Origin of the sequence: Streptomyces sp. NPDC048361 (genome assembly GCF_040651795.1) — a bacterium.
GTDB lineage: Bacteria > Actinomycetota > Actinomycetes > Streptomycetales > Streptomycetaceae > Streptomyces.
This window is the reverse complement of the sequence record NZ_JBEZKW010000048.1, coordinates 1-57042: the sequence shown is the minus strand read 5'-3', so window position 1 is coordinate 57042 and position 57042 is coordinate 1. Positions and strand designations below refer to the sequence as shown.

Here is a 57042-nt window from a genome sequence, read left to right as displayed (position 1 = left end):
GCGACGTCCAGGCCCAGCTGCGCTCCGCGCAGGGCCGCGGCGTAGCCGCCACTGCCACCGCCGAGGATCACTAGGTCGAAAACGGTGCTGGCGTCGTTCGCCACGTCACGTCCTCCATGCATGTGCGCCGGGCGCGGTCGTCGATGACCGGCGGCGGCTGGTATTCGGCCGCTTGTCTTCGGCCCTGTGGTGGGGGCCCTGTCCTGCCGAGAACCCATCTTCGCACTTGTTGACGGACGGCGGGACGCGGGGCCGGGGTCTGAGACCGCTGATCGTCGCGGGCGACGGTCCCAGGAGTGCCTGTGCCACCGTGCACCGGCACACGGATCGCGTCGTCGGTTTCATCGACAGCGAAATCCGGCCGAAGCGCGGTGGTACGGAGCGTGAACACGGGCGGCCCCGGCGCGTATGCCCGGAGCCGCCCTGTGTGCCGGCTGTGCGCGGTGGGTCAGCCGAGGTCGCCCGCGGCGGCGCGCTCCACGAGGCGGACCAGGGTGCGCACCGACGAGCCGGTGCCGCCCTTGGGGGTGTAGCCGTGCGGGGCGCCCTCGTTGAACGCGGGGCCCGCGATGTCGAGGTGGGCCCAGGTGATGCCCTCGCCCACGAACTCCTTCAGGAAGACGCCGGCCACCAGGCCGCCGCCCATCCGCCCGCCCATGTTGGCGATGTCGGCGGTGGGGGAGTCGATGGACTTGCGCAGGTTCGCCGGGAGCGGCATCGGCCACGACATCTCGCCGGCCTCCTCCGCGATCTCGTGGATCGCGGTGCGGAAGGCGTCGTCGTTGGCCATGATCCCGAAGGTGTGGTCGCCGAGGGCCATCATCATCGCGCCGGTCAGCGTGGCCACGTCGACGATCGCGTCCGGGTTCTCCTCGGAGGCCTTCCACAGCGCGTCGGCCAGGACGAGCCGGCCCTCGGCGTCGGTGTTGAGGACCTCGACGGTCTTGCCGCTGTACATGCGCAGCACGTCACCGGGGCGGGTCGCGGAGCCCGACGGCATGTTCTCGGCCAGCGCGAGCCAGCCGGTGACGTTGGCCTCGATGCCGAGGCGGGCCGCGGTGACGACGGCGGCGAACACGGCGGCGGCGCCGGCCATGTCGCACTTCATCGTCTCGTTGTGGCCGGCCGGCTTGAGCGAGATGCCGCCCGAGTCGTAGGTGATGCCCTTGCCGACGAAGGCCAGGTGCTTGGCGTTCTTGGCGTGCGTGTACGAGATCTTCACCAGGCGCGGCGGGTTCTGCGAGCCGTTGCCGACGCCGAGGATGCCGCCGTAGCCGCCCTTCTCCAGCGCCTTCTCGTCGAGCACCTGCACCTTGAGGCCGTGCTCCTTGCCGGCGGCGGAGACGACCGCGGCGAAGGCCTCGGGGGTCAGGTCGTTCGGCGGGGTGTTGACCAGGTCGCGGGCGCGGTTGATCTCCTCGGCCAGCGCGAGCGAGCGCTCGACGGCGGCCTTGTGGGCCTTGTCGCGCGGCTTGCCGCCGAGGAGGGTGACCTCGGCGAGCGGACCCTTGGCGTCGGCGCCGGCCTTGCTGACGGACTGGTAGGCGGTGAAGGCGTACGCGCCGAGCAGGGCGCCCTCGCCGATCGCCTCGATGTCCTCGGCGGCCTCGACGGGCAGCGCGAACGCGGCCTTCTTGATGCCGTGCAGGGCGCGGGCGGCGTTGCCCGCCGCGATGCGCAGCACCTCGGACGCGTACGCCTCGTCCTCGGCGGGGGCGGTGCCGAGGCCGACCGCGAGGACGAACGGCGCCTTGAGGCCGGAGGGGGACACGGCCTTGGTCACCTCACCCTCGGCACCAGTGGCGCCGAGGGTCTCCAGGACGGCGGCGAGCTTCCCGCCGAACGCCTTGTCGACGGCCTCGGCGCCGGGAGCGACGACGAGCCCGGCCTTGGGGCCCGCGGCCTTGGCGACGCCGACGACGAGGGCGTCGGCGCGCAGCGTCGCCGCACCGGCGGTGCTGAGAGTCAGAGCAGTCACGGTGGTGAGATCTCTCTTCCTTGAGAATCCTGTGGAGTGTTCGACCGTCGTGTGGGCCGGCCGAAGCCCGGGTCCATCGTATTTGGGGCGGGACGACCACCAGCCACGAGCCTACGCGCGGTGCCGGCGTTCGATAGCGGTGGCTGTAATTCACTCATCCGTGGTGTCTCTTTCACGTTTGGCCCACACACTCCGTGAGAGCTCCGTCACACTCACCTCGATCGGGCACTGGGGGCATCGTGCCCCTTTGCATCATCACCACAGGTCTTTCATGCGCACTTCGCGTACGAGGGCTCTATGAGGGGGGACAAATGAAGGCGAAGGCCTTGAATATGGGCAGAACCGGGCTGGCGCTCACGGCGCTCATGGCTGCCGGACTTCTTTCCACGGCCATCCCGGCCGCCAACGCGGCCGGCACGATCGCGCCACGCGTCGATCTGAAGGTGCTGGTCCTCGACGACGGAGGAAGCGCGGTCGCCGCGCTCGTCGCCGAGCTGAAGAACACCGGAGTGCCGTACCAGACCGTCGTGCTGGGGGCGGCGGGGCGGCCGACGATCAACGCGGCCTTCCTGAGCGACACCGTGAGCGGACGCCCGCGGGCCAAGTTCCAGGGCGTCGTCGCGCCCAACGAGATCCCGTTCGGCTCGGCCACCTCACCCGAGCAGACCGCTCTGGCCGCGTACGAGAAGAGCTTCGGGATCCGCCAGATCGACGCGTACACCTGGGCCCATCCCGAGGTGGGGCTCGACTACACCGATCAGCCCGGCGGCTTCTCCGGGCCCCTGGACGGCGTCACCACGCAGGTCAGCGCGGCCGGCAAGGCGGGGCCCTTCGGCTACCTCGACGGCCCGCTGACCTTCGAGGACAACGACCCGGCGGTGCCGGAGAGTTACGGCTACGCGGCTCACCCCGAGGCCGGCTTCACCAGCTACCTCGACGCGCCGTCCGGCGGCTCCATGCTCGGTCAGTACGCCCACGACGGGCGCAACGAGCTGGTCGTCACCTTCGCCTACAACCAGTACCAGGAGCAGTTCCAGGCGCTCTCCAAGGGCATGGTCGAGTGGCTCACCCAGGGCATCCACCTGGGCCAGAGCCGCAACTACTTCTCGGTCCACGTGGACGACGTGTTCGCGCCCGACTCCCGTTGGGACAGCGTCAACAACTGCACCCCGGGCGACCTCGACTGCCCCGCGGGCGGCGCCAACAACCCGGACATCCGCATGACGGCCGCCGACGCCCAGTACGCGGCGCAGTGGGAGGCCACCAGCGGCTTCACGCTCGACATGGTGTTCAACGGCGGCGCGGGCGAGGAGTGGAAGTCCGAGAACGGCGGCACCGACGCGCTCGCCACCCAACTCCTCGCCGACAAGGCCAAGTTCCGTTGGGTGAACCACACCTACACCCACGAGTTCCTCGGCTGTGTGCAGGACACCACTGTCGTGCCGTGGGTGTGCAAGAAGAACACCGACGGCTCCACCCAGTGGATGAGCCGGGCCGACATCTCCTCCCAGATCTCGCAGAACTACACCTGGGCGGTGCAGAAGGGCCTCCCGGTCGACAAGAGCGAGCTCGTCACCGGTGAGCACTCCGGCATGAAGGTCCTGCCGCAGCAGCCCGACGACAACCCGAACCTGGCGGGCGCCTTCGCCGACAACGGCATCAAGTGGACCGGCAGCGACGCATCGCGCGAGCCGGACCAGCGCGCGGTGGGGGCCGCGCTGACCGTGCCCCGGCACCCGATGAACGTGTACTACAACGCCGGCAAGGCCGCCGAGATGACCGACGAGTACAACTGGCTCTACACCTCGAAGGCCAACGGCGGAAGCGGCATCTGCGAGGACAACCCGGCCTCCACCTGCATGACGGGGCCGCTCGACACCGCCACCGGCTACCAGTCGTACATCGTGCCCCGCGAGGCCAAGACCGCGCTGTCCCACGTCCTGTGGAACGACCCGCGGCCGACGTACGTCCACCAGTCCAACCTGGCAGAGGAGCGCATCCTCTACCCGGTCCTCGACAAGATCCTCGGCGACTACAAGGCGCTGTACGCCGACAACGCGCCCGTCGTGAACCTGCGCGAAAAGGACGCGGGAACCGAATTCTCCCGCCGGGCGTCCTGGGACAAGGCACTGGCGGCCGGCACGGTGACCGCCTACCGGATCGGGGACGCCGTCACCGTGCAGGCGCCCAAGGGCGTGGCCGCACCCGTCACGGCGCCGGAGGGGACGCGCAAGCAACTGTTCATCGGCACCGCCGCGTTCGGCACCGCCTACGCGGGACTGCGCTCCGACTGGTCCTCGCCCGAGCTGCTCCAGACGTCGATCACGCTGAAGCTGCCGGCCGTACCGACCGTCTGATCGCTCGTCAGCACATCAGCACGACAGCTCGTCCGGGGGGACAACCATGCCGAGCAGTGGCCGTCATGTCACCATGCTCACGGAAGGCACGTATCCACATATTCACGGGGGCGTGAGTACCTGGTGCGACCAGCTCGTACGCGGTATGCCGGAGGTCGACTTCACCGTCGTCGCCCTCACCGGCAGTGGCCGTGAGCCGGTCGCCTGGGAACTCCCGGCCAACGTCCGCAGCCACACGGCCTTCCCCCTGTGGGGGCCGCGGCCCGGCGGACGGCGGCCGCTCCTCGGCAAGGAAAGGCGCCGGTTCACCGACACCTACGAGCGCTTCCTGCTCGCCCTGCTCGACCCGGAGTCCGGCTGCGACTTCGCCTCGGCCCTGTACGGCCTGGCGGAGTTCGCACGGGCCGGGCGGCTCTCGGCGGCGCTCCGCTCCGAAGCGGCCCTGAAATCGCTGATGTGGATCTGGACGATGCCGCACCTGGCACTGTCCAAGGCGAAACCGACCGTGTACGACGCCCTGACCGCGACCGACCTCCTGGAACACGCACTGCGCCCGCTGTCCGCCCGGGTTCCGGCGGACAGCGTGGCGCACGCGGTCAGCAGCGGCCTCGCCACGCTGCCCGCGCTCGCCGCGCAGTACTTCGACGGCGTGCCGTTCCTGCTGACCGAGCACGGCATCTATCTGCGCGAGCGCTACCTCGGTTACCGCACCGGCGAGCAGAGCTGGCCGGTCAAGGCGGTGCTCCTGAGCTTCTACCGGGAGCTCAACACCCTGGGGTACCGGCAGGCCGACCTCATCACCCCGTGCAACCAGTACAACCGCCGCTGGGAGGAGCGCGGAGGCGCACCGTCCGAGCGGATCCGCACCGTCTACAACGGCGTCGACCCCGACCTCTTCCCGCACGCGGGCCCCGAGCCGGAGGTGCCCACCCTGGCCTGGTGCGGCCGCATCGACCCCATCAAGGACCTGGAGACCCTGATCCGCTCGTACGCCCTGGTGCGGGCCGAACTCCCCGACACCCGGCTGCGGTTGTACGGAGCCGTGCCGGCCGGCGGCGGGGACTACCTCACCCGCCTGGAGAAACTCGCCGCCGAACTGGGCGTCGGCGACGGCATCTCCTACGAGGGCCGCGTCAGCGACATGGCGAGCGCCTACGCGTCGGGGACCGTGGTGATGCTCTCCAGCATCAGCGAGGGCTTCCCCTTCTCGGTGATCGAGGCGATGAGCTGCGGGCGCGCCACCGTCTCCACGGACGTCGGCGGCGTGGGGGAGGCGGCCGGTGAGGCGGGGATCGTCGTGCCGCCGCGCGAGCCCGCCGTCATGGCCGAGGCGGCGATCGGACTCCTCCGCGACCACGAGCGGCGGACCGCACTCGGCGCCGCCGGGCGCCAACGCGTGATCGACGAGTTCACCCTGCACCGCTCGGTGGACGGCTTCCGCCGGATCTACCAGGAGCTGGCCGGGGTCACGGCACCCGAGGCCGCCCCGGCCGCGTTCACACCCGAGGACGACTGGACCCTGCGGATCGCCGCACCGTGGTACCGCGAACTGTCCGACGGAGTACGGACCGCCACCCTCGGCGGGGCGCCGCGGTGAGCGGCTCCCTGTGGCTCGGCGGGGATGAAGAGCAGGACACCCTGCCCTTCATCCCGCGCCAGCGCCCGCCCGGCGCCGCCACCGACGATCCGCTCTTCCAACTGGCCTTGCGTTTCAAGGAGTTGATAGCCGCCGCCGTCCACCCGGACGAGATAGCCGCGATCATCGAGTCCGACGGCATGACCGACGACCGGATACGCACCGTCTACGGGCACCCCGACTCCTTCTCGCTCGCCGAGGCGCTCTACGCCCGTGTGCCGCGCCGCTACCCCGCGGCCCCGGCGCCACCGCCCGAACCCTTCCACGCCCACCTCGGCTCCTGCCTCCTGCGCGGCCTGGTCTTCGCGCTCCCCGGGCTCGCCTACGTCCTGGGGGCGCCGCTGCTGGCCGGCCCGCCAGCCGCGCTCGGCCTGCCCGCCGGAACCATGGCGCTGCTCGCCGGCACGGTGACCGGCTGGGTGTGGAACCAGTCGCTCTCGCACCGCGCCCACTCCTGGCTCAGCCTCGCCGACCGCCCGGCCGCCGTCCGCGCCCTGCGCCTGGGCGCCCCGCTCGGGGCCGCTTTGAGCACGCTGGCCGCGCTCGCCGTGTCCGGCCCGGGCGAACTGCCCGCCGCCGCGTTCGCCGCGGGCCAGTGCTGCTATCTGGCGGCGGCCACCGCTCTGCTCGTCCTCGGCCGTGAACGGGCCCTGTTCTGGACCCTGTTGCCGCTGACCCTCGGCGTCGTACCGGGCCTGCCGACCGCGGCCGGGCCGGCCCTGCTGCTCGTGTCGCTGACCGCGGCCGTCGCGCTCGCCGTGCGCACGCTGTGCACCGAGACGGCCGGGCCCCGGCCCGGCGGCGCGATCCAGCCCCGGCTCACCACCTCCGTCCCGTACGGCCTGTTCGGGCTTGGCGCGGGGGTGCTCGTCCTGTACGCCGCGCTCGGCGACGTCTTCCGGCACGGCTCCACGGGCACGGTCGCCGGGCCGTCCGCGGTCGCCCTCACGCTCAGCACGGGCCCCGCCGAATGGCTGCTCCACCGCTTCCGCGCCGAGAGCCTCGCCGGACTGCGGAGCTCGTCGAGCGCGCGGGGCTTCCGCGGCGCGGTCAGCGTCACCGTGACGCTCTGCCTCGGCGCCTACCTGCTCGTCCTGGCCGCGCTCGCCGAGGCGGGCAGCCGGCTCTGGCCGGACGCCCCGGCGCTGACCGGCCTGCGCCTTGCGACGCTGCTCCTGATCGGCGCGGTGCTGTGGACGGGCCTGCTGCTCCAGTCGTTCGGCGCGGCGGTGGGCGCGGCCGTGGTGTGCTGCACGGCGGCCGTCGCGCAGACAGTGGCGCTGGTCCTCGGTGCGCCCCCGACGACCGGGCTGCTGGTGTCGGGGAGCGCGGCCGCGTTGCTGGCCGTGCTCGCCTGTGTCCTCCTGGGAAGGGCGACCGCCCACCGCCCATGACCCAGCCCCTGTCCCTGTCCACCCTCCTGACCATCCCCCGGGCATCCCGAGCGCGCTGCGAGGACGTGAATGAGCAAGCTTCTGGTGCCCTACTACGAGCACCCGGCCGAGCGCCCCGACGCCTGGGACGCGCTGATCGGCGCCGCGCCCTCGCTGTACGGGGTCGTCCTCAACCCGGCCGACGGGCCCGGGCGTTCACCCGACGCGGCCTTCGCGGCGGTCGCCGGTCGGCTGCGCTCGGCCGGCGTACGGGTCCTCGGCTATGTGGACACCGCCTACGGCCGGCGCCCGCCGCAGGACGTCGTGCGCGAGGCGGCCCGCCACCACGACTGGTACGGGGTGCACGGCCTCTTCCTCGACCAGGCGGCGACCAGCGCCCTGCACCTGCCGTACTACGCGGACCTGCGCACCGCGTTCGCCGCGACCTACGACACCTACGTCACCCTGGTCCTGAACCACGGCGCCGTTCCGCACCCCGGCTACGCCCGGATCGCCGACCTCCTGGTCACCTTCGAGGGTCCCTGGTCGGCGTACGACCCGGCCGGGTCCGCCGGGCCCGACACCTGCCATCTGGTGTACGAGGCGCCGCCGGACGCGGTCGCCGACGCGCCGGTCCACTGTGTCGTGCCGGGTCAACTCCCGCACCCCTGGGGCACGCTGCCGCACCACCTGGAGCCCGCCCGGTGAGACGCGCGCTCCTGCTCCTCCTGCCGCTGCTCCTGCTCGCGGCGTGCACCGCCGCCCCGGACGGATCCGACGGCGGACCCGACGACGGGGACGGCGGCGACACCGCGCCCACGGCGCCTCCCGGCCCCTCCCGCCCGCACTGGCAGCCGAAGCCGGGTCTGACCTGGCAGTGGCAGCTCAAGGGCAGACTCGATCCGACCGTCGACGCCCAGGTGTACGACGTCGACGCCGTCGACCAGGACGCGGCGGCCGTCGCCGATCTGCACCGCAGGGGACGCAAGGTCATCTGCTACGTCTCGACGGGCGCCTGGGAGGACTGGCGCCCCGACGCGAAGCAGTTCCCGAAGGACGTACTCGGCAAGGGCAACGGCTGGAGCGGTGAACGCTGGCTCGACATCCGCCGCACCGGCGTCCTGGAACCGCTCCTCGCCCGGCGGCTCGACCTGTGCAAGCAGAAGGGGTTCGACGGGGTGGAGCCGGACAACATGGACGGCTATGTGAACGACACCGGCTTCCCCCTCAGGGCCGCCGACCAGATCGCGTACAACGAACTCGTCGCCCGCCTCGCCCACGACCGGGGCCTCGCCGTGGGCCTGAAGAACGACCTCGACCAGATCCCGCGGCTGCTGCCCCACTTCGACTTCGCCGTCGACGAACAGTGCGCCCAGTACGGCGAATGCGACAAGCTCACACCGTTCGTGAAGGCGGGCAAGGCCGTCTTCCACGCCGAGTACGAGCTGACCCCCGACCGCTTCTGCGCCCAGTCCAGGAAGCTCGGGCTCAGCTCGATGCAGAAGAAGTACGACCTGATGGCCTGGCGCCGGGCCTGCTGAGAGTCATCCGATGGCCGGCGAGAGCAGCGGAGGGCCGGCCTGATCATCCGAGAGCCGGAGTGATCAGCCGAGGGCCGACCTGATCAGCCGAGGGCCAGCGCGACCAGCGTCACCGTCGCCGCGCCCTCGGCGACCGCGCCGAACACGTCACCCGTCACCCCGCCGAAGCGGCGCACACAGCGGTGCAGCAGCGCCTGCGCCGCGACGAGGCCGGCGGCCACCGCCAGCGCGCCGTGCAGCGCGGCCCACGGTCCGACCGGCCACCCGGCGGCCGCGCCGGCGGCCGTCACCAGGGTGGCCACGGCGAGCGCGCGCCCGGCCGGCACCGTACCCGCCACCACCGCGCCGAGACCGTCGGGGCGGGCCGCGGGGACCCCGCGCCGGGAGGCCAGGGTCAGCGCGGTGCGGGCGGCGAGTGCCGCGACGACGACGGCGCTGGTGCCCCGGGCCCAGCCGTCCTGCTCGAACAGATGGGCCAGTGCGGCGACCTGGGCCAGCAGACAGAACAGCAGCGTCACAACGCCGAAGGGGCCGATGTCGCTCCGCTTCATGATGCGCAGCGCGTCGTCGGCGGGCTTCGCGCTGCCCAGACCGTCGGCGACATCGGCGAGCCCGTCCAGATGCAGGCCCCGGGTCAGCAATGCGGGCGCCGCCGTGGCCGCCACCGCGGCGAGCGTCGCCCCCGCCCCGAGCAGCCAGAACCCGGCGCCCGCGGCCGCCGCGCACAGGCCGACGGCGAGCCCGGCCAGCGGGGCGAGTGTCATACCGGCGCGCGCGGCGGTGCGGTCCCACCGGGTGATCCGGGCGGGGAAGACGGTGAGGGTGCCGAAGGCGAAACGTACGCCGTGCAGGGCCTTCCTTGCGTTCACCCGGCGCAGGCTATCTTGAGCGCCCCGCGCCCCGACCGCGTTAAATAGCGCATACCAGCGCAAACAGGAGCGGGTGGGATGGGTCACTGGTTCTACCGGAACATCACCGAGCCGGGCAAGCTCCCCACGCTGCTCGCGCTGACGGCGTTCGTCCTGACGTTCCTGATCACGCGCTCCATCACCCGGCTGATCCGGGCGGGGCGCGGCCCGTTCAAGAACATCAGCCCCGGCGGGCTGCACATCCACCATGTGGTGCCCGGCGTCATCCTCACCATCGTCGGCGGCTTCGGCGCGGTCGGCAGCGGCCGGCACGGGATCGCGGCGGCCGTCTTCGCCGTGGTCTTCGGCATGGGCGCGGGCCTCGTCCTCGACGAGTTCGCGCTGATCCTGCACCTGGACGACGTCTACTGGAGCGCGAACGGGCGCAAGAGCGTCGAGATCGTGGTCCTGACGGCCGCTCTGATGGCGCTGGTGCTCGCCGGGTTCTCACCGCTGGGCGTCAACGACGTGAGCCCGGGGGAGCGGCAGGACCGCGCGTCGTTCATCGCCACCATCGTGATCAACTTCTGTTTCGTCCTGATCGCCCTGTTCAAGGGCAAGGTGCGGCTCGCGGTGCTCGGCGCCTTCGTGCCGTTCGTGGCGCTGTTCGGCGCGGTCCGGCTCGGCCGCCCCGGCTCACCGTGGGCGCAGCGCTTCTACCGCAAACGGCCCCGGGCCAGGGCGCGGGCCACGCTGCGGGCCTACCACCACGACCGGCGCTGGTCGGCGCCGCGCCGGCGGCTTCAGGACTGGATCGGCGGCGCGCCCGACAGGCTCCCGGTACGCCGCTCCTGATCGCGGCGGGCACGCCGGCGCCGGCGCCGCACCCAGGTGATCCAGCAGATCACCGCGACCACGAGGAGCGCCGCGATGTGCTCCTTGCCGGCGAGGTTGTTCTTGAGCACCACCTCGACGACCATCGAGCCCGCCACCACCCCGGCCGTCCAGTACGCCCGGTAGCGCCAGCACACGTACACGGCGAGGGCGACGACGGCCGCCGACGGCCCGGTGTCGACCATCTCGGCCGCCGAGGCGGGAAGCCCGAAGACACTGTCCGGGCCGATGTGGATGCCGACCCGCGCGTACAGGGTGCCGGCCAGCGTCGCCGCGTAGGCGATGAGCAGCAGCCGACCGCGCCTGATGCAGATCTCCGCGACGCCGAAGACGACGAGCACCTGGGCGAGGGCGCCCCACACCGGCAGGTCCAGGGCGGGCACGAAGAGCGAGAAGGGGGTGCGCAGGAGCGAGATCCACAGCGGGTACTCGGCCTTCACGGAGCCGATGACCTGGATCGGCCGGAAGCCCCACGGCTGGTTCTGGATGATCTGGAAGACCGAGGTGAGGGCGACCGCCGAGAGGGTCAGCGGGATGGACCGCCAGCGCTGGGTGTACAGCGCGTACCTCAGGGTCTTGAACAGGGGCCCCCACTCGCGCTCCGCGAACCGGCACACCCCCCGTCTCGCCCCACCGCTCATCTCTGCGACTCCAGGTGTCTGCGGTGCAGCCACTTGGGCAGGCCGGGGGCTTCGAGGAAGCCCTCGGCGCGCGCGGACGCGATGGCGATGCGCGGCAGGTCCGCGCTCTTCTCGAACAAGGTGAAACGTGGCTCCCAGATCGGCCGGTACTTGGCGTTGGACCGGTACAGCGACTCGATCTGCCACCAGCGGGAGAAGAAGCTGAGCAGCGAGCGCCACAGCCTCAGCACGGGTCCCGCCCCGAGCTTCGAGCCGCGCTCGAAGACGGAACGGAACATCGCGAAGTTCAGTGACACCTGCGTGATCTCGATCTCCTCGGCGCGCTGGAGGAGTTCGATCACCATGAACTCGATCAGACCGTTCTCGGAGTCGCGGTCACGGCGCATCAGGTCGAGCGAGAGCCCGCGCGGGCCCCAGGGCACGAAGCTGAGCAGTGCCCTCAACTCGCCCTCGCCGTCGAAGCATTCGAGCATCATGCACTGGCCGTCGGCGGGGTCGCCCAGTCGGCCGAGCGCCATGGAGAAGCCGCGTTCGGTGGCGCCGTCGCGCCAGTCGTCGGCCTTGCGCAGAAGTTCGTTCATCTCTTGGGCAGGGATGTCCGCGTGGCGGCGGATCCGCACCTCGTACCCGGCCCGCTTCACCCGGTTGTACGCCTGGCGCACCGTGCGCATCGCGCGGCCCTCCAGGGTGAACTCGGCGGTCTCCACGATCGCCTCGTCGCCCATCTCCAGGGCGTCGAGGCCGTGCCGGGCGTAGATCTGCCCCGCTTCCTCGCTCGCCCCGGTCACGGCCGGGATCCAGCCGTGCTCGCGGGCCTCGGCGAGCCACGGCTCGATCGCGCCGGGCCATGCCTCGGGGTCGCCGATCGGATCGCCGGAGGCGAGCGAGACGCTGTTGATGACGCGGTAGGTGACGGCGGCCTTGCCGGTCGGCGACCAGATCACGGCCTTCTCGCGGCGCAGCGCGAAGTAGCCCAGCGAGTCGCGCTCGCCCTGCTTGTCGAGGAGTGCGCGCAGCTGCTCCTCGTCCTCGACGGTGAGCGGGTCGACGGCCCTGCGGTTGCGGAACGCCGCGTAGATGACCGCGATCAGGAGCAGCGTGGCCATCACGTTGATGATGACGTTGACCCAGCCCGGCGTGGTGACGCCCTGGGTGTGCCGGTCGTCGGGGACGAGGAAGACCAGGCGCATCAGGCCATAGCGCCAGCGCTGCAGGAACGACGACTGGTCGGTGCCGTCATAGGTGTTGGTCGCGCTGACCAGGACCGCCGCGATCAGCGAGGTGACCAGGAGACCGCCGACGGCGGTGACGATGGCGGCCAGCGGGTTGGAGCGGTCGCCCTTGGCGTAGAACTCGCGGCGGCCGATGACGAGGGCCGCCACGAACGCCGTGGTGAGCGCGAGCGAGATCCAGTTCTGGGCGTAGCGGTGGAAGCCCGGCAGCGCCATGACGTAGGCGAAGAGCAGCCAGAAGAGCCCGCCGAGCACCATGTTGAGAATCCACGCGGCCCGCTTGCGGCGGCGCATGGTGACGGCGAGGAAGAGCGTGACGACGCCGGAGGTGAAGCCGGCTTCGAGCAGGTACGGCGTGAAGTAGTCGTCCGTGTTGTGGCGCCGAAGCCCCTGGCCGAGAGTGACCCACGCGGCACTGAGGAAATTGATGAACGTCACGATGCGCAGGTACCAGACGGCGAATGCCGCGCCGCGCCGCGACCGGGGGGTGCTCCGGTCCGTTCCTTCGGTGGTACTCAAGCGGACTTCTCCCATGAAACGCGATGATATGGGGGCAAAGCGTTCCACTGTGGGCGCCGACGGAGCCGAGGGGGAGCCCCCCGGCTCTGCCGAGGCTCACACGTCGCCGCTCTCCTCCCCGTCCCCCGCGCGCCGGTCGGTGCGCTCGGGCAGCTCCGCGGCGAGTGCGGCCGCGGCCTGTACGAGGGGAAGAGCGAGCAATGCCCCGGTTCCTTCACCCACTGTGACGCCATGATCGAGCAGAGGGTTGAGCGCCATCCGGTCCAGCGCCTTCGACTGGCCCGGCTCGCCGCTCGACTGACCCGCCAGCCACCAGTCCGGAGCCCGGAAGGCCGCCCGCTGCGCCACCAGCGCACAGGCCGACGAGACGACCCCGTCGAGGATGACCGGCAGCCTGCGCACCGCACACTGCAGCAGGAAACCGGTGGTCGCGGCAAGGTCGGCGCCGCCCACCGCGGCCAGAAGTTCCAGCTGGTCGCCGAGGACGGGCCGGGCCCGGCGCAACGCGTCCCGGATCGCGGCACACTTGCGCATCCAGGCCAGGTCGTCGATGCCGGCGCCGCCGCGCCCGGTGACCACCGAGGCGTCCGTGCCGCACAGCGCGGCGATGAGGACCGCGGCGGGCGTGGTGCCGCCCACGCTGAGGTCGCCGAGGACCACCAGATCGGTACCGGAGTCGGCCTCCTCGTCGGCGACCTTCATGCCGAGCCGTACGGCCGCCTCCGCCTCCTCGACGGTCATCGCGTCCTCGACGTCGATCCGGCCACTGCCGCGCCGCACCCGGTGGCGTACGACGTCCTCGGGCAGCAGGCCCGGGTCGCAGTCGAGGCCGGCGTCGACGACACGGACCGGCACGCCCTGGCGGCGGGCGAGCACCGCGACCGGGCTCGCGCCGTCCAGGGCGGACCGTACGAGGGTGTGCGCCGAGGCGGCGGGGCGGGCCGAGACACCGAGCCCGGCCACGCCGTGGTCGCCCGCGAACAGGACCACGCGGGGGTGCTCGACGGCCCGCACCGGGCTCGCGCCCTGCGCCGCCGACAGCCAGGTGGCCAGCTCGTCGAGCCGGCCGAGCGCGCCGGGTGGCACGCTCTGCCGCTCCCGGCGTTCCTCGGCGTCACGCCGCACACCGTTGTCGGGGCGTTCGATCAGATCGGAGAAGTCGTCCAGGTTCAGCCTGCTCATCTGCCGAACAGTACCGGCAGCGGGGGTACATCAGCCGCGCAGCGTGAGCGCCTGGCCCGCCACGACGAGCAGCACCTGCTCGCACTCGGCCGCGAACGCGGCGTTCAGGCGGCCCAGTTCGTCGCGGAAGCGCCGCCCCGACGACGTCGCCGGCACCACGCCCGAGCCCACCTCGTTGCTGACCGCGACCACCGTCCGCGCGGTGCCGCGGACCGCCGCGACCAGTTCGGCCGTACGTCCCTTCAGGGCGCGCTCGCCGCCGGACGCCCACTTCTCGTCGTCCCACGCGCCGACCCGGTCCATCGCGTCGGTCAGCCACAGCGCCAGACAGTCGATCAGGAGCGGCGGTCCCGGCCCGTCCAGGAGCGGCGCGAGTTCGCAGGTCTCCTCGGTGCGCCAGGTCGAGGGGCGCCGCTCGCGGTGCAGCCCCACCCGCGCGGCCCACTCGGTGTCGCCCTCGCGGGAGCCGCCCGTCGCCACGTACACGACACCGGGGAAGGCCGCCAGGCGCCGCTCGGCCTCCACCGACTTGCCGGAGCGCGCGCCGCCGAGCACCAGGGTGCGGCGTGGCAGGTCGGGCACCGCGTGGTAGTCGCCGACGACCAGCGTCGTACCGTCCGGCACCGCACGTGCGCCGAGCGCCGCGAGCCGGCGCTCCAACTCCCGCCCGGGCGGCACGCCGTGGTCGATGTGGACCGCGATCACATCGGTGGCGGGGCCGATGCCGCCCGCCGCCCGCAGCCGCGCGAGCGCGTCGGGCCGCCCGCACACGTCGGCCACGACCATGTCGTACGGGCGCAGCTGAGCCGCCCCCGCGGGTGCGCCGCCCGGCGGCAGATAGAGCAGCCGTTCGCCGTCGGGCGAGGTCACCTCGTACCCGGTGCCAGGGGAGTCGAGCGGCACGGCGAGCACCCGGTGGCCGCTGATCAGGGTCAGCCTGCGGCCGTCCGGCACCCGCCCGGCCGCGGGCAACCCGGCGGGCAGCTCGACCGCCGGCCCGTCGTGCGGATGGGTGAGCAGCACTTGGCGCACACCGGCGAGCGTGTGCCCGGCCCGTGCGGCGGCGAGCGCCGCGCCCGGGGTCAGGTCGAGCAGCAGCGCGCCGTCGACGAGCAGGGCGGTCGCGGCGCGCGCGTCGCCGCCGCGGGCGACGGCGCATGGGGCGCAGGGACAGTCGGGGCGCGGCAGGCCGGCGGGGGCCCCGGTGCCGAGGAGAGTCAGTTCCACAGCCACGATCCTGCCGCGTAACCGGCCCTCTTGCGCGCCCGGTTACGCTGCGGGCAGCAACGCGGACCCAGGAGGCGGACATGGCGTGGACGTGGCGTTTCGAGAAGTCGGACGGTACGGAGGTCGAGCCGGCGGTGGCGCCGGAGGAGTTCACGACCCAGGGCGATGCGGAGTCCTGGATCGGTGAGGTGTGGAAGGACCTGCTCGAAGGCGGGGCCGATCAGGTCTTCCTCTTCGAGGACGGCACGAAGATCTACGGCCCGATGAGCCTGCACGCCGAGCAGGTCTGAGGGTCCGGTCCTGCCGGAGCCGCCGGGGGCGCTCGTGGCGCCCCCGGCCCTGCTCAGATCTCCCCGAGGGTGACCTCGGCGGTCTTCTTCGCGCCGTCGCGGGTGTACGTCACCTGGACCTTCTGGCCGGGCTTGTCCGCGGCCAGTGCCTCGGTGAGGGCGGTGATCGACGTGATCTCGGTGGTGCCGAGCTTCGTAATGATGTCGCCCACCTTGAGACCCGCCTTGGCCGCGGCTCCGTTCGCGGGGGCCGCCACGACCGCGACGCCGGCCGGCTGGTAGCCGGAGTCGACCACGGTCCGTCCGGTGATGCCGAGCGCCGCCCGGCCCGAATCGGTGACCTTGCCGCTCTTGATGATCTGGTCGGCGACCGTCTTCACCATCGACACCGGGATCGCGAAGCCGATGCCGGGGGCCGCGCTGCCGCCCATGTCCGGGTCGGTCGCGGCGAGCGTCGGAATGCCGATGATCTCGTCGTCGAGGTTGACCAGGGCGCCGCCGCTGTTGCCCGGGTTGATCGCGGCCGAGGTCTGCACCATGTTGGCGATGGTGGCGCCGGTCCCGCCGCCGTCCCGGCCCTCGGAGACGGTGCGGCCGGTCGCGGACACGATGCCCTGGGTGACGCTGGAGGAGAGCCCGAGCGGCGACCCCATCGCCAGCACGATCTGGCCCATCTCGACCTTCGCGGAGTCCCCGAACCTGGCCGGCTTCAAGCCGCTCGGCACCGAGTCCAGCTTGATCACGGCGAGATCCTGCTCGGGATAGGCGGCGACCAGCTTGGCGGTGATCGCCGAACTGCTCCCGGACGCCGTCACCTTGAACGTCCGCTCGTTGCCCACGACATGGGCGTTGGTGACGATGTGGCCCTGGCCGTCGTAGACGATGCCCGAGCCGAGGCTGTTGGACGCGTCGATCTGCACCACCGAGGGCAGCACGTCCTTGATGACCCGCTGGTAATCACTCTGGAGGCTGTCGGTCCCGCCGGAGCCGTTGTGCTGGGGAGCCGGCGCACTCGCGGACCGGCTCGGCGACGCCTTCGGAGCGGCGGCGGATTCCGCTCCCGAACCCGAACAGCCGCCGATGAGAGCGGCGGTGGCGAGGACGGCGGTCAGCGGCCAGGCCGCACGGCGCACCCGGCCGGGGCGAAGAGATGCATCCATGGCAGGAGTATCCCTTTGGTCCGATATGACGGCCTGTCGGTGGGCCCGATCAGGTGCCGGGGCCCCGGGCCGGGGCCCACTCCGCCGGATACCCGCGCCCGCACCCCGTGACGCCGAACCTCCGGCCCCGCATGGGGCCGTGGCCGGCTCAGTCCCTTACGCCGAAAAGATGCAGCAGCGCCGCCACGTGGCGGTACGGGTCGGTGCGACCGGCGCGGTCCTCGGCGGCGAGGAGGCGCTCCAGCTCGTCCGCGGCCGGCAGCTCCGCGTCGTTCGGCACGGTGTCGGTGAAGACCCGCACGCCGTACCAGGTGTGCAGCGGCGCCGCGATCCCGTCGAGGGTGCGGGTCAGCGCGGCGAGCCGGTCGGCACGGACGGGGAGGCCGATCCGGTTGGTGTACGCGTCGGTGTCGAACGCGGCGAGGGCGCCCGCCCAGTCGCCGGCGAGCCCGGGCCGCACGGCCAGCGCGTCCGCGTTGCGCACCAGAAGCGAGAGCAGACCGCCGGGGGCGAGCATCCGGGCGAGCCCGGCGAGCATCGCGTCGGGGTCCTCGACGTACATCAGGACGCCGTGGCAGAGCACCACGTCGAACGAGCCGGGCAGGAAGTGCACCCCGGTCTCACGGCCGTCGCCCTCGATCAGCCGCATCCGCTCGCGGATGCCCTCGGGCTCGGTGGCCAGCGCCTCGCGGGCCACCTGGAGCATCGCCGGATCGGATTCAAGACCGGTCACCGAGTGCCCGGCGCGGGCCAGGCGCAGGGCCTGGGTGCCCTGGCCCATGCCGACGTCCAGGACGCGCAGACGCCGGCCCACCGGAAAACGCCCGGCTATCTGCTCGTCGAGGTGACGGGCGACGAGCTCCTGGCGGACGATGTTGCGCAGCCCGCCGAGACCCTTCAGCCAGGCGCCGGAGGCGCCGGTGAACCCGGACGGCTTCCCGCTCAGGGCCTCTCTCCGCGCTTGACCTGCGGCTTGGGCAGGCGCAGCCGGCGCATCTGGAGCGTGCGCATCAGACCGTAGGCGACGGCGCCCTTCTTCGGCTCGTCCGGGAAGCGGGCGGCGAGCGCCCTCTTCAGCCGGAAGGCGAGGCCGACCGAGTCGAGCACGATGAGCACGATCACCACGAGCCACAGCAGCAGCGAAAGGTTCTGCAGGCTGCCGATCCGGATCATCGACAGCACCAGGATGATCACCGCGAGCGGCAGGAACATCTCGGCGACCGAGAACCGGGAGTCGACGAAGTCGCGGGTGAACTTGCGCACCGGGCCCTTGTCTCGGGCCGGCAGATAGCGCTGGTCGCCATTGGCGAGCGCCTCACGCTGCTTGGCCATGTCGACCCGGCGAGCCTCGCGCTGACGCTTGGCGGCCTCCTTGCGGTCGGTCGGCACGGTCGAGGCACGGCGGCGCTGAGTCTGGGCCTCACTCCGCTTGGGAGTGGGGCGCCCCTTGGGGGCCTCGGGGTCGCGGGGCGCTGGGGAGAGGTCCGCCGTCACCTTGTCGGTGGGGGCCTTCTCTGCGTTGGAACGGCTACGGAACACAATCCCCAAGGGTACGGGGTACCCGGCATGGACCCCAGGCCGGTGGGGAACGATCCCACAACGCCTTGCGTCCCTGAAGGCGGGGCGATGCACCGAACCCCGGGGTCCTCCGGGGTTCACCTACTCCCTGCGCCGGATCGGCGCGGAACGTAGTCGTCCTTGGGGATGAGCGCATCGGCGCCCGAACAGTGCGGTAATGGATGCAGGGCCCGTACCGTAGGTTCTGTTGCAGCAGCTGGAGCTGGAGTCCGTCAGAAGGGGGCGCGCGAAGCCCATGAGCGGTGTCATGAAGCGTATGGGGATGATCTTCCGCGCGAAGGCGAACAAGGCCCTTGACCGGGCCGAGGACCCTCGCGAAACCCTCGATTACTCGTACCAGAAGCAGCTGGAGCTGCTCCAGAAGGTGCGCCGGGGCGTCGCCGACGTGGCGACCTCCCGCAAGCGTCTGGAGCTGCAGCTCAACCAGCTCCAGAGCCAGTCCTCCAAGCTGGAGGACCAGGGCCGCAAGGCCCTCTCGCTCGGCCGTGAGGACCTGGCCCGCGAGGCCCTGTCCCGCCGCGCCTCGCTGCAGCAGCAGGTCAGCGACCTGGAGACGCAGCACCAGACGCTGCAGGGCGAGGAGGAGAAGCTCACCCTTGCGGCCCAGCGCCTCCAGGCCAAGGTCGACGCCTTCCGCACCAAGAAGGAAACGATCAAGGCGACCTACACGGCGGCCCAGGCGCAGACCCGGATCGCCGAGTCCTTCTCGGGCATCTCCGAGGAGATGAGCGATGTCGGCATGGCCATCCAGCGGGCCGAGGACAAGACGGCGCAGCTCCAGGCGCGGGCCGGCGCGATCGACGAGCTGCTGGCCTCCGGCGCCCTCGACGACCAGTCGGGCCTGGCCAAGGACGACATCCAGACCGAGCTCGACCGCCTCTCCGGTGGTACGGATGTGGAGCTGGAACTGCAGCGGATGAAGGCCGAGCTGATGGGCGGCGGATCCGCGGGGAAGCAGGCCATCGAGGGCGGCACCGCCGCTCCCGAGGACAAGTCCCCGCAGCAGAGCCCGCGCTTCGACAAGCAGTGACGAACGGCAGGAGACGTTCATGATCGTCCGGATCATGGGGGAGGGGCAGGTGAAGCTGGCGGACGGCCACTTCACCGAGCTCAACAAGCTCGACGACGACCTCCTCGAACAGATGGAGGCCGGCGACGAAGAGGGCTTCCGCCACACCCTGGGCGCGCTCCTCGACGCGGTACGCCGCCTGGGCGAGCCGTTGCCCGACGACGCTCTCGAACCGTCCGAGCTGATCCTGCCGAGCCCGGACGCGAGCCTGGACGAGGTCAGGGAGATGCTCAGCGACGACGGCCTGATCCCGGGCTGATCCCACTCCCGCGCCGCCCGCCACCGACCCCGCCGGGGGCGCGGGGAACTGCGCGAGCAACCACGCACGACCCGCGCCCGAAGACCGGCCCCCGCCCCGGCATGGGCGGCAACTGTCCGCCCCGCCCGGCCCCGGTCCCGCCAGGGGCGCGGGGAACTGCGCGAGCAACCACGCACGACCCGCGCCCGAAGACCGCCGGCCCGCCCCCGTCCGGCATGGGTACGGCCGCACGGACCACCCCCCGTCCGGCATGGGTACGGCCGCACGGACCACCGCCCCCGCCCCGCAGAGTGCTTTCCAAGTTCCCGCGAGGCTTACCGTAGGTGACCGTGACCCTCATCGACCGGGCCCGCCCCTGGCTCAGGGCGCACCCGCTGGTCCCGGATGCCGCCCTCGCCCTCGGCGTACTGATCTGCATGGTCCTCGGGTCGTTCGCCGACCCGCACGGGCCGAACGGGCCGACCTTCGGCACCCGTACGCCCGGTCTGCGGTCGCTCGTCCTGATGACGCTCGCCGCCGCCGTGCTCGTCCTGCGCCGGCGCCGCCCCATGGCCACGCTGGCCTGCACCAGCGCCCTCGCCATGGTCGAGCTGAGCCTGGGGGACCCGCCCGCGCCCGTCGCGATGAGCGCGGTCGTCGCGCTCTACACGGTCGCCGCCCGCACCGACCGCCCCACCACCTACCGCGTCGGCGTGCTGACCATCGTCGTGCTCACCGGCACGGCCATGCTGCTCGGCACCCCGCCCTGGTACTCCCAGGAACACCTCGGCATCTTCGCCTGGACCGGCATGGCCGCGGCCGCGGGCGACGCCGTGCGCAGCCGGCGTGCCTTCATCGACGCGATCCGCGAGCGCGCGGAGCGGGCCGAGCACGGCCGCGAGGAGGAGGCCAGGCGCCGGGTCGCCGAGGAACGGCTGCGGATCGCCCGCGAACTCCACGACGTGGTCGCCCACCACATCGCCCTGGTCAACGTCCAGGCCGGTGTGGCGGCCCACGTCATGGACAAGCGCCCCGACCAGGCCAAGGAGGCCCTCGCCCATGTGCGGGAGGCCAGCCGCTCCGCGCTGAACGAACTCCGGTCCACCGTCGGCCTGTTGCGCCAGTCCGGCGACCCCGCCGCGCCTACCGAACCCGCCCCCGGCCTCGCCCTCCTGGATGATCTGCTCGCCGGGTTCCGGCGCGCCGGGCTGTCCGTGGAGCTCGCCCGCACCGACGACGCCCCGCTGCCGGCCGCCGTCGACCTGGCCGCCTACCGGGTGATCCAGGAGGCGCTCACCAATGTGCACAAGCACGCGGGCCCCGGCGCGAAGGCCGAGGTGAGCGTTGTACGGGCCGGGCCGAACACCGAGATCACCGTGATCGACAACGGCAGAGGCGACGGCAACGGCAACGGCGACGGCGATGGCAGCGGCAGCGGCACGGCGGGCGACGGCGGCGGCCACGGACTGCTCGGCATGCGCGAGCGCGTCACCGCCCTCGGCGGCAGCTGCACCGCCGGACCCCGCTACGGCGGCGGCTTCCGCGTACAGGCGATACTGCCCGTCAAGGCCGCGGAGACCGGGGCCACGGGGGAGGGCACGTCATGACCATCAGGGTGGTACTCGCCGACGACCAGGCGCTGCTGCGCTCCGCCTTCCGCGTCCTCGTCGACTCCGAGCCCGACATGGAGGTCGTGGGCGAGGCCGCCGACGGCGCCGAGGTCGTCACCGTGGTCCACGAAACCCTGCCGGACGTGGTCCTGATGGACATCCGGATGCCCGGCACCGACGGCCTCGCCGCGACCCGGGCCATCACCGCCGACCCGGCGCTCTCCACCGTGCACGTGGTGATGCTGACGACGTTCGAGGTCGACGAGTACGTGGTGCAGTCGCTGCGCGCCGGCGCCTCGGGCTTCCTCGGCAAGGGCGCCGAGCCCGAGGAACTGCTCGGCGCGATCCGTATCGCCGCGGCGGGCGAGGCGCTGCTGTCCCCGGCCGCGACCAAGGGCCTGATCACCACCTTCCTCGCGCAGGGCGGCCGTTGGGAGGCGGGCGAGGACGATCTGCGCCGGCACGGTGAGCGGCTCGCCGCCCTCACGGTCCGCGAACGCGAGGTCCTCGTCCAGGTCGCGGGCGGCCACTCCAACGACGAGATCGCCGAGCGGCTCTGCGTCAGCCCGCTCACCGTGAAGACCCATGTGAACCGGGCGATGGCCAAATTGAGCGCCCGCGACCGTGCCCAATTGGTGGTCATCGCGTACGAATCGGGCCTTGTCCGCCCACGGGTGGACTGAAGGGTGGAGCGCGGCGTACTGCGGCTGCGGTATGCGCGGGATAAGGAAAGCGACCTGGGAGCGAGGAATCCGACCCGCCCCATGGCAGAGGGTTATAGGCGGGGGCCGGGTCTTTCCCGGATGACGCGCCGCGTGCTCACGGGCCGGCCCCGCTTGCTCCGCCCGCCGTACCGCCGCTCGCACGCCACACGCTCGCACGCCACAGAAGAGAGACCCCACCCATGTCCTGGCTGTCCAGATTCAGCCTCGCACAACGGGCCCTGATAGGCCTGATGTCGATCGTCGCGATCGTCTTCGGGGCGATCGCCATTCCGCAGCTCAAGCAGCAGATGCTGCCCACCATCGAACTGCCGATGGTGTCGGTCCTCGCGCCCTACCAGGGTGCCTCGCCCGACGTGGTCGAGAAGCAGGTGGTCGAGCCGCTCGAGAAGAACATCAAGGCCGTCAGCGGAGTCAAGGGCATCACGTCCACGGCGTCCGAGGGCAACGCCGTGATCATGGCGACCTTCGAGTACGGCACGGGTACGAAGCAGCTCGTCGCCGACATTCAGCAGGCCGTCAACCGGTCCCGCAACCAGATCCCCACCGAGGTCGACCCGCAGGTCGTGGCCGGCTCCACCGACGACATGCCCACCGTGGTGCTCGCGGTCGCCTCCGACAAGGACCAGCAGGCGCTCGCCGACCAGCTGGACCGCACGGTCGTCCCGGTCCTCGAGGACATCCAGGGCGTCGGCCGCGTCAGCGTCGACGGCGTCCAGGACCTCCAGGTCGACGTCACGCCCGACGCGAAGAAGCTCGCCCAGGCCGGCCTCACCACCATGACCCTGAGCGACGCCCTGAAGGCGGGCGGCGCGACCATACCCGGCGGCTCGTTCTCCGAGGACGGCAAGAGCCGCACCGTCCAGGTCGGCGCTCCCTACACCTCCCTGAAGCAGATCGAGGACCTGCGGATCAAGCCGCAGCAGGGCTCCGCGGTCCGCCTCGGTGACATCGCCACCGTCAAGCAGGAGCCCGCGCAGCGGGTCTCCATCACCCGCACCAACGGCAGGCCCAGCCTCGCCGTGACGGCCACCATGGACCACGACGGCAGCGCCGTCGCCATCTCGAAGGCCGTCAAGGACAAGCTGCCCGACCTGAAGAAGGACCTCGGTTCCGGCGCGGAGCTCACCGTCGCCATGGACCAGGGTCCGCAGGTCTCCAAGGCCATCTCCGGCCTGACCACCGAGGGCGCGCTCGGCCTGCTCTTCGCCGTGATCGTGATCCTGGTCTTCCTCGCCTCGATCCGCTCCACGCTGGTGACCGCGGTCTCCATCCCGCTCTCCGTGGTGCTCGCCCTGATCGTGCTGTGGACGCAGGACCTCTCCCTCAACATGCTCACCCTGGGCGCGCTGACGATCGCGATCGGCCGGGTCGTCGACGACTCGATCGTGGTCCTGGAGAACATCAAGCGCCACCTCGGCTACGGCGAGGAGCGCCAGGAGGCGATCCTCGCGGCGGTCAAGGAAGTCGCCGGCGCGGTCACCGCGTCGACGCTCACCACCGTCGCGGTCTTCCTGCCGATCGCCTTCGTCAACGGCATGGTGGGCGAGTTGTTCGGCTCGTTCAGCCTCACCGTCACCGCCGCCCTGCTCGCCTCGCTCCTCGTCTCCCTGACCGTTGTCCCGGTCCTGTCGTACTGGTTCCTGCGCGCGCCCAAGGCGATCGCCGGCGTCGACCCGGACGAGGCGCGCCGCAGGGCCGAGGAGAAGGAGAACAAGTCCCGGCTCCAGCGGCTGTACGTCCCGGTGCTGCGCTTCGCCACCCGGCGCCGCCTCACCAGTGTGCTGATCGCGGTCGTCGTCCTGATCGGCACCTTCGGCATGGCCGGTCTCCTGAAGACCAACTTCTTCGACCAGGGCGAGCAGGACAGCCTCTCGATCAAGCAGGAACTGGCGCCCGGCACCAGCCTGGACGCCGCGGACGCCGCGTCCAAGAAGGTCGAGGCGATCCTCGCCGCCGACCCGGCGGTCAAGAGCTACCAGGTCACCGTCGGCTCCTCCGGCTTCATGGCGGCCTTCGGCGGTAGCACCGGCGCCAACCAGGCCTCGTACACGGTGACGCTGAAGAGCGCGGACGACTACGACACGGCGCACGACCGTCTGGAGAAGGCGCTCAAGGGCCAGCCGGGCAACCCGGCCATCACGGCCGGCGGCGGCTTCGGCAGCCAGGACCTGAGCGTGGTCGTCAAGGCGTCCGACGGCGACGTCCTGAAGAAGGCCGCCGAGCAGGTGCGCGGGGCCGTCGCGAGCCTCAAGGACGTCAGTGACGTCCAGAGCGACCTGGCGCAGAGCGTGCCGAGGGTCTCGGTGCAGCCCAACGACAAGGCGGCCGACGCGGGCTTCAACCAGACCACCCTCGGAATGGCCGTCGCCCAGCAGGTGCGCGGCACCCAGGTCACCAAGGCGATCATGGGCGACGCCGAGCGGGACGTCTACATCACCTCGCCCGACCCGGCCACCACCGTGGACCAGCTCAAGAACCTGTCGCTCGGCGCGGTCAAGCTCGGGGACATCGCCGATGTGAAGCTGGTGCCGGGCCCGGTCTCGATGACCCGGATCGACGGAGCCCGCTCGGCGACCATCACCGCCAAGCCCGTCGGCGACAACACCGGCAAGGTCAGCACCGACCTCCAGGCCAAGATCAAGGACCTGAAGCTGCCGTCCGGCGCGACCGCCTCCATCGGCGGCGTCTCCTCGGACCAGTCGGACGCGTTCAAGAACCTGGCCCTGGCGATGCTGGCGGCGATCGCGCTGGTCTTCATGCTCCTGGTGGCCACGTTCAAGTCGCTCATCCAGCCGCTGATCCTGCTCGTCGCCATCCCGTTCGCGGCCACCGGCGCGATCGGCCTGCTGATCGCCACCGGCACCCCGATGGGCGTCCCGGCGATGATCGGCATGCTGATGCTGATCGGCATCGTGGTCACCAACGCGATCGTCCTGATCGACCTGATCAACCAGTACCGCAAGCAGGGGCTCGGCGTGGTCGAGGCGGTCGTCGAGGGTGGCCGCCACCGTCTGCGCCCGATCCTGATGACGGCCCTGGCGACGATCTTCGCGCTGCTCCCGATGGCGCTCGGCGTCACGGGCGAGGGCGGCTTCATCGCCCAGCCGCTCGCGGTCGTGGTGATCGGCGGTCTGATCACGTCGACCCTGCTGACGCTGCTCCTGGTCCCGGCCCTCTACGCGATGGTCGAGCTCCGCAAGGAGCGCAGGGCCACCAAGAAGGCGGCCAAGCGCGACAGGAAGGCGGGCGTCGCCACGGCGTCGGACGACTCCGACGACCGCGAGCCGGCCAACGCCTGATCGGTTCCGTACACCTGATCGGTTCCGTGGACCTGATCGGCTCCGTACAACGGCGAAGGCCGCTCCCCGGTGCGGGGGGCGGCCTTCGCCGTGTGACGCGGGGGAGTGGCCAGGGACGACGTCGCCAGGGCCTACGGAAGCGCCAGCATCCGCTCAAGCGCCAGCTTCGCGAAGCTCTCGGTCTCCCGGTCGACCTGGATCTGGTTGATCAGCTTGCCCTCGGCGAGCGATTCCAGCGTCCACACCAGGTGCGGCAGGTCGATGCGGTTCATGGTCGAGCAGAAGCAGACCGTCTTGTCGAGGAAGACAATCTCCTTGTCCTCCGCGGCGAAACGGTTCGCCAGGCGCCGCACCAGGTTCAGCTCGGTGCCGATCGCCCACTTCGAGCCGCGCGGGGCGGCTTCCAGGGCCTTGATGATGTACTCCGTCGAGCCGACGTAGTCCGCCGCGGCCACCACCTCGTGCTTGCACTCGGGGTGCACCAGGACGTTCACGCCGGGGATCCGCTCGCGCACGTCGTTCACCGAGTCCAGCGAGAAGCGGCCGTGCACGGAGCAGTGGCCGCGCCACAGGATCATCTTGGCGTTCCGCAGCTGCTCCACGGTGAGCCCGCCGTTCGGCTTGTGCGGGTTGTAGAGCACACAGTCGTCGAGGGACATGCCGAGGTCGCGTACGGCCGTGTTGCGGCCCAGGTGCTGGTCCGGCAGGAACAGCACCTTCTCACCCTGCTCGAAGGCCCAGTTCAGCGCCCGCTCGGCGTTGGAGGAGGTGCAGATGGTGCCGCCGTGCTTGCCGGTGAACGCCTTGATGTCGGCCGAGGAGTTCATGTACGAGACGGGCACGACCTGCTCGGCGATGCCGGCCTCGGTCAGGACGTCCCAGCACTCGGCGACCTGCTCGGCGGTGGCCATGTCGGCCATGGAGCAACCCGCGGCCAGGTCGGGCAGGACCACCTTCTGGTCGTCGCCGGTCAGGATGTCGGCGGACTCGGCCATGAAGTGCACACCGCAGAACACGATGTACTCGGCTCCGGGCTTGGCGGCCGCGTCCTTGGCCAGCTTGAAGGAGTCGCCCGTCACATCGGCGAACTCGATGACCTCGTCGCGCTGGTAGTGGTGCCCGAGGATGAAGACCTTGTCCCCGAGCTTGGCCTTGGCCGCGCGGGCGCGCTCGACCAGGTCCGGGTCGGAGGGCGAAGGAAGGTCGCCGGGGCACTCCACGCCGCGCTCGCTCCTGGGGTCGGCCTCGCGGCCGAGCAGCAGCAGGGCGAGCGGCGTCGGCTGGACGTCGAGATCGACGCGGCCGGGGAGGTCCTGACGGGGCTGGGCGGTGGTCACGTCACGCACCCTTTCTTTTCCTTAAGCGTGCGGCGGAGCCGCTCCAGTGGCCCCAGGGTGCTTGCACTCGGGGGTTTTCGTCTAAATGACGCTATCTATCATAACCGCTTCACGTCACTTTGACGATGGCCATAGCGTCGATGTGACGCACCCGGCCCGCCACCGGGCCCGCACCCGGCCCGCAGCCGGTGACGCCCAGTTGTCCACAGGCCTTTTCCCGCCCGCCCCCTTGTGTGCGAGCATGAAAGAGAAGAACCCGGAATGAATCCGGGGCCCCGCCGGTTGCAACCAGTCGGCAAGCAGTCTCCGTACAACCCGGGAGAGAAGCAGATGTCCGTATCGGACGAGACCACCACCGTGAGCGACGGCATCCTCCTGTCCGACGCCGCCGCGGCCAAGGTCAAGGGCCTCCTTGAGCAGGAAGGCCGGGACGATCTGGCGCTGCGCGTCGCCGTTCAGCCCGGCGGCTGCTCCGGCCTGCGCTACCAGCTGTTCTTCGACGAGCGCTCGCTCGACGGCGATGTCGTCAAGGACTTCGACGGCGTCAAGGTCGTCACCGACCGCATGAGCGCCCCGTACCTGGGCGGCGCCTCGATCGACTTCGTCGACACCATCGAGAAGCAGGGCTTCACGATCGACAACCCGAACGCGACGGGCTCCTGCGCCTGCGGCGACTCCTTCAGCTAGGCCTGACGGCAGCCGAAAGGCGGGTGCACCCGGTCACACCGGGGGCACCCGCCTTCGCCATGTCCGTGCCCGTGCCCGTGCCCGTGCCCGCGCGCCTCGGTCCGAGGGCGCGCGCCCACCCGGCCGGCGCTACCTCTCAGGCACCACCTCTCCGGCGTTACGTCACCGCCGCTACTTCTTCGGCAGCTCGTTGCCCGTGTCCGCGTCGATCACCTTGCGGGCGCCGAGCGACTGATGCAGCTGCACCGAGACCGTCTGCTGCTTCGCCAGGGCGATGCACATCTTCTTCGCGTCCTTGACCTGCCCGGTCACCCGCACGCGCACCCCGTCCCCGCTCTCGTCGGCGGTCGCCGTGTACGTGCTGCACACCCCGCCCCAGAACGTGACGTTCAGCGTCCGGCCGTCGGGTGCGAGGGCGTAGGACGCCAGCGACTGGCCATGGGCGCCCGGCGTCGTGGCCGACCCCGACGGCGTCGGCACGGGGGCGCCGGGCGGCGAAGCCGGGGGCTTGGTCACATACGGCGGCGCCACCGCGGGAGCGGTGATCGTGAACGTCTGCCCGGCGTCCGGCTTCACCTGGAACAGCCACGACGGTACGAGGGTCTGCACCCCGCCCACGGACTGCGCGGCAAGGCCGAAGACGGCCCCGTCGATCGTCACGGTCGAGGGCGTCGGCTGCTTGCACGGCTGCTGGATGTTGCCCTGCGGATCGCTCGGGAGCCGGCCCTTGGTGGGCTGTCCGTCCAGCGGCACCGGGCCCGTGCAGTCCTTGGTCTTCGGCCGCTCGGTCACCTGCCGGTTGAGCTGGGCCAGCGTCTGGTCCGCGCCGATCACCGGGTAGGTGGCGCCCTTGTCCAGGCCCTTCAACTGTCCGCTTCCGCCCACCACTTGACCGTTCGGGCCGACCTGGATTCCGGTCGTCCAGCCGTACGTGGGAAGCCCGTCGACCACCGGATCCGCGTTCACCACCCGGGCCGACGCCAGGATCTCCTTGGCGTCGAGCTTGGCGTCGGCCTCGCCGAGCGCCTTGAGGACCGGGGCCGCGGCCGCCTTCGCCGCCTGCTCGCTCACGGCCGCGCCGCCGGTGCCGCCGGTGTCCGCCCCGGTGTCCGCACCCGTGGTGTGCATCGGACACATCTTGCCCTTCGGGCAGTTGTCCGTGCCGCCGCTGCCGAAGCGGGTGAACGACCAGGTACCCGGCGCCTTCTGACTGACCGTCAGGGTGGGCCCCGCGCCGTCCTTGGTGGCCCCCACCTTCCAGCTGCCGCCCTCCAGGCGGGCCGCCCCGTCGACGCCGAGCGCCTGCGCGAGCCGGTGCACATCGGCCTCGCTCACCGTGCCGTGTGGCTGGTAGACGGACGCCTTGCCGGGCCCGCCGGGTAGCTTCACCGACGTCCGGTAGACCACCCCATTGGGGTCGGGCTCGCCCGGCGCAATGCCGTTGCCGCCGGTACCGCCGCCCCCGCCACCGCTGCCCGCGCCGCCCCCGCCGGGGGCGCTGTCGAGTGCGAGCGGCGGCGGAGCGCCGTCCTTGCCGGGCGTCCCGCCGCCGCCCGAGGAGGCGGTGGTGGCCCAGTACGCCCCGCCGCCTCCCGCGGCCAGTACGGCCACGGCGGCCGCGGCCAGGACCAAGGGAGACCGCCGAGAACGCCGCTGCCGGGGCTCGTCCTGCGTGTGCTCGCTGCTCACCAGATCGCTCCTGTCCAGTCGTATCCAGCATCCCCCTTACGAGGGACGGCGATTGGACGGAGCGGGGGAGCGCACGGTTCCATCCGTGCGCCGAACCCCGCGCGGTCGGGGCCCGGCCCGGCGTTCGAACCCCGCGCGGTCGGGCCCCGCACCCGGCGTTCGAGCCCCGCGCGGTCGGGGCTCGTACCCCGCGTGATCAGGCCGTTTCAGTCCCCGTATTCGGACATGTCCGCGATCAGACGTACCGAGGACGGCGGAACGGTCACACCGTGGATGCGGGACGGCGGCACCGGCGCCGGAGCGGCCACCTCGGGCACGACCCAGTGCGGAGCCATCCGCGCGCAGTCTCCGCGCAGCTCCTCCAGACCCGGATCGGCCGCCGCCCCACGCCCACGCGCACTGCTCACCTTGGTTTCCATGCCCGCACCGTACGCACCGGGTGGTGTGCGCAGAAAGACCTACTATTGGGTAGTTTCCGCCGGCCGGCCCACCAGGGGCGACCCGGTAGCGTGAACTGTCAACGCCCGCCCCTCAGCATTCTCATCAGGAGCGCCCCCGTCGTGCGTATCGCAGTCACCGGCTCCATCGCCACCGACCACCTCATGACCTTCCCCGGCCGATTCGCCGACCAGCTGGTCGCCGACCAGCTGCACACGGTCTCCCTCTCCTTCCTGGTCGACAACCTCGACGTACGGCGCGGCGGTGTCGGTCCCAACATCTGCTTCGGCATGGGCCAGCTCGGCGGCCGGCCCATCCTGGTCGGCGCGGCCGGCTCCGACTTCGACGAGTACCGCGCCTGGCTCGACCGGCACGGCGTGGACACCGGCTCGGTGCGGATCTCCGAGGTCCTGCACACCGCCCGCTTCGTGTGCACCACCGACGCCGACCACAACCAGATCGGCTCCTTCTACACGGGCGCGATGAGCGAGGCCCGCCAGATCGAGCTGAAGGCCGTCGCCGACCGGGTGGGCGGCCTCGACCTCGTGCTGATCGGCGCCGACGACCCCGAGGCGATGCTGCGCCACACCGAGGAGTGCAAGGCGCGGTCCATCCCCTTCGCGGCCGACTTCTCGCAGCAGATCGCCCGCATGTCCGGCGACGACATCCGCACCCTGCTCGACGGCGCGACGTACCTCTTCTCCAACGAGTACGAGAAGGGGCTCATCGAGTCCAAGACCGGCTGGAGCGACGAGGAGATCCTCGCCAAGGTCGACTACCGGGTCACCACGCTCGGCTCGCGCGGGGTGCGCATCGACGCGGTCGGCGCCGAGCCGATCGTGGTTGGCTGCCCCGAGGAGGACGCCAAGGTCGACCCGACCGGCGTCGGCGACGCGTTCCGCGCCGGGTTCCTGACCGGCCTGTCGTGGGGCGTCGGCCACGAGCGCGCCGCCCAGCTCGGCTGCATGCTGGCCACCCTGGTCATCGAGACGCTCGGCACCCAGGAGTACACGATGCGCCGGGCCAACTTCATGGACCGGTTCACCAAGGCGTACGGCGACGAGGCCGCCACCGAGGTGCGGGCCCACCTCCAGTAGGACACCCCTGTAGGGCACCCCTGAAGGACACCCCCACGGGCTCAGCTCACCCGGCGCACCCGGTAGGCGGTTCCGGCCGCCGCCGGGTGCTCGCCGAGGTACTCCTGGCCCCGCATCTCGCACCACGCCGGGATGTCGAGCCGGGCCGCCTCGTCGTCGGCGAGCACGGTCACCGTGCCGCCCACGGGGACGTTGCCGATGGCCTTCGCCAGCTCGATGACCGGGATCGGGCAGAGCCTGCCGAGCGAGTCCACCGTGAACTCCTCGCTGTCGCCGGGCCCGGCGACAGCGGCCGGCGCCCCGAGCCTTGCCCGTACGGAGGCGACCACGCCGGGCAGCACCTCGATGAACCGGTCGACGTCCTGCGCCGAGGTGCCCACGGGCAGCGACACCCGCACATTGCCCTCGCTCAGGACGCCCATCGCCCGCAGCACATGGCTGGGGGTCAGGGTGCTGCTCGTGCAGGACGAACCGGAGGAAACGGAGAATTCCGCCCGGTCGAGCTCGTGCAGCAGCGTCTCCCCGTCGACATAGAGACAGGAGAAGGTGACCAGGTGCGGCAGCCGGCGCACCGGATCGCCGACCACCTCCACATCCGGCACCAGCTCCGCGACCCGCCCCCGGATCCGCTCCACCAGGGCCCGCAGTCGCGCCGATTCGGCCTCCGCCTCCGCCCGTACGGCCCGCAGCGAGGCCGCCGCCGCCACGATCGCCGGGATGTTCTCGAAGCCGGGCGCACGGCCCGACTCCCGCTCGTCCGCGGGCCCTTGGGGCGCGAACCGGACACCCTTGCGGACCGCGAGCAGCCCGACTCCTGCCGGGCCGCCCCATTTGTGGGCACTCGCCGCGAGCACCGACCACGCGCCCTCCACCGGCCCCCACGCGAGCGACTGCGCCGCGTCGACCAGCAACGGCACTCCGGCCGCCCGGCACGCCTCGGCCACCTCGGCGACCGGCTGGACCGTACCCACCTCGTGGTTGGCGGACTGGAGACAGGCGAGCGCGGTGTCGGGGCGCAGCGCCGCGGCGTACGCGTCGGGGGAGACCCGTCCCGTACGGTCCACCGCGACCTCGGTGACCGAACCGCCGTCCGACGCGTGGGAGGCGGCCGAATGGAGGACCGAGGAGTGTTCGACCGCGGACACCACCAGGTGCCGCCCGACACGCCGACGCCCGGACAAGGATCCGTAAATTCCCACGTGCACCGCACGGGTCCCCGAACCGGTGAAGCTGAGCTCGTCCGGACGGCATCCGACGGCCTCCGCCGCGGCCTCGCGCGCCGCGTCCAGGAGCAGCCGGGCGCGCCGTCCCTCCCGGTAGAGCCGGGCCGGATCGGCCCACCCCTCGTCCAAGGAGGCTTGCAGCGCCTGACGGGCGACGGGGTGCAGGGGGGCCGAGGAGGCCGCGTCGAAGTAGGGCACGGCGCCACGCTAACCCCGGCGCGGCGGGCGAGCGGCGGCGGCCGGGGCGAGGGGCCGTCAGATGGCGCCCGGAGGCCCGGATTCCACCGCGACTCCACCCCTTCGGGGAGTCGGACGGCGCGTTGGGCACCCTCCCCGCGCGACCCCAAATAGCGTCCAGTAGGGTTTGGTCCGCATAAACATCCAAACCCCTGCCCGTGTGCCAGGGCGGCGACCGACCAGCGAGACGGCCGTAGCCGACCACCGCGGGCGAGACTCTCGGGAAGGCGCTACGTGAGTCCCAACGGCTCCGACCTCCCCCGCTGCCTGGAAGGCGCGGGTGGTTCCCCCACGTCGAGGCGCCCGATGCGGCGGAAGCTGCCGCAGGTGCTGACTGCGGGCCTGGTCCTGGCGACAGCATCCGGTTGCTCGTACAACTGGAAAGACTTCCCTCGACTTGGTATGCCCACTCCGGTGACGGACGAGGCTCCCAGGATCCTGTCCCTCTGGCAGGGCTCGTGGGCGGCTGCGCTCGCCACGGGCGTGCTGGTCTGGGGCCTGATCCTGTGGAGCGTCATCTTCCACCGGCGCAGCCGCACCAAGGTCGAGGTTCCCCCGCAGACCCGGTACAACATGCCCATCGAGGCGCTGTACACCGTGGTCCCGCTCATCATCGTCTCCGTGCTCTTCTACTTCACGGCACGCGACGAATCGAAGCTCCTGGCTCTGTCCCCGAAGCCCGCTCACACGGTCAACGTGGTCGGCTATCAGTGGAGCTGGGGCTTCAACTACGTCGAGGACGTGCCCGGTGTGAAGGGCAACGCCACGACGGACCCGAACCTGGAAGCGATTCCGGACCGGTTCAAGAAGGACTTCCCCGCGAACGCGGGCGGTGTCTACGACGTCGGTATCCCCGGCACGCGTAACCCGCAGACCGGAAACCCGGGCCCGACCCTGTGGCTGGCGAAGGGCGAGAAGGTCCGCTTCGTGCTGACCTCGCGCGACGTCATCCACTCCTTCTGGATCGTGCCGTTCCTGATGAAGCAGGACGTGGTCCCCGGGCACACCAACTCGTTCGAGGTCACGCCGAACCAGGAAGGCACCTTCCTGGGCAAGTGCGCCGAACTCTGCGGCGTCGACCACTCGCGCATGCTCTTCAACGTGAAGGTCGTCTCCCCGGAGCGCTATCAGCAGCACCTCAAGGAGCTGGCGGCGAAGGGCCAGACCGGTTACGTGCCGGCGGGCATCGCCCAGACCGACCCCGCCAAGAACGCGGAGACGAACAAACTGTGAGCATCCTCAACGAATCTCAGGGTGCCGCGGCAGCAGACGACTCGTACGAGAACGAGCTGCCGGTCCGGCGCAAGCAGCCGGGAAACGTCGTCATCAAGTGGCTGACCACCACTGATCACAAGACGATCGGCACGATGTACCTGGTCACGTCGTTCGCGTTCTTCTGCATCGGCGGGATCATGGCGCTCTTCATGCGCGCCGAACTCGCCCGTCCCGGCACGCAGATCATGTCGAACGAGCAGTTCAACCAGGCGTTCACGATGCACGGCACGATCATGCTGCTGATGTTCGCGACGCCACTGTTCGCCGGTTTCACGAACTGGATCATGCCGCTGCAGATCGGCGCGCCCGACGTGGCGTTCCCGCGGCTGAACATGTTCGCCTACTGGCTCTACCTGTTCGGCTCGACCATCGCGGTCGGTGGCTTCCTCACCCCGCAGGGCGCGGCCGACTTCGGCTGGTTCGCCTACTCCCCGCTGTCGGACGCCGTCCGCTCGCCGGGCGTCGGCGCCGACATGTGGATCATGGGTCTGGCCTTCTCCGGCTTCGGCACGATCCTCGGCGCGGTCAACTTCATCACCACCATCATCTGCATGCGCGCGCCGGGCATGACCATGTTCCGCATGCCGATCTTCGTGTGGAATGTGCTGCTGACCGCGGTGCTGGTCCTGCTCGCCTTCCCCGTCCTCGCGGCGGCGCTGTTCGCCCTGGAGGCGGACCGAAAATTCGGGGCGCATGTCTTCGACGCCAGTAATGGCGGCGCGTTGCTGTGGCAACACCTCTTCTGGTTCTTCGGCCATCCAGAGGTGTACATCATCGCGTTGCCATTCTTCGGAATCATTTCCGAAGTGATCCCGGTGTTCAGTCGCAAGCCGATGTTCGGCTACAGCGGCCTGATCGCCGCCACCATCTCGATCGCGGGTCTCTCCGTGACCGTGTGGGCGCACCACATGTACGTCACCGGTGGCGTGCTCCTGCCGTTCTTCTCCTTCATGACGTTCCTCATCGCCGTACCGACGGGCGTGAAGTTCTTCAACTGGATCGGCACGATGTGGAAGGGCTCACTGTCCTTCGAGACACCCATGCTGTGGGCGATCGGCTTCCTGATCACCTTCACCTTCGGTGGTCTGACGGGCGTTATCCTGGCCTCGCCGCCGATGGACTTCCACGTCTCCGACTCGTACTTCGTCGTCGCGCACTTCCACTACGTGGTCTTCGGCACCGTGGTCTTCGCGATGTTCTCCGGATTCCACTTCTGGTGGCCGAAGTTCACCGGAAAGATGCTGGACGAGCGGCTCGGCAAGATCACCTTCTGGACGCTGTTCGTGGGCTTCCACGGCACGTTCCTGGTGCAGCACTGGCTGGGTGTCGAGGGCATGCCGCGTCGTTACGCCGACTACCTGGCGGTCGACGGCTTCACCGCCCTCAACACCATCTCGACGATCTCCTCCTTCCTGCTCGGACTGTCGATCCTGCCGTTCCTCTACAACGTCTGGAAGACCGCCAAGTACGGCAAGAAGGTCGAGGTCGACGACCCGTGGGGCTACGGCCGTTCGCTCGAATGGGCGACGTCCTGCCCGCCGCCGCGGCACAACTTCCTCACCATGCCGCGCATTCGCTCCGAATCGCCGGCGTTCGACCTCCACCACCCGGAGATCGCCGCTCTCGACCAGCTCGAGAACCACGGCGACGTCCACGGTGACAACATGCTCACCGGTGGCAAGGAGGCCGGGAAGTGAAGATCCAGGGCAAGATGTTCCTGTGGCTGTCCGCCTTCATCCTGGTCATGGCCGTCGTGTACGGCGTGTGGTCCAAGGAGGCGGCCGGTACCACCGCGCTCGTCATGGCCTTCGGCCTGAGCGTCATGATCGGCTTCTACCTGGCCTTCACGGCCCGGCGGGTCGACGTGGGCGCCCAGGACGACAACGAGGCCGACGTCGCGGACGACGCCGGTGAGGTCGGCTTCTTCTCGCCGCACTCCTGGCAGCCGCTCGCGCTCGGCATCGGCGGCGCCCTGGCCTTCCTGGCGATCGCCATGGGCTGGTGGCTGCTGTACTTCTCGGCTCCGCTGATCCTGGTCGGCCTGTACGGCTGGGTCTTCGAGTACTACCGCGGCGAGAACCAGAACCAGTAGGTTCCGGGCACACCGCACTGCACCACCGAGGGGCCCTCCGTCTCACCACGAGACGGGGGGCCCCTCGTTTGCAGTCACCCGGCGCGCCGGATCTGACGAATCTTCATACCGTGTGGTCATGAGCCACACACCGCGCATCCCCACCGTAGTGAGCTGCACCCTCCTGGTCCTGTCCCTCGGTGTGGGGGCCACGGGGTGCGGCGGGTCCCACGGCAACCCCCTCTCCGCGAAGCCGTACGACGCGGCCGGACAGGTCGTGTTCAACGGCCCGGCGGGCAGCAAGAAGGCCGATCCCGACAAGCCCCTGGAGATCACCGCCAAGGGCAAGGAAGACCGGCTGACCGACGTCACGGCCGTCGACGGCAACGGGCGCTATCTGGCGGGCGAACTCGCCGCCGACGGCAGCAGGTGGCACTCCACCGCCCCGCTGGTGGCCGGGGCCCATTACACCCTGAAGGTGTCCACGGAGAACGAGGACGGCTCTCCTGGCCTGCGCACGCTGACGTTCGACACGGCGGCGGTCAAGGATGCCGTGGAGGTGGAGTTCGGCCCCGACGCGGGCAAATACGGCGTCGGACAGCCCATCACCGCGCAGCTGAGCAAGCCCGTCAAGGACAAGGCGGCCCGCGCGATCGTGGAGCGGGCCCTGAAGGTCGAGTCCACGCCCTCCGTGGAGGGCGCCTGGTACTGGGTGGACGACAAGGTCCTGCACTACCGCCCCAAGGAGTACTGGCCCACCCACGCCACCATCAACGTCCACTCCAACCTGGAGGGCGTGAAGATCGCCGACAAGCTGTACGGCGGCGCGGGCAAGCCTCTGAAAATCACCACCGGCGACCGGATCGAGGCCATCACCGACGCCGCCGCGCACTCCATGACCGTCAAGCGCAACGGAGAAGTGATCAACACCATTCCGGTCACCACCGGCAAGCCCGGGTTCTCCACCCGTAACGGCGTCAAGGTGGTCCTGGGCAAGCAGTACTTCGTACGTATGCGCGGGACGACCGTCGGCATCTCGGCCGGCAGCTCGGACGCCTACGACCTGCCGGTGTACTACGCGACCCGGGTCACCTGGAGCGGCGAGTACGTACACGCCGCGCCCTGGTCGGTGGGGTCGCAGGGCGCCGAGAACGTCAGCCACGGCTGCACGGGCATGAGCACCGGCAACGCCGCCTGGTTCTTCGAGAACATCAACGAGGGCGACATCGTCACCGTCGTGAACAGCATCGGCGAGGACATGACGCCCTTCGACAACGGGTTCGGCGACTGGAACGTGTCGTGGGACAAGTGGCGTACGGGCAGTGTCCTGACGGCCGACCTCAAGGCCGGGCAGAGCAAGGCCAACTCCGCCCGGCTCCGGCCGGGAGTGTGAGCTCAGGCACCCACAGCGAGCCGCTTGCGCAGCAGGGAGGCCAGGGCGTCCGGGAACTCGACCGGGTCGACCGGCAGGGTCACCGCGGCGTCCGCACGGCTCCACGTGGCCAGCCAGGCGTCCTGGGGGCGGCCGATGAGGAGCAGCACCGGCGGGCACTGGAAGACCTCGTCCTTGATCTGGCGGCACACGCCCATGCCGCCCGCCGGAACCGCCTCACCGTCCAGGACGCAGACGTCGATGCCGCCGCGGTCCAGCTCCTTGAGGACCGCCGGCAGCGTCGCGCACTCCAGGAACTCCACGGGCGGCACGTCGGAGGCGGGCCTGCGCCCGGCCGCGAGCCGCACCTGGGCACGGGTGTTCGCGTCGTCGCTGTAGACCAGAACGGTGGCGCTCGACTGCATGGATCCTCCGAAGGTCCGGCGATTTCGCCGACGTTGGGTCATGAACCGATGCGCGGATGCTACTCCGTCCGACTGCCCGTCAACACCGGTTCGGGCAGCCCTTCGATGGGCCGTTCGGGCCCTGCATACGCGCCTGACACACCGAACGGCACCCCCCGGAGTGAGGGCGGGATAAGCGACCGACATAATGTCGGTCGTGGCGACAGCAACGACAGTAGAAACCGGGCACGCGCACCCGTCGGTCAATCGGCCGAACCTCACCAGCGTCGGAACCATCATCTGGTTGAGTTCCGAGCTGATGTTCTTCGCGGCCCTCTTCGCGATGTACTTCACTCTGCGATCGGTAACGGGTGCCGCGCATTGGAAAGAGATGGCTTCGTCCCTGAACGTTCCGTTCTCGGCGACCAACACCACGATCCTGGTGCTCTCCTCCCTCACCTGCCAGCTCGGCGTCTTCGCCGCGGAGCGGGGCGATGTGAAGAAGCTCCGCACCTGGTTCACCATCACGTTCGTGATGGGTGCGATCTTCATCGGAGGCCAGATCTTCGAGTACACCGACCTGGTGAAGAAGGACGGCCTCTCGCTGTCCTCGGACCCGTACGGCTCGGTGTTCTACCTGACCACGGGCTTCCACGGACTGCATGTGACGGGCGGCCTGATCGCCTTCCTGCTGGTTCTTGGCAGGACGTACGCGGCGAAGAGGTTCACCCATGAACAGGCGACCGCGGCCATCGTCGTGTCCTATTACTGGCACTTCGTCGATGTCGTGTGGATCGGCCTCTTCGCCACGATCTACCTGATCCAGTAACCGGGCCCGTAGGTCCGCACCACATCCAGCATCGACGCAGAAGATCCTGACACCGGGGTAATCCGTGAAAAAGCTCTCCGCACGACGACGCCATCCGCTGGCGGCGGTCGTCGTCCTACTCCTCGCGCTGGCGGCCACCGGGGGGCTGTACGCCGCGTTCGCGCCCGCGGGCAAGGCACAGGCTGACGAAACCGCCCAGTCCCTCGCCATCGACGAGGGCAAGAAGCTCTACTCCGTCGGCTGCGCCAGCTGCCACGGAACCGGCGGTCAGGGCACCTCTGACGGCCCCTCCCTGGTCGGCGTGGGCGCCGCCGCCGTCGACTTCCAGGTCGGCACCGGCCGCATGCCGGCGCAGCAGCCCGGCGCGCAGGTGCCCAAGAAGAAGGCCATCTACACGCAGCCTCAGATCGACCAGCTCGCCGCGTACGTGGCCTCGCTGGGCGCCGGTCCGAGCGTGCCGTCCAACTCGCAGTACAACCCGAGCGGTGCGGACATCGCCAAGGGTGGCGAGCTGTTCCGCACCAACTGTGCCCAGTGCCACAACTTCACGGGTGAGGGCGGTGCCCTGACGAACGGCAAGTTCGCCCCCAGCCTGGAGGACGTGGACCCCAAGCACATCTACGAGGCCATGCAGACCGGCCCGCAGAACATGCCGTCCTTCCCGGACACGACGATGCCGCAGAAGCAGAAGCAGGACATCATCGCGTACCTGCACGCCGTGAACAGCGACACGTCCGCGAGCCCCGGTGGTCTCAAGCTCGGCGGGCTCGGCCCGGTCAGCGAGGGTCTGTTCGGCTGGATCTTCGGTCTGGGTGCCCTCATCGCAGTAGCCATCTGGGTCGCGGCCCACACCGCTAAGGCCAAGAAGTCATGAGTAGCCAAGAGAATTCCGAGAGCCTGCCTGAAGCGCAGGCCACCGCGCACGGCGCGGTAGACACCGCGGGCGACCCCTTCGCCGACCCGGGACTTCCGGCCCACAAGCCGCGCGTCCAGGACATCGACGAGCGGGCGGCCAAGCGCTCCGAGCGCGCCGTGGCGTTCCTGTTCTTCCTGTCCATGGTCGCGACGGTCGGCTTCATCGCCTCGTACGTGATCTTCCCGGTCGACAAGATCGTCTTCATCTTCCCGTTCGGGCACGTCAGCGTCCTCAACTTCGCCCTGGGTCTGACCCTCGGCGTGGCGCTGTTCTGCATCGGCGCGGGCGCGGTCCACTGGGCCCGCACCCTGATGTCGGACGTCGAGATGCCGGCCGAGCGTCACGAGATCGCGGCCCCGCCGGAAGTCAAGGCCCAGGTCATGGCCGACTTCAGGCAGGGCGCGGCCGAGTCCGGTTTCGGACGGCGCAAGCTGATCCGCAACACCATGTTCGGCGCGCTGGCCATGGTGCCGCTCTCCGGTGTGATGCTGCTGCGCGACCTCGGCACGCTGCCCGAGAAGAAGCTGCGGCACACCATGTGGGCCAAGGGCAAGGCCCTGATCAACATGAACACCAACGAGCCGCTGCGCCCCGAGGACCTGCTGGTCGGTTCCCTCACCTTCGCCAAGCCCGAGGGCCTGGAGGAGGACGCGGAGGACTTCCAGACGCAGATCGCCAAGGCCGCCCTGATGCTCGTCCGGATCAAGCCGGAGGACATCAAGGACAAGCGCGAGCTCGAATGGTCGCACCAGGGCATCGTCGCCTACTCGAAGATCTGCACCCACGTCGGCTGCCCGATCTCCCTGTACGAGCAGCAGACGCACCACGTGCTCTGCCCGTGCCACCAGTCCACCTTCGACCTCTCCGACGGCGCCCGCGTCATCTTCGGCCCGGCCGGTCACGCGCTTCCGCAGCTGCGGATCGGCGTGAATGACGAGGGTTACCTCGAAGCGCTCGGCGACTTCGAAGAGCCCGTCGGTCCTGCCTTCTGGGAGCGCGGATGAGCACCACGACAGACGCACGGCGCGAAGCGCCCGCCGGCGAGCGGATCGCGGACTGGGCGGACGGCCGGCTGGGGATCTACTCCCTGGCCAAGGCCAACATGCGCAAGATCTTCCCGGACCACTGGTCCTTCATGCTCGGCGAGATCTGCATGTACAGCTTCATCATCATCATCCTCACGGGTGTGTATCTGACGCTGTTCTTCCACCCGAGCATGAACGAGGTCGTCTACGACGGCTCGTACGTGCCGCTCCAGGGCATGCACATGTCCGAGGCGTTCAACTCGACCATGCACATCAGCTTCGATGTGCGCGGTGGCCTGCTGATCCGGCAGATCCACCACTGGGCGGCGCTGATCTTCCTCGCCGGCATGTTCGTGCACATGATGCGCGTGTTCTTCACGGGCGCGTTCCGCAAGCCGCGCGAGGTCAACTGGCTCTTCGGCTTCCTGCTGTTCGTCCTCGGCATGTTCACCGGGTTCACCGGTTACTCGCTCCCGGACGACCTGCTGTCGGGCACCGGTGTCCGCTTCATGGAAGGCGCGATCCTGTCCGTGCCGGTCGTCGGCACGTACCTCTCGTTCTTCCTGTTCGGCGGGGAGTTCCCCGGCGGCGACTTCGTGGCCCGGTTCTACTCGGTGCACATCCTGCTGCTGCCGGGCATCATGCTCGGCCTGATGGTGGCGCACCTGATCCTGGTCTTCTACCACAAGCACACCCAGTTCGCGGGTCCGGGACGTACCAACAAGAACGTCGTCGGCATGCCGCTGCTCCCGGTGTACATGGCGAAGGCCGGCGGCTTCTTCTTCCTGGTCTTCGGCGTCATCGCGGTGGTCGCGGCGATCGCCTCGATCAACCCGATCTGGGCGATCGGCCCCTACCGGCCGGACCAGGTCTCCACCGGCGCCCAGCCCGACTGGTACATGGGCTTCTCCGAAGGCCTCATCCGAGTGATGCCGGGCTGGGAGATCAACCTGTGGGGCCACACCCTCGTCCTGGGTGTGTTCATCCCGCTGGTGATCTTCCCGCTGGTCCTCGCGACCATCGCGGTCTACCCGTTCATCGAGTCCTGGGTCACCGGCGACAAGCGCGAGCACCACATCGCGGACCGGCCGCGCAACGCGCCGACGCGTACCGCGTTCGGCGTCGCGTGGATCACCTGGTACATGGTGCTGCTCATCGGTGGTGGAAACGACCTCTGGGCGACCCACTTCCACCTCTCGATCAACGTCATCACCTGGTTCGTGCGGATCGCGTTCTTCGTCGCTCCGGTCCTCGCGTTCGTCGCCACCAAGCGGATCTGCCTGGGTCTGCAGCGGCGCGACGCCGAGAAGGTGCTGCACGGACGCGAGTCCGGCATCATCAAGCGGCTGCCGCACGGTGAGTTCGTCGAGATCCACGAGCCGCTCGACGCCGGTGCGCGCTACAAGCTCACCGCGCACGAGCAGTACAAGCCGGCCGAGATCGGCCCGACGGTCGACGAGAACGGTGTCGCCCGGAAGGTCTCCCGGACGCAGAAGCTGCGCGCCAAGCTCAGCAAGGGCTACTACGGCGAGGGGAACCAGATCCCCAAGCCGACGGCCGAGGAGTACGAGGAGATCACGAGCGGCCACGGCCACCACTGATCCCCGCTTGACCTAGCGGTCGCCACAACCGAGGCTCCGGCCCGGCCCCTTCACGGGGGCCGGGCCGGAGTCTTTTCCGTCCCGACGCCGCCCCCGTGCAGGTCCGCACGCCGCCCCCGCGCGCGCCGTCCTGCCCTGTCCACGCCCGTCCCCGCGCCGCGTCCGCACTGCGGGCAGGCATGCCGCCGCGCGTCGCGCTGTCGATAGGCTGACGGGCGGCATCCCATCCTTTGTGACCACCAGGAGCGACCATGAGCGCTGTTACCCCCACCGGAGGCGACACCGTGGCGGCCCACTCCTGGCCGGGTGTCCTGGACTCGCTGCTGAGCGGTACCGACCAGAGCGAGGACGCCACCGCCTGGGCGATGGACCAGATCATGAGCGGCGAGGCGACCAACGCCCAGATCGCCGGCTTCATGATCGCGCTGCGCGCCAAGGGCGAGACGGTCGCCGAGATCACCGGCCTTGTGCGCACCATGTACGCGCACGCCCATCTGATCCAGGTGCCGGGACCCAGCGTCGACATCGTGGGCACCGGCGGCGACGGCGCCAAGACGGTCAACATCTCCACCATGTCGGCGATCGTGGTCGCCGGGGCCGGAGCCAAGGTCGTCAAGCACGGCAACCGCGCCGCCTCATCCGCCAGCGGCGCGTCCGACGTCCTGGAGAAGCTCGGCGTCAATCTGCGGCTCTCGCCGCAGCGCGTCGTGGAGGTGGCCGAGCAGGCCGGGATCACCATGTGCTTCGCGGTGACGTTCCACCCCGCGCTGCGCCATGTGGCCGCCGCCCGCAGGGAGTTGGGCATCCGCACCACCTTCAACGTGCTCGGCCCGCTCACCAATCCGGCGAGGGTACGCGCCCAGGCCACCGGGGTCGCCGACCCGCGCATGGCGCCCATCGTCGCCGGCGTGCTCGCCGAGCGCGGCTCCTCCGCGCTGGTCTTCCGCGGCGACGACGGCCTGGACGAACTGACCACCACCGCCACTTCGCGGGTGTGGGTGGTGCGGGACGGCGCCGTCCGCGAGGAGCGCTTCGACCCGCGTGACGTCGGCATCGAGAGGGTGCCCGTCGAGGCGCTGGCCGGCGGCGACCCCTCGTACAACGCGGAGATCGTCCGCCGGCTCCTGACCGGTGAGAAGGGCCCGGTACGGGACGCGGTCCTGCTCAACTCCGCCGCCGCCCTGGTCGCCCTTGAGCCGGGCGAGGGCCCGCTCGCCGGGCAGCTCGCCGCCGCGATGGTCCGGGCCGCCGAGGCCATCGACTCCGGCGCGGCCCAGCGCTCCCTCGACCGCTGGGTTGCCGCGAGCAACGCCTGAGCCGCCCGCCCAAGGGTGCGGCTCCGCCGGGGTGGGAGTCCCTTTCCCACCCCCGGGGGATTTCGGGGAGGGGCGCGGCGGGGTCTCCCGGGGCCTGGGGCGCGGTCCAAGCTCCTGGGGCCCCGCCCCAGACCCCGTTCGCGCCTGAAGGGAGCTCGTCCTCAACCTCCCCAAGGCCTGAAGGGCCAGGGAGGACCCCACGACAGGCCACGACAGGCCACGACAGGCCGGCGGTGCGCACCACTCGGCGCGCCCTGTGGCGCACGGCGCAGTCCAGATCGCGGACTGTGCCTTGCGCCCGCCGCAACGTATGGCAGGATGCTGTTCAAGGTCATGAGTGACAGCGATTTAGGCCCCGGCTCGCTGTCCGGCAACCCTCCGTCCGTGGCGGGGTGCCCCGGGTGAAGACCAGGTCGTAGGCAGCAAGGCCTACGGCAAGCGCGGACCCCTGGACATCGCGTGATGTCACAGCCCTGGGGTCCTGGTCCTCAAGGGAGCAGTCTCGTGAGCAAGCGAATGCGATAGGGCGTTTCCGCCCCTTCTTCACCCTCCTCCGCGCGGCCCTTTCCCGTGCCGCGTGTCCGAGGACAACCCCCTTGTACGGCACGCCAGTTGAGGCCACTCGATCGCTGGGCCGTGTCGCCGTACCCGGGGTCCGAAGCCAACTCGCCTTGCCCTGCTGGGAGATACCGCCATGTCCGCACACCCCTCCGCCGCCGTCACCGCCTCCGCCCCCCTCGACTCCGCCGCCTGTGCCGACCCCTGCTGCGCTGCGCCGCTGCCGGTGCTCGGCCGCGACGTCACCGTGCCGCTCGTCACCGGCGGCGAGGTGACGTACGCCGCCCTGGACTACGCGGCGAGCGCGCCCGCCCTCCAGCGGGTCTGGGACGACGTGGCCGCCTACGCCCCCTACTACGGCAGCGTGCACCGCGGAGCCGGCTATCTCTCGCAGCTCTCGACCGACCTGTTCGAGAACAGCCGGGTGACGGTGGCGGAGTTCCTCGACTGCCGCCCCGGTGACCAGGTCGTCTTCACCCGCTCCACCACCGACTCGCTCAACCTGCTCGCCCGGGCGCTTCCCGCCGACTGCCAGGTCTTCGTCTACGAGACCGAGCACCACGCCTCGCTGCTGCCGTGGCAGGACGCCCGCGTGACCTACCTGAACGCGCCGCGCACCCCGCACCAGGCCGTCGAAACCCTGGAACGGGCCCTCGCCGACCGCGACCCGTACGGGCCCGCCCTCGTCTGCGTCACCGGCGCGTCCAACGTCACCGGCGAGCTGTGGCCCGTGAAGGAACTCGCCGCCGCGGCCCACGCCCACGGTGCGCGCATCGTGCTCGACGCGGCCCAGCTCGCGCCCCATCACCCCGTCTCCGTACGGGAGTTGGACGTCGACTGGGTCGCCTTCTCCGGGCACAAGCTGTACGCGCCGTTCGGCTCGGGCGTGCTGGCCGGCCGCGCGGACTGGCTCCAGGAAGCGGAGCCGTACCTGGCGGGGGGCGGCGCCTCCAAGCGGGTCGCGCGGCGCGCCGACGGCGGGGTGGATGTCGAGTGGCACACCACGGCCGCCCGCCACGAGGCCGGCTCGCCCAACGTCATCGGCGTCTACTCCATCGCCTCCGCGTGCAAGGCGCTGACCGAGGCGGGGTTCGACGCGCTGGTCTCGCGCGAGCGGCACCTGATCGCGAAGGTCCGCGAGGGTCTGGCGGCCGTTCCCGAAGTGCGGGTCCTCTCCCTCTTCGGGGACGACGCGCCCCGGGTCGGCGTCATCTCGTTCGTCGTCGACGGGTGGAACAGCTCGCACTTCGCGGCGGCGCTCTCCGCGGAGTACGGGATCGGGGTGCGCGACGGGCTCTTCTGCGCCCACCCGCTGGTACGCACGCTGCTCGGCAGCGAGCCGCAGGACCCGGGGGAGTGCGGGGCGCCGGAGGCGGAGCCGGGTGAGCGGTCCCTGAACGCGATCCGGGTCAGCTTCGGTGCGGGCACGCCGAACGAGCATGTGGAGCGGTTTGTGGGGGCGGTGCGGGAGCTCGTCCGGGACGGCGCGAAGTGGCAGTACCGCACGGAGTCCGGCCGCTGCGTCCCCGCGGTCTGACCCCGCCGGGCCCCACCTCCCTGGGGCTCCGCCCCAAACCCCGTTCGCGCCTGAACGGCGCTCGTCCTCAAACGCCGGACGGGCTGGGATGTGCGCGCTGGTCGGCATCGGCTCTGCTGGGGACGCGGGGAACTGCGCGCCCGGCCACGCACGGTGCGCACCCGAAGGCCGGGCCCGGGCCGGGCTGGGGGTGCCTCTGCTGGGCGCGCTGTCAAGGGCAACCCCGCCAGGGGCGGCGCGGGGAACGGCGCGGGAAGCGGGCACGGTCCGCACCCGAAGGCCCGGCCGGGCCGGGGATGCCCGGGGTCAGGAGTCCAGGCCGATGGCGAAGGCCGCTTCCAGGTCGTGCTGGGAGTACGTGCGGAACGCGACGTGCGTATCCGTGCCCTCGACCCCGGGGATCTTGCTGATGCTGCCCGGGATGATGTCCGCCAGGTCGTCGTGGCGAGCCACCCTGACCAGCGCGATCAGATCGTACGTACCCGTCACCGAGTACACCTCGCTGACGCTGTCCAGCGCCGCGATGGACTCCGCGATCTCGGGAATCCGGTCCACGCTGGTCTTGATGAGCACGATCGCGGTGATCACGGCTGGCTTTCTCCCTCGGTGGCGGCCGGACCCGCGGTCTTCACGGGCTCTCGGCGTTTCACTCTATCCGCCCCGCGGAAACGGACCCACGCGTAGAGGAAGCCCAGGCCGAAGCCGACGAGATGCGCGAGATAGGCCACCCCCGGCCCGGACGGCGCGCTCCGGATCGCCAGCCACTGGAGCGCGAACCAGAAGACGAGCACGATCCACGCGGGGAAGCGCAGCGGCAGGAAGAGCAGGAAGGGGAAGATGCTCGTCACCCGCGCCCTGGGGAAGAGGCAGAGGAACGCGCCGAGGACCGCCGAGATCGCCCCGGACGCCCCCACCAGGGTCTGCTCCGACTCCGCGTGCGCCACGGCGTACCCGAGCAGCGCCAGATAGCCCGACACGAGGTAGAACAGGGCGAACTCGATCCGGCCGACGCGCTCCTCCGTCATCGCGCCGAACACGTACAGGAACAGCATGTTGCCGAGCAGGTGCAGCCAGCTGCCCTGGACGAACAGCGCGGTGAGCGGGGTGAGCAGGGCGTGCGCGTGCCCCGTCATGAGCTCCCTGGGGACGACGCCCCACCGCGTGAAGTAGTCGCTCTGGGCGCTCAGGATCGCGTCGCCGGTCCCGTAGCCCGGGTTCAGTCCGGAGACCGGGCTCACCAGGAAGAGCAGACAGCACGCGGCGATCAGCCCGTACGTCATGGTCGGGCCCCGCACCGCGGCCCTGACCATCGCCGCACCCCTGACGATCGCCACTCCCCACCACCTGATCATGGGGAGAGAATGGCCTAAAGGGAGCTTTCGGTACAGACCGCCTCGCCGTGGGGGCGGCCGACGGGTAGGCCGTAGGGTTGCGGGCAGTACTCCCGCAGTTCGATGGCGCACCGCGAGATCCTGGACCATGGAAGTGGAAAAGAGGGCGGCCCCACATGACCACCGTTCCCCAGCCGACCGCCGAGACCCGGTGGCGCTGCACGCTCTGCGGAAACCTCACCCGTTTCGATGTCACCCGCTCGTCGAAAGTGATCGAGTACGTCCATCTGGACCTCGCCGGGGAACCCAAGGTGGAGGAACGCGAGGTGGTCAGTGAGACCATCGAGTCGGTCCGCTGCCGCTGGTGCAACGCGGTGGACCAGATCGAGCTGGTGGACAGGCCGGGTACCGACTCCGCGACCGCTTCCTGAGAGGCGGCCGCCCGGGCGGTACGTGATGACAGTTGGGGTGACGGATTGTGGAGCATGCAAGCGGTGCCGAACCGGCCGCTGCGGCCGGTGACGGCCCCGCCGAGGTGCTCGACCGCCCGCTGCCCGAAGGGGTGCGGCGCCGGGTCGTCGCCTTCGTCTCCGAGGCGTTCGGTGGCCTGACCGTCGCCGAACTGCCCGGACAACTGCGGCAGTACGCCCGATTCACCCCGACCCGGCGCGCCAAGTTCGCGGGCAACGCGATGGCCGCCGCGCTGGAGAGCGACCCCGTCTTCCGTCAGCGCATCGGCGAGCGGCTCAAGGAGTCGCAGCCGGAGCTCGCCGGAGCCGTCGAGGCCGGCTCGCCGCCCGCCGCGGCCGACCCGATCGACGTGGCGGCCGCCGCCTACGTACTGCGCCCCACCGGCTGGGTGAAGCTCGTCGCCGCGGCCGGCGAGGAGGCCCAGCGGGCGTTCGCCGAGCGGGTCGACGAGGAGGGCCGGCGCGAAGTGGAGCGGCTGCGCGAGGAACTCGCCCAGGCGCGCGCCCTGATCAAGTCCGAGAACGAGGCGCTGCGCGCGGAGCTGCTCGCCGTGCGCAAGGAAGCCGAGACGCTCCAGCGCAAACTGCGCAGCGCCCAGAGCGATGTGAAGCGCGGCGAGGCCGCCCTGCGCAAGGTCGTCTCCGAGATCGACGGGGCGAAGGCCGAGGCGGCCGCGCAGGTCGCCGCCGCCGAGAGCGAGACCCGGCGGCTCAAGACGCGGCTCGGTGAGGCCGAAGCGGGTCTTGAGGCGAGCCGGCGCGCGGTGCGCGAGGGGCGTTCGGTCGAGGACATGCGGCTGCGGCTGCTGCTCGACACCGTTCTCGAAGGCGCCCAGGGCCTGCGCCGTGAACTGGCCCTGCCGCCCGCGTCGGTGCGGCCCGCCGACACCGTGGAGGCGGTGGCGCCGGGCACCATGACGCCCAAGGACATCGCGGCCCGCGCCCTGTCCGAGACCGACCCGGCCCTCCTCGACCAGCTGCTCGGGCTGCCCCAGGTGCATCTGCTCGTCGACGGCTACAACGTCACCAAGACCGGCTATCCGACGATGCCGTTGGAGAAGCAGCGGCTGCGGCTGCTCGGCGGCCTCTCCGTGCTCGCCGCGCAGACCGGCGCCGAGGTCACCTGTGTCTTCGACGGCGCGGAGCTGGCGGCTCCCGTGCTGCTCGCCCCGCCCCGGGGCGTGCGGGTGCTGTTCTCCAAGCCCGGGGTGACCGCGGACGAGCTGATCCGTCAACTCGTACGGGCCGAGCCCTCGGGCCGCCCCGTGGTGGTCGTCTCCACCGACAAGGAAGTCGCGGACGGCGTCGCGAAGGCGGGCGCCCGCCCGGTCGCCTCGCTGCTCCTGCTCAAGCGCCTCTCCCGCGTATGAAGCGCCTCTCCCGCGTATGAAGCGCCTCTCCCGCGTATGAAGCGGCTTTCACGCGTCTGAGGCAGTGCGACGGCATTCAGGATGTTCTGCAACTCCTGTGTTCAATGCCCGAATTCGGGTGATCGCTGCCGAGCACTCCGTCAAGTGGCAACTACTGCGCGTGCGATGACAGTAAAGAATCCTCTTGTCGACCGATTTTTTCCCCATCAGGATTTGAACTGATCACAAGAAGGTCACTAAGGTCTGGCCTCGTACCTTCATGCGGTTGATCACTCGTTCGGGGTGTCCGTGAAGGGCCCGCCGGTCCTGCTCTGTTCGGCGGTCGAGGAAGAAGGAGCTCGCCTTCGTGGGGTCCCACCGCCGTCCCAAGCCCGCGAGCCGCACCCGCGTGACCGTGCTCAGCGCGACCGCTGCCGCCGTCGTCGCCCTCACCTCGCAGGCCGCCCAGGCCGACCCCAAGCCCACCAAGGACGAGGTCAAGAGCAAGGTCGACAAGCTCTACGACGAGGCCGAGCAGGCGACCGAGACGGCCAACGGCGCCAAGGAGAAGCAGGGCCGGCTGGAGAAGCAGGTCAGCGAGATCCAGGACAAGGTGGCCCGCGGTCAGCAGGAGCTCAACACCCTGCGCAGCGGCCTCGGTTCGATGGCGTCGGCGCAGTACCGCTCGGGTGGCATAGACCCCTCGCTCGCGCTCTTCCTCTCCTCCAACCCCGACGACTTCCTGGACAAGGCCTCCGCGCTCGACCAGTTGAGCACCTCTCAGGCCGAGGCGCTGCAGAAGATCCAGGGCAAGCAGCGCACCCTCGCGCAGGAGCGCAAGGAAGCCCAGGACAAGTTGAAGGACCTCGCCGACACCCGCAAGGTGCTCGACGACAAGAAGCAGGAAGTCCAGGGCAAGCTCGCCGACGCGCAGAAGCTGCTCAACTCCCTGACCGCGCAGGAGAAGGCCGCTCTCGCCGCCGACACCGCACGTGCCAACCGCTCCACCGAGCGCCCCAACCTCGGCCACGACGTGCCCGCCTCCGGCGTCGGCGCGGCCGCCCTCGCCGCGGCGCAGACGCAGCTGGGCAAGCCCTACAGCTACGGCAAGACCGGCATGGCGAGCTTCGACTGCTCCGGTCTGACGGGGTACGCCTACGCCCAGGCAGGCGTCCAACTGCCGCGCACCTCGCAGGAGCAGGCCACCCGGGGCACCCGGATCGGCCGCAGCGAGCTCAAGCCCGGCGACCTCGTGCTCTTCTTCGGCGACCTGCACCACATCGGCCTGTACGCCGGCAACAACATGGTGCTGCACGCCCCGCACACCGGCGCGGTCGTCCGTTATGAGTCGATGGACAACATGCCCTTCCAGTTCGGTGTCCGCATCGGCTGACCCGCCCTTTCCCTTCGTCAGCCGCCGACACCGCCCAAACGGGCGAATTGCGGCAACTCCCGCTGACGCGACGCCCCGCCGGTGACCTGTGTTCTCCGGTGGGGCGTCACTGTGCGTAGACGGCGCGGTCGTTGGCCCACGGGTATCCGCCCGGTTACTGTCCGGCGTGCGGTTCCCCCGGTGACTCGCCGCCCGCCCGGGCGGCAGGGGCCGCACGCAGTGCAAGGGAGTGCGAATCCGTGGCGTCCCATCGCCGGCCTTCGCAGTCGGGCCTGACCCAGAGCGCCCGCGTCACCGTCCTGTCGGCCGCGGCGGCCACCGCGGCGGCGGCCCTCGCGGCGCCGGGGGCGAGCGCGGCACCGCACGAGCCGGCGCCGTCGGGGAAGGCCACCGTCGACCGGCTCTTCGAGCAGGCCGAGCAGGCCACCGAGGAGTACGACAAGGCCGATGAGCACGCGAAGCAACTGCGCGAGCAGGTCACCCAGGCCCAGGACGCCGTCGCGCGTGGTCAGGAGAAGATCAACCGCATGCGGGGCGCGCTCGGCGCGATCGCCGGAGCGCAGTACCGCTCGGGCGGTATCGACCCCGCCCTCGCGCTGCTCCTGTCCTCGAACCCGGACACGTATCTGGACCGGGCCGTCACCTTCGACCGGCTGAGCGAGCGGCAGACGGGCCAGCTGCACGAACTCCAGCACGAGCAGCGCCGGCTGGCGCAGCAGCGGGCCGAGGCCGGGCGAAAACTCGCCGAACTGGAGCGCAGCCGCACCGAGGTGGCCCGGCACAAGCGGACCGTGGAGTCGAAGCTCGCCCAGGCGCGCCGGCTGCTCAACGCACTGCCCACCGCCGACCGCGCCGCCTTCGACCGCGCCTCCCGCTCCGGGCGGACCGAATTGCCCCCGCTCTCCGGCTCCGCGCCGGCCTCCTCGCGGGCCGCGGCGGCCGTCATGGCGGCCCGCTCCGCGGTCGGCAAACCGTACATCTGGGGCGCCAACGGGCCCTCCGGGTTCGACTGCTCGGGCCTGATGCAGTGGTCGTACGCCCGCGCGGGCGTCGGCCTGCCGCGCACCTCGCAGGAGCAGCGGTACGCCGGCCACCAGGTGCCGCTCTCCGAGGCCAAGCCCGGAGACCTGGTCGCCTACCGGCACGACGCCAGCCATATCGCGATGTACGTCGGCAACGGCCAGGTCGTGCACGCCCCGTACCCGGGTGCCCCGGTCCGCTACGACCCCGTCGGGATGATGCCCGTTTCCTCGGTGACGCGGGTGTGACCGTACGATCGGCGGCGTGGCAGGTCGGGGACGCGGTCGAAGAGCGGTGCGCATGCGGGCGGCGGGGTGCGCGCTCGCCGTGCTGCTGTCCGCCGTCGGATGCTCGGCGCCCGGCCCCGCGCCCGACGCCGCCACGGGCGCGGTGCAGCAGCTGCTCGACCGGCGCGCGACCGCCGTACTCCAGCACGACACGGACGGCTATGCGGCCGCCGTGGACCCCGCCGCGAGCGCCCTGCGGGCCGCCCAGCGCACGGAGTTGGGCAACCTCGCGCAGGTCCCGCTGACGTCGTGGACGTACAAGGTCACCGCGCTCGACCGGCACGGCGCCACGGCCACCGCCAAGGTGGAGCTCGGCTACCGGATCCGGGGCTACGACACCGCGCCCGTGACCACGGCCCGGACCCTCACGCTCCACCAGCGCGGCACGAACTGGTACGTCACCGGCGACCGGCCCGCCGAAGGCGGCGCCCAGCTGCTGTGGCAGCAGGGCCCGGTCACCGTCGTGCGGGGCACCCACAGCCTGATCCTGGGGGTGGGCCAGGACCCGGTGAAGCTGCACGGGATCGCCGCGACCGAGGACGCGGCGGTGCCCGCGGTCTCCGCGGCCTGGCCCGGGACATGGGCGGGCCGGGTCGTCGTCCTCGTCCCCGGCTCCCTGGACGCCATGGCCGCGCTGCTCGACGCGCCCGCGGCCTCCTACCGGGGCATCGCCGCGGTGACCACGGGCGAGGCGGGCGGTGCCGGCGCGGCCCCGGCGGACCGGGTGATCGTCAATCCGGACGCGTACGCGGTCCTCGGCGACCTGGGCCGCACGGTCGTCCTGACCCACGAGACCACGCACGTCGCCACCCGCGCCCACACCTCCGCCGCCACCCCGATGTGGCTCTCGGAGGGGTACGCCGACTGGGTCGGCTACCGCCGCTCCGGCCGCACCGCGCCGCAGGCCGCCCCCGAACTCCAGAAGGCGGTCCGCGCGGGCGACCTCCCGGCCGCCCTCCCCTCGGACGCCGACTTCGGCTTCGAAGGCGGCGCGGACCGCCTGGCACGGGCGTACGAGGGCGGCTGGCTGGCATGCCGGATGATCGCGGCCCGCTGGGGCGAGACGAAGCTGGCCCGCCTCTACCTGGAGGTGGGCGCCCAGCACCACCGCGAGGGCGCCCTGGAAAAAGCCCTGACGGACCAACTCGGCCTGACAGCAGGGGAGTTCACCACACAGTGGCGCGAGTACGTCCGCACCCAACTGACCTGACGGCCGCGTGCGCCGGTTCGACGTGATCCTCCGTCCGCCGGCGGTGATGGGTCGCCCGCGCGGTTCCCCGCCGCTCTGGGGGTGTGCGGCTGAGCTGGATGTCACGGCTGAGCGGGGCCGCCGAGCCGGTCGAGGACCTCGGCCAGCCACGCCTTCTCCTCCACCGTCGTCGCCCGTGCGATCCGCAGCATGCCCTGCCGGAACGGGTCGCCGGCCTGCTCGGCGCGGACGGGTTCGCCCGCGCGGTAGAAGAAGCTCGCGGGGGCGTCGAGGAAGGCCTGGCGCCGCTTGAGGACCGCCGCCTGCTCGGCGGGGTCGGGCAGGTGCCGCAGGAAGGCGAGCAGCGTGAAGAACCGCTGGCCGTCGGTGATCTCGACATCCTTGGGGTGCCGCAGTCGCTCCAGGAGGCCGGCCCGGCCCGCATCGGTGAGGGAGAGGATGCGCCGAGGCGCAGCCCCGCTGCCCGGCTCGGTGCGCTGCTCCAGCGCACCCCCGTTCACCAGGCGGGTGATGGCCGGGTAGAGCGCCCCGTCGCTGACGGGCCTGATATGGCCGCTCAGCCCCTTGATGCGCTCCTTGAGCTCGTACCCGTGCAGCGGCTCTTCGTACAGGAATCCCAGGATCGACAGCTCCAGCATGCGTGCCCCTCGCCTTGTCCGGTCGGCGTCGACATGGTACCTCTTATCGAGATACCTCGGATCGAGGTATCGCTGAGGTCCGGGGAGGACGGCCATGGGGGCTACCGCTCATCGCGCGCGGCTGGTGTCGCTCGCGTATCCGGTCTACTTCGAGCTTCTGTCCGGGGTCACGGCCGGCGTCATCAACACGGTCTGGGTGGCCCGGCTCGGGGCGGATCGCGTCGCCGCCGTCGCCGTCGCCACGAACGTGGAGAACGTGCTGCTCGGAGTCGTTCTCATGGCCGGGTCCGGGACCACCGTGCTGGTCGCCCGGGCCCGGGGGGCCGGTGACGCCGACGGGGTGCGGGCGGCGGTGCGGGGCGGGTGGGCGCTGTGCGCGTTACTCACTCCGCTTGTCGCGGTGGGCGGGTTCTGGGGACGGGAGGCACTGGCGCGGCTTGTGCTCGGCGGGGGCGGTGGTGGCGGCGGGGACGCGCCGGCCCTGGCCGCCGGGTACTTCTCCATCGCCCTGCCCGGCATCGCCGTCCTCTTCGCCACCAACGTCGTGGACGGCATCCTCAAAGGCACCGGCGACACCCGCACCCCGATGCGGCTCGCGCTCCTCGCCAACGGGCTGATCCTCGTCCTCGACCCGCTGCTCATCCTCGGCTGCGGGCTCGGCGTCAAGGGTGCGGCCCTGGCCACCGTGGCCGGTCGTACGGCCGCGCTGGTCTGGGGGCTCGTAATGCTGCGGCGATGCGCCGCCCTGCCGCATCGTGCGGTCGATCCCGGCGGCGGCCCCCCGCTCCCGGACCGGCTTCCGGACCGGCTTCGGGGGCTGTCCCGGGATCTGCGTCGGACGATCCGCGTCGGCCTTCCGCTCTCGGCCGAGTTCGTGGTGCGGATGAGCGGGACGCTCGCGCTGGTCGCCGTCGTCGCCAGGATCGGCGTCACCGAGGTCGCCGCGTACGGCATCGCGACCAAGGCGATGTACGGGGCGACCATGGCGTTCTACGCGCTGCGCCAGGCCGCCGCGATCCACACCGGTCGCCTCCTCGGCGCGGGCCGGGACGAGCGGGCGGCCGTCGGGCGGCAGGTGCTGAGGCTGGCGGGCGCGGCGGGGTGCGGTGCGTTGCTCGTGTCGGCGGCCGCCGCGCCCTGGATCATGACGGCGCTCGGCGCGCGGGGCGACGTGGCCGCCGCCGGTGCACTGTACCTGCGCTGCCTCGGCCCGTACCTGGTGCTGCTCGCCTGCTTCATCGCGCTGGGCGGCGTGTTCGAGGGCGCGGGTGCCGGACGTGTCCTGGCGGGGATCACCGCGTGCGGCGTGGCGCTTCAACTGGCGCTCGCCGGCGGCCTGTCGGGGCTCGGGCTGCCCGGCGTCTGCCTCGCCATGGCGCTGGCCACGGCCGTCCAGTGCGCGGCCCTGGGCCGCCTGCACCGCCGTACGCCACATCAGCGGGCGGGGGAGGGCTCCGCGGTGCGAGCGGTGCTCGGGGCCAGCGGGCCGCGGGGCCGCGGGGTCGAACGCCACAGCTGACGGCAGGCGAGCAACGACGCCGCGACCAGCAGTCCGTTGCGGACCACGAGCAGCAGCACCCCGAGCCAGTCGCCGGCCACCACATGGGAGAACCAGAGGGGGAACTCCAGGAACGTCACGCCCGTCGCGACGAGAACGAGCTGCGCCGGGCGGACCATCGGGCTGCGGCGGAAGGCGAGGCACACCGCGGCCAGCCCCACCAGCCAGAGCAGGTACTGCGGGCTGATGACGCGGCTCGTGGTGGTGAACAGCAGCACCGCCGTGAAGGCCGCGTCCGCGACGGTGCTCGGACGCGGCGAGCCCCGAAACCGCACCCGCCACAGCACCAGCCACCCGAAGGCGAGCACGCTCAGCGCCATCGCGAGCGCGGAGACCAGCGGTACGTACGGCCCGAGGAACTCCACCGACCCGTAGTTCAGCTGCACCCGGCCCCGCCAGCCGAAGTGCCGGGCCGCCTGGAAGACCAGCGCCCCCAGCGACTCGACCTCGGTGCCCCGCTCCCGCTGAAAGGTGAGGAAGGCGAGCGCGCCGGGCGCCGCCGCGACACACGCGACCAGGAGCCCCGCCGCACACGCGGCCGCGGTGGTCAGGGCGCGGCGCGGGGCACGTACCAGGAGCAGTACCGGCCACACCTTCAACAGCGTGCCGACGGCGGCGAGCGCCCCGAGGAGCCGCGGATGGCGGGCGCCCGCGAGCAGCGCCGCGACCGCGACGGCGGTCACCATCAGGTCGTAGCGGGCGTACGCGGTGGGGCCGAGCAACGGCACGCCGAGCGCCCACACCCAGGCACCGCTCCGGGACTTGCCCGGGCGCCCCGCCGCGTACATCAGAAGCGCGAAGACCAGCAGATCCGCGAGGAAGGCGAGCACGAAGAACGCGGACGCGTAGTCGAGGAACGGCAGCGCGGCGGGGGAGAGGATCGCGAGCGCGGCGAGCGGCGGGTACTGCCAGGTCACGTCGTCGAGCGGATACGTTCCGGTACCGAGCACCTGCGACCAGCCCTGGTAGATGACATGGACGTCGCTGGTGACGTCGGGGCCGGGCAGCACCAGCACCCCGAAGACGCAGAGCAGCAGCAGATAGCGGGTCGCGGCCCAGGTGGTCACCACCGCGAGGGTGCGCCGGGGGATGGTCATGGTGTCCGTCTCGTAGTCGTTTCGGGGCCCGGAGCCAGCCATGATGCCGGGTACACGGATGCCCCGGCGGTCAGGCGCGGCCGGGTGCCCTTCGCTTCCGCGGCGCCGCCCGGTGAGGGAGGACCGCGGCCGGGTGCTCTCCGCTTCTGCGGCGCCGTCCCGTGGGTGCGGGGCGCGGCCGGGTGTCCTCCGCTTTCATGGCGCCGCCCCGCGGGCGGGCCTTCGGCTCCGCGGCCCCGGTTCGGTACTGTCGGCGGCGATGCACAAGACCTTGATCGTGACCAATGACTTTCCGCCCCGTCCCGGCGGGATCCAGGCGTTCCTGCACAACATGGCGCTGCGGCTCGATCCCGAGCGGGTCGTCGTCTACGCCTCGACGTGGAAGCGGAGCCGCGAGGGCGTCGAGGCGACCGCCGCGTTCGACGCCGAGCAGCCGTTCACCGTCGTACGGGACCGCACCACGATGCTGCTGCCGACGCCCCGGGTCACCCGGCGTGCCGTCGCCCTGCTGCGCGAACACGGCTGCTCCTCCGTGTGGTTCGGGGCGGCCGCGCCGCTCGGCCTCATGGGGCCCGCGCTGCGCAGGGCCGGGGCGGAGCGGATCGTGGCGACCACGCATGGCCATGAGGCCGGGTGGGCCCAACTCCCCGGCGCGCGACAGCTGTTGAGGCGGATCGGTGAGGGCACGGACACGATCACCTACCTCGGCGAGTACACCCGCTCCCGGATCGCGGGGGCGCTCACCCAGCAGGCCGCGGCCCGCATGGTCCAACTCCCGCCCGGCGTCGACGAGAAGACCTTCCACCCCGGCTCGGGCGGCGACGCGGTACGCGCCCGGCTCGGGCTCGCCGACCGTCCCGTCGTGGTCTGCGTCTCCCGCCTCGTGCCGCGCAAGGGCCAGGACACGCTGATCCTCGCCATGCCGGCGATCCTCGCGCAGGTGCCGGAGGCGGTGCTGCTCATCGTGGGGGGCGGCCCGTACGAGGCCGACCTGCGCAAGCTCGCGCTCGACACCGGGGTCTCGGCCTCGGTCCGCTTCACCGGCGCGGTGCCGTGGGCGGAGCTGCCCGCGCACTACGGCGCCGGTGACGTCTTCGCGATGCCGTGCCGCACGCGGCGCGGGGGCCTCGACGTCGAGGGCCTCGGCATCGTCTACCTGGAGGCCTCCGCGACGGGGCTGCCGGTCGTGGCGGGCGACTCCGGGGGCGCGCCGGACGCGGTGCTCGACGGGGAGACGGGCTGGGTGGTGCGGGGTGACTCCGCCGCGGATGCGGCGGAGCGGGTGGTGACTCTGCTTCAGGATTCCGCGCTGCGGGAGCGGATGGGGGCGCGGGGGCGGGCCTGGGTGGAGGAGAAGTGGCGCTGGGACCTCCTGGCGGAGAAACTCCGCGCCCTCCTGTAACCGGTCAAGCGCCAACCCGCTCCGCCCCCGGTGCCGGTCGGCATGCACCCCTTCAGCCCGTCTTGCGCAGTTCCCCGCGCCCCTGGGTGCGTTGGCCTTGGCGGCATGCCCAGACCTTGGCAGGAGGCCCAGCATCGGCATCCTCAGCCCGTCCGGCGTTTGAGGACGAGCGTCCTTCAGGCGCGAACCGGGGTCTGGGGCGGAGCCCCCGAAACCCCGCTGACGGAAGCAAAACGTGCCCCCGTCAACCGCCGATACCCCCCCCCCCGCAGACCTAA

The 57042-nt window shown here is 71.1% G+C and carries 50 protein-coding genes and 1 riboswitch (1 of these 51 only partly in view); of the genes, 31 read left to right on the top strand and 19 right to left on the bottom strand.

Features of this window, described 5'->3' with window-relative positions:
• Positions 1–104, bottom strand: the 5' end (the start) of a protein-coding gene (gene lpdA / locus AB0D31_RS25220; RefSeq protein WP_328313330.1) for a dihydrolipoyl dehydrogenase. The gene continues 1285 nt to the left of window position 1, outside the view; the window shows 104 of its 1389 coding nt (coding positions 1–104); the start codon lies at positions 102–104; its stop codon lies beyond the left edge, outside the window.
• 344 nt (positions 105–448) lie between these two features.
• A complete protein-coding gene (locus tag AB0D31_RS25215) occupies positions 449–1978 on the bottom strand; it encodes a leucyl aminopeptidase (RefSeq protein ID WP_362727212.1) in 1530 nt (509 codons plus the stop codon).
• Between the two features lie 332 nt (positions 1979–2310).
• Here AB0D31_RS25215 and AB0D31_RS25210 point away from each other — a divergent pair, with 332 nt between their 5' ends.
• The 5 genes from AB0D31_RS25210 (at position 2311) to AB0D31_RS25190 (ending at position 8885) form a co-directional block, all read left to right on the top strand.
• The gene (locus tag AB0D31_RS25210; RefSeq protein WP_362727222.1) at positions 2311–4335 is read left to right on the top strand and encodes a hypothetical protein; all 2025 of its coding nucleotides are present in this window, start codon (positions 2311–2313) and stop codon (positions 4333–4335) included.
• A 46-nt stretch (positions 4336–4381) separates the two neighbouring features.
• On the top strand, positions 4382–5932 hold the full coding sequence (pelF, locus tag AB0D31_RS25205; protein ID WP_362727210.1) for a GT4 family glycosyltransferase PelF: 1551 nt from the start codon (positions 4382–4384) through the stop codon (positions 5930–5932).
• Positions 5929–7365, top strand: a complete 1437-nt coding sequence (locus AB0D31_RS25200) for a hypothetical protein (protein ID WP_362727208.1) — start codon at positions 5929–5931, stop codon at positions 7363–7365. The genes pelF and AB0D31_RS25200 overlap by 4 nt, the downstream gene beginning before the upstream one ends.
• 69 nt (positions 7366–7434) lie before the next feature.
• A complete protein-coding gene (locus tag AB0D31_RS25195) occupies positions 7435–8052 on the top strand; it encodes a spherulation-specific family 4 protein (RefSeq protein ID WP_362727206.1) in 618 nt (205 codons plus the stop codon).
• A complete protein-coding gene (locus AB0D31_RS25190; protein ID WP_362727204.1) occupies positions 8049–8885 on the top strand; it encodes an endo alpha-1,4 polygalactosaminidase in 837 nt (278 codons plus the stop codon). Before AB0D31_RS25195 ends, AB0D31_RS25190 begins: the two co-directional genes overlap by 4 nt.
• Positions 8886–8968: 83 nt before the next feature.
• Here AB0D31_RS25190 and AB0D31_RS25185 read toward each other — a convergent pair whose 3' ends face one another.
• Positions 8969–9754, bottom strand: coding sequence for an adenosylcobinamide-GDP ribazoletransferase (locus tag AB0D31_RS25185; RefSeq protein ID WP_362727203.1), 786 nt, complete (start codon positions 9752–9754; stop codon positions 8969–8971).
• Between the two features lie 78 nt (positions 9755–9832).
• Here AB0D31_RS25185 and AB0D31_RS25180 point away from each other — a divergent pair, with 78 nt between their 5' ends.
• Positions 9833–10588, top strand: a complete 756-nt coding sequence (locus tag AB0D31_RS25180; protein ID WP_362727201.1) for a hypothetical protein — start codon at positions 9833–9835, stop codon at positions 10586–10588.
• Here AB0D31_RS25180 and AB0D31_RS25175 read toward each other — a convergent pair.
• From AB0D31_RS25175 to AB0D31_RS25160, 4 genes are all read right to left on the bottom strand, one after another.
• Positions 10537–11268, bottom strand: a complete 732-nt coding sequence (locus AB0D31_RS25175) for a hypothetical protein (protein WP_362727199.1) — start codon at positions 11266–11268, stop codon at positions 10537–10539. The two genes, AB0D31_RS25180 and AB0D31_RS25175, sit on opposite strands and share 52 nt — an antisense overlap.
• Positions 11265–13034 carry a phosphatidylglycerol lysyltransferase domain-containing protein gene (locus AB0D31_RS25170; protein ID WP_362727197.1) on the bottom strand — a complete coding sequence of 590 codons (1770 nt, stop codon included), beginning with the start codon at positions 13032–13034 and terminating at the stop codon, positions 11265–11267. Before AB0D31_RS25170 ends, AB0D31_RS25175 begins: the two co-directional genes overlap by 4 nt.
• A gap of 81 nt (positions 13035–13115) precedes the next feature.
• Positions 13116–14201, bottom strand: a complete 1086-nt coding sequence (gene cobT, locus AB0D31_RS25165) for a nicotinate-nucleotide--dimethylbenzimidazole phosphoribosyltransferase (protein ID WP_362727195.1) — start codon at positions 14199–14201, stop codon at positions 13116–13118.
• Between the two features lie 30 nt (positions 14202–14231).
• Positions 14232–15428 (bottom strand): bifunctional adenosylcobinamide kinase/adenosylcobinamide-phosphate guanylyltransferase, encoded by a 1197-nt coding sequence (locus AB0D31_RS25160; protein ID WP_362727193.1) that lies wholly within the window; start codon positions 15426–15428, stop codon positions 14232–14234.
• Positions 15429–15508: 80 nt separating this feature from the next.
• On the opposite strand from AB0D31_RS25160, the gene AB0D31_RS25155 reads away from it, so the two are divergent.
• On the top strand, positions 15509–15718 hold the full coding sequence (locus tag AB0D31_RS25155) for a hypothetical protein (protein WP_267053613.1): 210 nt from the start codon (positions 15509–15511) through the stop codon (positions 15716–15718).
• A gap of 53 nt (positions 15719–15771) precedes the next feature.
• Here the strand turns inward: AB0D31_RS25155 and AB0D31_RS25150 are convergent, their stop codons facing one another.
• The 3 genes from AB0D31_RS25150 to AB0D31_RS25140 form a co-directional block, all read right to left on the bottom strand.
• Entirely contained in the window at positions 15772–16878 is a 1107-nt protein-coding gene (locus AB0D31_RS25150) for a trypsin-like peptidase domain-containing protein (protein ID WP_362727191.1), read from the bottom strand.
• Between the two features lie 148 nt (positions 16879–17026).
• A complete protein-coding gene (locus AB0D31_RS25145) occupies positions 17027–17779 on the bottom strand; it encodes a methyltransferase domain-containing protein (protein ID WP_362727221.1) in 753 nt (250 codons plus the stop codon).
• Between the two features lie 41 nt (positions 17780–17820).
• Positions 17821–18417 (bottom strand): DUF3043 domain-containing protein, encoded by a 597-nt coding sequence (locus AB0D31_RS25140; protein WP_362727189.1) that lies wholly within the window; start codon positions 18415–18417, stop codon positions 17821–17823.
• A 274-nt stretch (positions 18418–18691) separates the two neighbouring features.
• Between AB0D31_RS25140 and AB0D31_RS25135 the strand changes: the two genes are divergently transcribed.
• The 5 genes from AB0D31_RS25135 (at position 18692) to AB0D31_RS25115 (ending at position 25397) form a co-directional block, all read left to right on the top strand.
• Positions 18692–19486, top strand: coding sequence for a PspA/IM30 family protein (locus AB0D31_RS25135; protein WP_362727187.1), 795 nt, complete (start codon positions 18692–18694; stop codon positions 19484–19486).
• A 19-nt stretch (positions 19487–19505) separates the two neighbouring features.
• Positions 19506–19784 carry a hypothetical protein gene (locus AB0D31_RS25130; protein ID WP_362727186.1) on the top strand — a complete coding sequence of 93 codons (279 nt, stop codon included), beginning with the start codon at positions 19506–19508 and terminating at the stop codon, positions 19782–19784.
• A gap of 329 nt (positions 19785–20113) precedes the next feature.
• The gene (locus tag AB0D31_RS25125; protein ID WP_362727184.1) at positions 20114–21370 is read left to right on the top strand and encodes a histidine kinase; all 1257 of its coding nucleotides are present in this window, start codon (positions 20114–20116) and stop codon (positions 21368–21370) included.
• Positions 21367–22056, top strand: a complete 690-nt coding sequence (locus AB0D31_RS25120) for a response regulator transcription factor (RefSeq protein ID WP_362727182.1) — start codon at positions 21367–21369, stop codon at positions 22054–22056. Before AB0D31_RS25125 ends, AB0D31_RS25120 begins: the two co-directional genes overlap by 4 nt.
• A 221-nt stretch (positions 22057–22277) precedes the next feature.
• On the top strand, positions 22278–25397 hold the full coding sequence (locus AB0D31_RS25115) for an efflux RND transporter permease subunit (protein WP_362727180.1): 3120 nt from the start codon (positions 22278–22280) through the stop codon (positions 25395–25397).
• Positions 25398–25528: 131 nt separating this feature from the next.
• On the opposite strand, the gene nadA is transcribed toward AB0D31_RS25115, so the two are convergent.
• A complete protein-coding gene (nadA, locus tag AB0D31_RS25110; RefSeq protein ID WP_362727178.1) occupies positions 25529–26743 on the bottom strand; it encodes a quinolinate synthase NadA in 1215 nt (404 codons plus the stop codon).
• A gap of 321 nt (positions 26744–27064) precedes the next feature.
• On the opposite strand from nadA, the gene AB0D31_RS25105 reads away from it, so the two are divergent.
• On the top strand, positions 27065–27421 hold the full coding sequence (locus tag AB0D31_RS25105; RefSeq protein ID WP_030933606.1) for an iron-sulfur cluster assembly accessory protein: 357 nt from the start codon (positions 27065–27067) through the stop codon (positions 27419–27421).
• Positions 27422–27592: 171 nt separating this feature from the next.
• On the opposite strand, the gene AB0D31_RS25100 is transcribed toward AB0D31_RS25105, so the two are convergent.
• Positions 27593–29110: a hypothetical protein gene (locus AB0D31_RS25100; RefSeq protein ID WP_362727176.1), complete on the bottom strand. Its 1518-nt coding sequence runs from the start codon at positions 29108–29110 to the stop codon at positions 27593–27595.
• Between the two features lie 206 nt (positions 29111–29316).
• A complete protein-coding gene (locus tag AB0D31_RS25095; protein WP_362727174.1) occupies positions 29317–29529 on the bottom strand; it encodes a hypothetical protein in 213 nt (70 codons plus the stop codon).
• Between the two features lie 141 nt (positions 29530–29670).
• On the opposite strand from AB0D31_RS25095, the gene AB0D31_RS25090 reads away from it, so the two are divergent.
• Positions 29671–30645 (top strand): carbohydrate kinase family protein, encoded by a 975-nt coding sequence (locus AB0D31_RS25090; RefSeq protein ID WP_362727172.1) that lies wholly within the window; start codon positions 29671–29673, stop codon positions 30643–30645.
• Positions 30646–30686: 41 nt separating this feature from the next.
• On the opposite strand, the gene AB0D31_RS25085 is transcribed toward AB0D31_RS25090, so the two are convergent.
• Positions 30687–32066, bottom strand: a complete 1380-nt coding sequence (locus AB0D31_RS25085) for an aminotransferase class V-fold PLP-dependent enzyme (protein ID WP_362727170.1) — start codon at positions 32064–32066, stop codon at positions 30687–30689.
• A gap of 345 nt (positions 32067–32411) precedes the next feature.
• Here AB0D31_RS25085 and coxB point away from each other — a divergent pair, with 345 nt between their 5' ends.
• The 4 genes from coxB to AB0D31_RS25065 all read left to right on the top strand — a co-directional run bounded on the left by coxB (position 32412) and on the right by AB0D31_RS25065 (position 36844).
• A complete protein-coding gene (gene coxB, locus AB0D31_RS25080; protein WP_362727168.1) occupies positions 32412–33338 on the top strand; it encodes a cytochrome c oxidase subunit II in 927 nt (308 codons plus the stop codon).
• Entirely contained in the window at positions 33335–35077 is a 1743-nt protein-coding gene (gene ctaD / locus AB0D31_RS25075) for a cytochrome c oxidase subunit I (RefSeq protein ID WP_362727166.1), read from the top strand. The genes coxB and ctaD overlap by 4 nt, the downstream gene beginning before the upstream one ends.
• Positions 35074–35472 carry a cytochrome c oxidase subunit 4 gene (locus tag AB0D31_RS25070; RefSeq protein ID WP_362727164.1) on the top strand — a complete coding sequence of 133 codons (399 nt, stop codon included), beginning with the start codon at positions 35074–35076 and terminating at the stop codon, positions 35470–35472. Before ctaD ends, AB0D31_RS25070 begins: the two co-directional genes overlap by 4 nt.
• Before the next feature lie 118 nt (positions 35473–35590).
• On the top strand, positions 35591–36844 hold the full coding sequence (locus AB0D31_RS25065; RefSeq protein WP_362727162.1) for an Ig-like domain-containing protein: 1254 nt from the start codon (positions 35591–35593) through the stop codon (positions 36842–36844).
• A gap of 2 nt (positions 36845–36846) precedes the next feature.
• Here the strand turns inward: AB0D31_RS25065 and AB0D31_RS25060 are convergent, their stop codons facing one another.
• Entirely contained in the window at positions 36847–37248 is a 402-nt protein-coding gene (locus AB0D31_RS25060; RefSeq protein WP_362727161.1) for a hypothetical protein, read from the bottom strand.
• A gap of 187 nt (positions 37249–37435) precedes the next feature.
• On the opposite strand from AB0D31_RS25060, the gene AB0D31_RS25055 reads away from it, so the two are divergent.
• The 6 genes from AB0D31_RS25055 to AB0D31_RS25030 all read left to right on the top strand — a co-directional run bounded on the left by AB0D31_RS25055 (position 37436) and on the right by AB0D31_RS25030 (position 45009).
• Complete coding sequence (locus tag AB0D31_RS25055; RefSeq protein ID WP_362727159.1) at positions 37436–38056, top strand: heme-copper oxidase subunit III; 621 nt, start codon at positions 37436–37438, stop codon at positions 38054–38056.
• 64 nt (positions 38057–38120) lie between these two features.
• A complete protein-coding gene (locus AB0D31_RS25050) occupies positions 38121–38930 on the top strand; it encodes a c-type cytochrome (protein ID WP_362727157.1) in 810 nt (269 codons plus the stop codon).
• Positions 38927–39976 carry a Rieske 2Fe-2S domain-containing protein gene (locus tag AB0D31_RS25045; RefSeq protein WP_362727155.1) on the top strand — a complete coding sequence of 350 codons (1050 nt, stop codon included), beginning with the start codon at positions 38927–38929 and terminating at the stop codon, positions 39974–39976. The genes AB0D31_RS25050 and AB0D31_RS25045 overlap by 4 nt, the downstream gene beginning before the upstream one ends.
• Positions 39973–41598 (top strand): cytochrome bc complex cytochrome b subunit, encoded by a 1626-nt coding sequence (locus tag AB0D31_RS25040; protein ID WP_362727153.1) that lies wholly within the window; start codon positions 39973–39975, stop codon positions 41596–41598. The genes AB0D31_RS25045 and AB0D31_RS25040 overlap by 4 nt, the downstream gene beginning before the upstream one ends.
• A gap of 251 nt (positions 41599–41849) precedes the next feature.
• Positions 41850–42914 carry an anthranilate phosphoribosyltransferase gene (gene trpD / locus AB0D31_RS25035; protein WP_362727152.1) on the top strand — a complete coding sequence of 355 codons (1065 nt, stop codon included), beginning with the start codon at positions 41850–41852 and terminating at the stop codon, positions 42912–42914.
• Positions 42915–43243: 329 nt separating this feature from the next.
• Positions 43244–43361, top strand: a riboswitch (SAM riboswitch).
• Positions 43362–43608: 247 nt separating this feature from the next.
• Entirely contained in the window at positions 43609–45009 is a 1401-nt protein-coding gene (locus AB0D31_RS25030) for an aminotransferase class V-fold PLP-dependent enzyme (RefSeq protein WP_362727150.1), read from the top strand.
• 306 nt (positions 45010–45315) lie between these two features.
• On the opposite strand, the gene AB0D31_RS25025 is transcribed toward AB0D31_RS25030, so the two are convergent.
• Both AB0D31_RS25025 and AB0D31_RS25020 read right to left on the bottom strand, forming a co-directional pair.
• On the bottom strand, positions 45316–45597 hold the full coding sequence (locus AB0D31_RS25025; protein WP_053727718.1) for an Lrp/AsnC ligand binding domain-containing protein: 282 nt from the start codon (positions 45595–45597) through the stop codon (positions 45316–45318).
• Positions 45594–46319 (bottom strand): rhomboid family intramembrane serine protease, encoded by a 726-nt coding sequence (locus AB0D31_RS25020; protein ID WP_362727219.1) that lies wholly within the window; start codon positions 46317–46319, stop codon positions 45594–45596. Before AB0D31_RS25020 ends, AB0D31_RS25025 begins: the two co-directional genes overlap by 4 nt.
• Positions 46320–46516: 197 nt before the next feature.
• On the opposite strand from AB0D31_RS25020, the gene AB0D31_RS25015 reads away from it, so the two are divergent.
• The 5 genes from AB0D31_RS25015 to AB0D31_RS24995 all read left to right on the top strand — a co-directional run bounded on the left by AB0D31_RS25015 (position 46517) and on the right by AB0D31_RS24995 (position 52069).
• Positions 46517–46771 (top strand): hypothetical protein, encoded by a 255-nt coding sequence (locus AB0D31_RS25015; RefSeq protein WP_362727148.1) that lies wholly within the window; start codon positions 46517–46519, stop codon positions 46769–46771.
• A gap of 44 nt (positions 46772–46815) precedes the next feature.
• Complete coding sequence (locus AB0D31_RS25010; protein WP_362727217.1) at positions 46816–48180, top strand: NYN domain-containing protein; 1365 nt, start codon at positions 46816–46818, stop codon at positions 48178–48180.
• Positions 48181–48526: 346 nt separating this feature from the next.
• A complete protein-coding gene (locus AB0D31_RS25005) occupies positions 48527–49552 on the top strand; it encodes an NlpC/P60 family protein (protein WP_362727146.1) in 1026 nt (341 codons plus the stop codon).
• A gap of 239 nt (positions 49553–49791) precedes the next feature.
• Entirely contained in the window at positions 49792–50820 is a 1029-nt protein-coding gene (locus tag AB0D31_RS25000) for an NlpC/P60 family protein (RefSeq protein WP_362727144.1), read from the top strand.
• A gap of 52 nt (positions 50821–50872) precedes the next feature.
• Entirely contained in the window at positions 50873–52069 is a 1197-nt protein-coding gene (locus tag AB0D31_RS24995; protein ID WP_362727216.1) for a hypothetical protein, read from the top strand.
• Positions 52070–52170: 101 nt separating this feature from the next.
• Here AB0D31_RS24995 and AB0D31_RS24990 read toward each other — a convergent pair whose 3' ends face one another.
• Positions 52171–52707 carry a PadR family transcriptional regulator gene (locus AB0D31_RS24990; protein ID WP_362727142.1) on the bottom strand — a complete coding sequence of 179 codons (537 nt, stop codon included), beginning with the start codon at positions 52705–52707 and terminating at the stop codon, positions 52171–52173.
• 94 nt (positions 52708–52801) lie between these two features.
• Here AB0D31_RS24990 and AB0D31_RS24985 point away from each other — a divergent pair, with 94 nt between their 5' ends.
• Complete coding sequence (locus AB0D31_RS24985) at positions 52802–54226, top strand: MATE family efflux transporter (protein WP_362727140.1); 1425 nt, start codon at positions 52802–52804, stop codon at positions 54224–54226.
• On the opposite strand, the gene AB0D31_RS24980 is transcribed toward AB0D31_RS24985, so the two are convergent.
• Positions 54142–55362 (bottom strand): glycosyltransferase 87 family protein, encoded by a 1221-nt coding sequence (locus tag AB0D31_RS24980; RefSeq protein WP_362727138.1) that lies wholly within the window; start codon positions 55360–55362, stop codon positions 54142–54144. The two genes, AB0D31_RS24985 and AB0D31_RS24980, sit on opposite strands and share 85 nt — an antisense overlap.
• A 259-nt stretch (positions 55363–55621) precedes the next feature.
• Here AB0D31_RS24980 and AB0D31_RS24975 point away from each other — a divergent pair, with 259 nt between their 5' ends.
• Complete coding sequence (locus AB0D31_RS24975) at positions 55622–56764, top strand: glycosyltransferase family 4 protein (protein ID WP_362727136.1); 1143 nt, start codon at positions 55622–55624, stop codon at positions 56762–56764.
• Positions 56765–57042 lie beyond the last annotated feature (278 nt).

Bases quoted from the DNA above. Each gene is read 5' to 3' on its own strand.
- AB0D31_RS25210 (WP_362727222.1), top strand. From the start codon at position 2,311: ATGGGCAGAACCGGGCTGGCGCTCACGGCGCTCATGGCTGCCGGACTT.
- pelF (WP_362727210.1), top strand. From the start codon at position 4,382: ATGCCGAGCAGTGGCCGTCATGTCACCATGCTCACGGAAGGCACGTAT.
- AB0D31_RS25195 (WP_362727206.1), top strand. From the start codon at position 7,435: ATGAGCAAGCTTCTGGTGCCCTACTACGAGCACCCGGCCGAGCGCCCC.
- AB0D31_RS25180 (WP_362727201.1), top strand. From the start codon at position 9,833: ATGGGTCACTGGTTCTACCGGAACATCACCGAGCCGGGCAAGCTCCCC.
- AB0D31_RS25175 (WP_362727199.1), bottom strand. From the start codon at position 11,268: ATGAGCGGTGGGGCGAGACGGGGGGTGTGCCGGTTCGCGGAGCGCGAG.
- AB0D31_RS25170 (WP_362727197.1), bottom strand. From the start codon at position 13,034: ATGGGAGAAGTCCGCTTGAGTACCACCGAAGGAACGGACCGGAGCACC.
- cobT (WP_362727195.1), bottom strand. From the start codon at position 14,201: ATGAGCAGGCTGAACCTGGACGACTTCTCCGATCTGATCGAACGCCCC.
- AB0D31_RS25155 (WP_267053613.1), top strand. From the start codon at position 15,509: ATGGCGTGGACGTGGCGTTTCGAGAAGTCGGACGGTACGGAGGTCGAG.
- AB0D31_RS25150 (WP_362727191.1), bottom strand. From the start codon at position 16,878: ATGGATGCATCTCTTCGCCCCGGCCGGGTGCGCCGTGCGGCCTGGCCG.
- AB0D31_RS25135 (WP_362727187.1), top strand. From the start codon at position 18,692: ATGAGCGGTGTCATGAAGCGTATGGGGATGATCTTCCGCGCGAAGGCG.
- AB0D31_RS25130 (WP_362727186.1), top strand. From the start codon at position 19,506: ATGATCGTCCGGATCATGGGGGAGGGGCAGGTGAAGCTGGCGGACGGC.
- AB0D31_RS25120 (WP_362727182.1), top strand. From the start codon at position 21,367: ATGACCATCAGGGTGGTACTCGCCGACGACCAGGCGCTGCTGCGCTCC.
- AB0D31_RS25115 (WP_362727180.1), top strand. From the start codon at position 22,278: ATGTCCTGGCTGTCCAGATTCAGCCTCGCACAACGGGCCCTGATAGGC.
- AB0D31_RS25105 (WP_030933606.1), top strand. From the start codon at position 27,065: ATGTCCGTATCGGACGAGACCACCACCGTGAGCGACGGCATCCTCCTG.
- AB0D31_RS25095 (WP_362727174.1), bottom strand. From the start codon at position 29,529: ATGGAAACCAAGGTGAGCAGTGCGCGTGGGCGTGGGGCGGCGGCCGAT.
- coxB (WP_362727168.1), top strand. From the start codon at position 32,412: ATGCGGCGGAAGCTGCCGCAGGTGCTGACTGCGGGCCTGGTCCTGGCG.
- AB0D31_RS25065 (WP_362727162.1), top strand. From the start codon at position 35,591: ATGAGCCACACACCGCGCATCCCCACCGTAGTGAGCTGCACCCTCCTG.
- AB0D31_RS25060 (WP_362727161.1), bottom strand. From the start codon at position 37,248: ATGCAGTCGAGCGCCACCGTTCTGGTCTACAGCGACGACGCGAACACC.
- AB0D31_RS25055 (WP_362727159.1), top strand. From the start codon at position 37,436: ATGTCGGTCGTGGCGACAGCAACGACAGTAGAAACCGGGCACGCGCAC.
- AB0D31_RS25045 (WP_362727155.1), top strand. From the start codon at position 38,927: ATGAGTAGCCAAGAGAATTCCGAGAGCCTGCCTGAAGCGCAGGCCACC.
- AB0D31_RS25040 (WP_362727153.1), top strand. From the start codon at position 39,973: ATGAGCACCACGACAGACGCACGGCGCGAAGCGCCCGCCGGCGAGCGG.
- trpD (WP_362727152.1), top strand. From the start codon at position 41,850: ATGAGCGCTGTTACCCCCACCGGAGGCGACACCGTGGCGGCCCACTCC.
- AB0D31_RS25030 (WP_362727150.1), top strand. From the start codon at position 43,609: ATGTCCGCACACCCCTCCGCCGCCGTCACCGCCTCCGCCCCCCTCGAC.
- AB0D31_RS25020 (WP_362727219.1), bottom strand. From the start codon at position 46,319: ATGGTCAGGGCCGCGGTGCGGGGCCCGACCATGACGTACGGGCTGATC.
- AB0D31_RS25015 (WP_362727148.1), top strand. From the start codon at position 46,517: ATGACCACCGTTCCCCAGCCGACCGCCGAGACCCGGTGGCGCTGCACG.
- AB0D31_RS24995 (WP_362727216.1), top strand. From the start codon at position 50,873: ATGCGGGCGGCGGGGTGCGCGCTCGCCGTGCTGCTGTCCGCCGTCGGA.
- AB0D31_RS24990 (WP_362727142.1), bottom strand. From the start codon at position 52,707: ATGCTGGAGCTGTCGATCCTGGGATTCCTGTACGAAGAGCCGCTGCAC.
- AB0D31_RS24985 (WP_362727140.1), top strand. From the start codon at position 52,802: ATGGGGGCTACCGCTCATCGCGCGCGGCTGGTGTCGCTCGCGTATCCG.
- AB0D31_RS24980 (WP_362727138.1), bottom strand. From the start codon at position 55,362: ATGACCATCCCCCGGCGCACCCTCGCGGTGGTGACCACCTGGGCCGCG.
- AB0D31_RS24975 (WP_362727136.1), top strand. From the start codon at position 55,622: ATGCACAAGACCTTGATCGTGACCAATGACTTTCCGCCCCGTCCCGGC.